At 40.2% G+C, this 43,239-nt stretch carries 36 protein-coding genes, 1 tRNA gene and 1 pseudogene; 15 read left to right on the top strand and 23 right to left on the bottom strand.

Annotated features, from left to right (window positions below; genetic code table 11):
* Nucleotides 1–107: 107 nt before the first annotated feature.
* Nucleotides 108–180 (bottom strand) — tRNA-Phe (locus Q0037_RS03870).
* Between the two features lie 99 nt (nt 181–279).
* On the opposite strand from Q0037_RS03870, the gene Q0037_RS03865 reads away from it, so the two are divergent.
* The 6 genes from Q0037_RS03865 to Q0037_RS03840 all read left to right on the top strand — a co-directional run bounded on the left by Q0037_RS03865 (nt 280) and on the right by Q0037_RS03840 (nt 6,579).
* Entirely contained in the window at nt 280–1,011 is a 732-nt protein-coding gene (locus tag Q0037_RS03865; RefSeq protein WP_297515717.1) for a type III pantothenate kinase, read from the top strand.
* The gene (locus Q0037_RS03860) at nt 1,004–2,254 is read left to right on the top strand and encodes a hypothetical protein (RefSeq protein ID WP_297515714.1); all 1,251 of its coding nucleotides are present in this window, start codon (nt 1,004–1,006) and stop codon (nt 2,252–2,254) included. Before Q0037_RS03865 ends, Q0037_RS03860 begins: the two co-directional genes overlap by 8 nt.
* 15 nt (nt 2,255–2,269) lie before the next feature.
* Nucleotides 2,270–3,508, top strand: coding sequence for a hypothetical protein (locus Q0037_RS03855; protein WP_297515711.1), 1,239 nt, complete (start codon nt 2,270–2,272; stop codon nt 3,506–3,508).
* A complete protein-coding gene (lptC, locus tag Q0037_RS03850; RefSeq protein WP_297515709.1) occupies nt 3,508–4,050 on the top strand; it encodes an LPS export ABC transporter periplasmic protein LptC in 543 nt (180 codons plus the stop codon). The genes Q0037_RS03855 and lptC overlap by 1 nt, the downstream gene beginning before the upstream one ends.
* A gap of 4 nt (nt 4,051–4,054) precedes the next feature.
* Nucleotides 4,055–4,255 (top strand): hypothetical protein, encoded by a 201-nt coding sequence (locus Q0037_RS03845; RefSeq protein WP_073361595.1) that lies wholly within the window; start codon nt 4,055–4,057, stop codon nt 4,253–4,255.
* Nucleotides 4,256–4,488: 233 nt separating this feature from the next.
* Complete coding sequence (locus Q0037_RS03840; protein WP_297515705.1) at nt 4,489–6,579, top strand: peptidylprolyl isomerase; 2,091 nt, start codon at nt 4,489–4,491, stop codon at nt 6,577–6,579.
* 53 nt (nt 6,580–6,632) lie between these two features.
* On the opposite strand, the gene Q0037_RS03835 is transcribed toward Q0037_RS03840, so the two are convergent.
* Nucleotides 6,633–7,550: a GYDIA family GHMP kinase gene (locus tag Q0037_RS03835; RefSeq protein ID WP_297515702.1), complete on the bottom strand. Its 918-nt coding sequence runs from the start codon at nt 7,548–7,550 to the stop codon at nt 6,633–6,635.
* Nucleotides 7,551–7,684: 134 nt separating this feature from the next.
* Nucleotides 7,685–9,022, bottom strand: coding sequence for a hydroxymethylglutaryl-CoA reductase, degradative (locus Q0037_RS03830; RefSeq protein ID WP_297515700.1), 1,338 nt, complete (start codon nt 9,020–9,022; stop codon nt 7,685–7,687).
* Nucleotides 9,023–9,189: 167 nt separating this feature from the next.
* On the opposite strand from Q0037_RS03830, the gene Q0037_RS03825 reads away from it, so the two are divergent.
* The 5 genes from Q0037_RS03825 (at nt 9,190) to Q0037_RS03805 (ending at nt 17,056) form a co-directional block, all read left to right on the top strand.
* Nucleotides 9,190–11,358, top strand: a complete 2,169-nt coding sequence (locus Q0037_RS03825) for a S9 family peptidase (RefSeq protein WP_297515696.1) — start codon at nt 9,190–9,192, stop codon at nt 11,356–11,358.
* Between the two features lie 23 nt (nt 11,359–11,381).
* A complete protein-coding gene (locus Q0037_RS03820; RefSeq protein WP_297515695.1) occupies nt 11,382–13,280 on the top strand; it encodes a peptide MFS transporter in 1,899 nt (632 codons plus the stop codon).
* 76 nt (nt 13,281–13,356) lie between these two features.
* Nucleotides 13,357–15,015, top strand: coding sequence for a peptide MFS transporter (locus Q0037_RS03815; RefSeq protein WP_297515692.1), 1,659 nt, complete (start codon nt 13,357–13,359; stop codon nt 15,013–15,015).
* Entirely contained in the window at nt 15,015–16,520 is a 1,506-nt protein-coding gene (locus tag Q0037_RS03810) for a peptide MFS transporter (protein ID WP_297515690.1), read from the top strand. The genes Q0037_RS03815 and Q0037_RS03810 overlap by 1 nt, the downstream gene beginning before the upstream one ends.
* A 32-nt stretch (nt 16,521–16,552) precedes the next feature.
* On the top strand, nt 16,553–17,056 hold the full coding sequence (locus tag Q0037_RS03805; protein ID WP_297515687.1) for a thioredoxin family protein: 504 nt from the start codon (nt 16,553–16,555) through the stop codon (nt 17,054–17,056).
* Here the strand turns inward: Q0037_RS03805 and Q0037_RS03800 are convergent.
* Genes Q0037_RS03800 through surE form a run of 5 tightly spaced genes read right to left on the bottom strand, consistent with a single transcriptional unit; the run spans nt 17,053 to nt 21,977 of the window.
* The gene (locus Q0037_RS03800; RefSeq protein WP_297515684.1) at nt 17,053–19,056 is read right to left on the bottom strand and encodes a ComEC/Rec2 family competence protein; all 2,004 of its coding nucleotides are present in this window, start codon (nt 19,054–19,056) and stop codon (nt 17,053–17,055) included. The two genes, Q0037_RS03805 and Q0037_RS03800, sit on opposite strands and share 4 nt — an antisense overlap.
* A 24-nt stretch (nt 19,057–19,080) precedes the next feature.
* Entirely contained in the window at nt 19,081–19,773 is a 693-nt protein-coding gene (locus tag Q0037_RS03795) for a C40 family peptidase (RefSeq protein ID WP_297515681.1), read from the bottom strand.
* A 40-nt stretch (nt 19,774–19,813) separates the two neighbouring features.
* Nucleotides 19,814–20,929 carry a lipid-A-disaccharide synthase gene (gene lpxB, locus Q0037_RS03790; protein WP_297515679.1) on the bottom strand — a complete coding sequence of 372 codons (1,116 nt, stop codon included), beginning with the start codon at nt 20,927–20,929 and terminating at the stop codon, nt 19,814–19,816.
* A 3-nt stretch (nt 20,930–20,932) separates the two neighbouring features.
* Nucleotides 20,933–21,205 (bottom strand): hypothetical protein, encoded by a 273-nt coding sequence (locus tag Q0037_RS03785; protein ID WP_297515676.1) that lies wholly within the window; start codon nt 21,203–21,205, stop codon nt 20,933–20,935.
* A gap of 1 nt (nt 21,206) precedes the next feature.
* Entirely contained in the window at nt 21,207–21,977 is a 771-nt protein-coding gene (gene surE, locus Q0037_RS03780) for a 5'/3'-nucleotidase SurE (RefSeq protein ID WP_297515673.1), read from the bottom strand.
* Between the two features lie 149 nt (nt 21,978–22,126).
* Here surE and Q0037_RS03775 point away from each other — a divergent pair, with 149 nt between their 5' ends.
* A complete protein-coding gene (locus Q0037_RS03775; RefSeq protein ID WP_297515670.1) occupies nt 22,127–24,298 on the top strand; it encodes a carboxy terminal-processing peptidase in 2,172 nt (723 codons plus the stop codon).
* Nucleotides 24,299–24,605: 307 nt separating this feature from the next.
* Here the strand turns inward: Q0037_RS03775 and rodA are convergent, their stop codons facing one another.
* The 6 genes from rodA to purH all read right to left on the bottom strand — a co-directional run bounded on the left by rodA (nt 24,606) and on the right by purH (nt 31,849).
* Complete coding sequence (rodA, locus tag Q0037_RS03770; protein WP_297515667.1) at nt 24,606–25,871, bottom strand: rod shape-determining protein RodA; 1,266 nt, start codon at nt 25,869–25,871, stop codon at nt 24,606–24,608.
* Nucleotides 25,868–27,841, bottom strand: coding sequence for a penicillin-binding protein 2 (mrdA, locus tag Q0037_RS03765; protein WP_297515664.1), 1,974 nt, complete (start codon nt 27,839–27,841; stop codon nt 25,868–25,870). Before mrdA ends, rodA begins: the two co-directional genes overlap by 4 nt.
* Complete coding sequence (gene mreD / locus Q0037_RS03760) at nt 27,838–28,347, bottom strand: rod shape-determining protein MreD (protein ID WP_297515661.1); 510 nt, start codon at nt 28,345–28,347, stop codon at nt 27,838–27,840. The genes mrdA and mreD overlap by 4 nt, the downstream gene beginning before the upstream one ends.
* A complete protein-coding gene (gene mreC / locus Q0037_RS03755; RefSeq protein ID WP_297515658.1) occupies nt 28,337–29,170 on the bottom strand; it encodes a rod shape-determining protein MreC in 834 nt (277 codons plus the stop codon). The genes mreD and mreC overlap by 11 nt, the downstream gene beginning before the upstream one ends.
* Before the next feature lie 66 nt (nt 29,171–29,236).
* Nucleotides 29,237–30,265 carry a rod shape-determining protein gene (locus tag Q0037_RS03750; RefSeq protein WP_297515655.1) on the bottom strand — a complete coding sequence of 343 codons (1,029 nt, stop codon included), beginning with the start codon at nt 30,263–30,265 and terminating at the stop codon, nt 29,237–29,239.
* A 57-nt stretch (nt 30,266–30,322) separates the two neighbouring features.
* A complete protein-coding gene (gene purH / locus Q0037_RS03745; RefSeq protein ID WP_297515652.1) occupies nt 30,323–31,849 on the bottom strand; it encodes a bifunctional phosphoribosylaminoimidazolecarboxamide formyltransferase/IMP cyclohydrolase in 1,527 nt (508 codons plus the stop codon).
* A 143-nt stretch (nt 31,850–31,992) separates the two neighbouring features.
* Here purH and Q0037_RS03740 point away from each other — a divergent pair, with 143 nt between their 5' ends.
* Complete coding sequence (locus Q0037_RS03740; protein WP_297515723.1) at nt 31,993–33,237, top strand: ABC transporter permease; 1,245 nt, start codon at nt 31,993–31,995, stop codon at nt 33,235–33,237.
* A gap of 79 nt (nt 33,238–33,316) precedes the next feature.
* Here the strand turns inward: Q0037_RS03740 and accD are convergent, their stop codons facing one another.
* The 3 genes from accD to Q0037_RS03725 form a co-directional block, all read right to left on the bottom strand.
* Entirely contained in the window at nt 33,317–34,171 is an 855-nt protein-coding gene (accD, locus tag Q0037_RS03735) for an acetyl-CoA carboxylase, carboxyltransferase subunit beta (RefSeq protein WP_297515649.1), read from the bottom strand.
* A 70-nt stretch (nt 34,172–34,241) separates the two neighbouring features.
* Nucleotides 34,242–35,315, bottom strand: a complete 1,074-nt coding sequence (fbaA, locus tag Q0037_RS03730; RefSeq protein ID WP_297515646.1) for a class II fructose-bisphosphate aldolase — start codon at nt 35,313–35,315, stop codon at nt 34,242–34,244.
* A gap of 48 nt (nt 35,316–35,363) precedes the next feature.
* Nucleotides 35,364–37,934 carry a BamA/TamA family outer membrane protein gene (locus Q0037_RS03725; protein WP_297515644.1) on the bottom strand — a complete coding sequence of 857 codons (2,571 nt, stop codon included), beginning with the start codon at nt 37,932–37,934 and terminating at the stop codon, nt 35,364–35,366.
* 15 nt (nt 37,935–37,949) lie between these two features.
* On the opposite strand from Q0037_RS03725, the gene Q0037_RS03720 reads away from it, so the two are divergent.
* On the top strand, nt 37,950–38,675 hold the full coding sequence (locus tag Q0037_RS03720; RefSeq protein ID WP_297515641.1) for an RNA methyltransferase: 726 nt from the start codon (nt 37,950–37,952) through the stop codon (nt 38,673–38,675).
* Here Q0037_RS03720 and Q0037_RS03715 read toward each other — a convergent pair.
* From Q0037_RS03715 to Q0037_RS03705, 3 genes are all read right to left on the bottom strand, one after another.
* A complete protein-coding gene (locus Q0037_RS03715) occupies nt 38,672–39,310 on the bottom strand; it encodes a porin family protein (RefSeq protein WP_297515720.1) in 639 nt (212 codons plus the stop codon). The genes Q0037_RS03720 and Q0037_RS03715 overlap by 4 nt on opposite strands.
* Before the next feature lie 66 nt (nt 39,311–39,376).
* Nucleotides 39,377–40,105 carry a bifunctional demethylmenaquinone methyltransferase/2-methoxy-6-polyprenyl-1,4-benzoquinol methylase UbiE gene (ubiE, locus tag Q0037_RS03710; RefSeq protein WP_297515638.1) on the bottom strand — a complete coding sequence of 243 codons (729 nt, stop codon included), beginning with the start codon at nt 40,103–40,105 and terminating at the stop codon, nt 39,377–39,379.
* Between the two features lie 57 nt (nt 40,106–40,162).
* The gene (locus Q0037_RS03705; protein WP_297515635.1) at nt 40,163–40,645 is read right to left on the bottom strand and encodes a dihydrofolate reductase; all 483 of its coding nucleotides are present in this window, start codon (nt 40,643–40,645) and stop codon (nt 40,163–40,165) included.
* 341 nt (nt 40,646–40,986) lie between these two features.
* On the opposite strand from Q0037_RS03705, the pseudogene Q0037_RS03700 reads away from it, so the two are divergent.
* Nucleotides 40,987–41,243 (top strand): annotated as a pseudogene (locus tag Q0037_RS03700) (isoamylase early set domain-containing protein).
* Nucleotides 41,244–41,331: 88 nt separating this feature from the next.
* Here the strand turns inward: Q0037_RS03700 and Q0037_RS03695 are convergent.
* From Q0037_RS03695 to Q0037_RS03685, 3 genes are all read right to left on the bottom strand, one after another.
* Nucleotides 41,332–42,156: a thymidylate synthase gene (locus Q0037_RS03695; RefSeq protein ID WP_297515632.1), complete on the bottom strand. Its 825-nt coding sequence runs from the start codon at nt 42,154–42,156 to the stop codon at nt 41,332–41,334.
* Nucleotides 42,157–42,168: 12 nt separating this feature from the next.
* The gene (locus Q0037_RS03690; protein WP_297515629.1) at nt 42,169–42,777 is read right to left on the bottom strand and encodes a bifunctional nuclease family protein; all 609 of its coding nucleotides are present in this window, start codon (nt 42,775–42,777) and stop codon (nt 42,169–42,171) included.
* Nucleotides 42,778–42,997: 220 nt separating this feature from the next.
* The coding region (locus Q0037_RS03685) for an FAD-binding protein (RefSeq protein ID WP_297515626.1) at nt 42,998–43,239 on the bottom strand (242 nt) is incomplete at its 5' end.

Raw genomic sequence — 43,239 nt, 5'->3', positions numbered from 1 at the left:
ATTTTGAGTTTCCCCTACATAGTAAGTATCCTTTTTTTTGGAGTATAAAAAATATAACGTTGTCATGGCTAAAAAATAAAAAAGCCCAAATTTATATTTGGGCTTTGTGGTACCTCCAGGAATCGAACCAGGGACACACGGATTTTCAGTCCGTTGCTCTACCAACTGAGCTAAGGTACCGTTGCTAATGCGGGTGCAAATATAGAATCATTTTTAATTTATCCAAAAGAAAAATCAAAAAAAATCTATTCGTATTTTTGCCTCCTAAATAACCATTACATGCTTTTAGTCCTTGATTTTGGGAATACACAAATCAAAGCTGCTGTCTTTGAGAAGTATACCTTAGTAGAGATGCTTCGATTTGATGTAGCACAAGCGTCCCAAACCTTGGAGTCGCTTTTGCAACGATTTCCAAAAATAAATACAGTTTGCAGTTCATCGGTCACGTTACAACATGAAACTGTTTTAGAAGGGTTGCCACAATCTTTAAAAAAATGGACTATTCAAAGGCAGCATACGTTTCCATTTGTGAATGCTTACCGTACGCCTCAAACCTTGGGATTGGATCGTATGGTATTGGCGGCAGGGGCAGTATTAGCCTATCCCAACCAAAATCGTTTGGTTATTGATGCAGGAACCTGTATTACCTATGACTTTATTACGGATCAAGATGTCTACAAAGGAGGTGCAATTAGTCCAGGGATTCATATGCGCTACAAAGCCCTTCACGAGTATACTACTCAATTACCCTTGCTATCCCTAGTTGATGAATTTTCCCTAACGGGTGATTCGACTGAAAATTCGATACATTCAGGGGTACTCCAAGGCATTCTTTTCGAAATTGAGGGTGTAATTGCACAATATGCTCAAGAAAATCATAACTTTAGTATAATTTTAACCGGCGGAGATGCCAATTTTTTGGCTGCTCATTTAAAAAATAGCATATTTGCCAATCCAAATTTTCTGTTGGAGAGCCTAGTATATGTATACCAATATCAACATAATGATTAAAAATTTTTTATTCCTTTTCGCAACATTGTGCTCCGGGGTGGTTGAAGCACAGCAAGGAACTAGTTCACCCTATTCGTTTTACGGTATCGGCGATGTTCGATTCAAAGGAACCATTGAAAACCGTGCCATGGGAAGTATCACAGCACACGGGGATAGTATTCACGTTAATTTACAAAATCCAGCCTATCATTCGGCTATTCGATTGACCACTTTTGCCGTAGGGGCTACCTATGGAACCAACCAAATAGAATCCAATACACAAAGTGCCCAAACACGCACCACTGCTTTAGACTACATAGCCGTCGTGATTCCTACCAAAAAAGTTGCGTTTTCGTTGGGATTAATGCCTTTTTCTTCCGTAGGTTATAATGTATTAAACGATTTAAATTCATCGATTATTCGCCAGTATACGGGAACAGGTGGCATCAATAAAGTTTATTTTGCAACATCTTTTAGAGTGACCCCCAACTTTTCAATTGGAGCCGATCTTAATTATAATTTCGGAAATATTGAGACCAAATCCATCAGTGCTTTTCCTGGTGTAGAATTTGCCACCCGCGAAATTAATACCTCTAATGCCTCTGGGGTAAATTATAATATCGGTTTACGCTACCAAAAATTGTTTAAGAAGAAATATTTAGTCTACACAAGTGCTGTTTTCAGTCCCGAAGCCAATCTTACATTCAACAATACGCGCCAATTGTCTTTGATTAGCTGGATTATTGGAGGTTCTGAATCCGTGATACCAGGGCAAACTCAGGATTTACAGGTAGCAGATACCAAGGTCAAACTACCCTCTAAAATGGATTTTGGTTTTGGTTTTGGGCAAACCAACAAGTGGACGATTGGGGCCAATCTTCTTTTTCAAAATGCGAGTAATTTTGGAAATCGAAATAATGATATCACGAATGTTCGCTTTGAGAACGCGACGCGTTTTAGCCTTGGGGGTTATTATATCCCCAACTATAAATCGTTTTCAAGTTACTTTGACCGTGTAGTTTACCGTGCTGGACTTCGGTACGAGAATACAGGGTTGATTTTAAATGATAAGTCCATAACAGATACAGCGGCTACACTTGGACTTGGCTTGCCCGTACGTGGGACTTTTTCAAACGTAAATTTTGTATTTGAATATGGTTCTCGAGGTACACAAAGCAATAATTTGGTGAGAGAGCGTTATTTCAATGTAGGATTCTCATTTTCGTTCAACGATCAATGGTTCCAAAGAAGAAAGTATGATTAATTAAATGCATGAACTATGAGAGCAAATTGGACTTTATGGATATGTATTTTTTGTGCTACCGTTTTTGGTCAAAAAAATTGTACGCTAACAAAAGATTTTGATACAGCTATTAATGAAAAGAATTTTGAAGAGGCATCCATCTTGTGGAAAGATTATCTTGCTCAATGCGAAAGTAAGACAGAGTCTGAGTTCAAAAAAGGAGAGGTAATTTACACGGCTTCTATTGAGAATGCCAAAGATCCAAAATCAAAGAAAATAGAAGTTGATGCTCTCCTTGGATACTATAATCAGTACAATGCGTTGTTTCCTAACAATGGGATGGAAATGTTTTCCAAAGTTGCTTTTATAATGTATTCGTACAAAGACGATTTTAAAGCGGAACAAATAAAAAAAGCATTTGATCTTGCCTTCAAAGAAAAAAAAGAGTCTTTTCGCGATCCATCGTATTTATTGGCCTATTTTGAAGTGCAATATCAAAATTTTTATAAAGAGGAAAATGGTGAACAGAAATTGCTTACGCTCTTTTTCGATGTAGTAGCCAAATGCAATGTTAATCGTTTAAAGTTTTCTGAGTTTTCCTCAGAATATGATGCACTTCAACAAACGATGCAAGTGCGGTTGAAGGATCAATTGAATCGAATGAGTTTGGATGCCTTTGCACACAAAGCGGATGATAAAGATGTATCGAATCCATTTTGGATGCAAGGATTGGTAGAAGCTTTGGCTAAGTTTTGTGAAATGGACCCCATTTTTCTAACACGCGCTGAACAATCGCATCAATTGGAGCAAAATGCTACTACGGCTTATTATTATGCCGTTGCACTCAAAAATCAAGGAAGTTTAAATAAAGCTTTGACTTATTTTGATGAATCGCTAACCCTGGAAAAGCAAGGAAAGTTAAAGTCCGATCGCGCCTGTCAAGTTGCCATGTATCTCTTGGGGAGTGATAATAAAGCGGCAATGCACTATCTTGAAAAAGCCCAGATTGCTGATCCCAAAAACGCAAAAGTTAGCTTGTTAATGGGTGAGGTGTATGTAAATGCCATAAAAGAATGTGATTTGGAGGGTAAATCTGCCGAAGCTGTTTATGTACTGGCTGCCAAAACGGTCTTAAAAGCAGCAGCAGCAGATAAAAGATTTGCAGCCGCCGCTCAAAAGAAAGCCGATGAATATCGTAAAAATGTCACCACACCTAATGGTAAAAAGACAACTGTAGCCGTAGGATGTTGGATCAATCAAACTGTAAGCTGGTAATGAAAAAAGCGCTAGGGATACTCGGTGTTTTTATTGTTTTTTGGAGCACTTTGGCATGTGAAAGCAAGTTACGTGAAGTTCAAAAATCAGTGTATGCCGAATTTACGCCCAGCGGTGATGCCGATTCTATTCATGTCAAATACACCGATTCGGGTCGGATTAAATCGGTGTTGGAGAGTCCCAAAATGCTTGATTATGCCACCGTAAAGTATCCCTACACCGAATTTCCAAAAGGGGTTCGCGTTACTCTTTACGATAACAAAGGCTTACCCACATTTGTCACAGCCAAATATGCGGTGAGTTTTAAAGATACCGACTTATTTGATCTACAAGGGAACGTCAAAATCAGTAACACCGCGGGACAGGTATTTGAAACGGAGCAACTTTATTTTGATCAAAAAAACGAATGGTTTTTTACCGAAAGACGCTATAAATTTACCGATCCCAAAGGGGTTTCCTATGGCGAAGGTGTTGATTTTAGTAAAGATTTGAAAATTATAAACTCGCAACGAGTCTCAGGGGCTTTAGATAAAACAGAGTAACATTATGGGCTATTTGAAAATTACACAGTACTTGTATTTAGTGGCAGCGGGAATTTTTGCTTTTGATGCGATTACGCATTGGAACGACGAACCCAAACCTTGGATTAGTGTAGGGATTGCGCTGGTTTCCCTTTTTTTATTTTTCTTTCGACGCCATTTTGCCAAAAAATTCCAAGACCGTCAAAACGCCCAAGGCAGAAAATAAAAATCACCCAATTTTCAGTCAGTTGAAGCCCTTATTCTTTTTAAAATAGGATAAATTAAGGCTAAAAACTTTCCTTATTTACTATCAAAATTTGAAAAATTGGTAGCGTAATCGTGCGATTTGAAATCATTCAAAAAAAAATCGCTTTCCAGCGTAAATTATCCAACTACGATTGTAATTATTTCATAGATAATTGTATTTTCGCAGACTGAAATAAAAATATAGTAGATACAATGGCAGTTTTACAGAAAATTAGAAATCGTTCCGGATTGCTTTTACTGATTATTGGTTTTGCCTTATTGGCTTTTGTGGTGCAAGATTTGTTTACCAATGGATTGAGCCAACAATCGCATGATGTAGGAAGCGTCAATGGGAAAGACATCGCCTTCGAAGATTTTAGAGTGAAAGTAGCGAATCTTGAAAAAAGTGGGCAAGGGGGGCAAATGACTCAGACGCAAGCTGCTAACCAAACTTGGGATATTGAAGTGAATAAAACACTTTTGGTAGATCAGTTTGAAAAAGCGGGAATTCGTGTGGGCGAAACCTTCAAATTGGAAACCTTCAAAAAAGATCCCAATATCGGTGCTAACCCAATGTTCCAAAACAAAGGAAAATTTGATTTGAATAAATTCAAAGAGTTTTTCAAAAACAATCCAGAGCAAGCCAAAATGTTCGAGCAACAAGAAAAGGACATGGAGCTTAATGGAAAATTCCAAATCTACAACACCCTAGTGAAAGCTGGGATGTATGTGACTCAAGTGGAAGGAAAATTCAAATATGCTTTAGAACAAGATAAAGTGGACTTTGACTACGTTGGCGTAATGTACTCTTCGATCAAAGATAGTGAAGTAAAAGTAACCGATGAAGAGATCACAGCCTACATGCAAAAACACGAACAACGTTTTAAAGCGGAAGAAAGTCGTGAAATCGAGTATGTATTGGTAGAAGATAAACCCTCTAATAAAGATCAAGAGGAAGCTAAAGCGAAGTTAATGGCTTTGTTGAATTCAACTGTGGAGTACAACAAAGAAACAGGTAAAAATGATACGTTACCCGGTTTTAACACTGCGACAAATGTGGCTGAATTTGTGGCCAACAATTCCGATCGTTCTTACGATTCTACTTACGTGACCAAACAACAATTGCCTGCGGCCGTAGCCGATGCATTGGTGAACTTGCCAAACGGTGAAATTTATGGTCCTTATGTAGATGGTGATTACTATTGTTTGAGTAAAATGATGGGTCGTAAAGCCAATGAAAAAGCCAAAGCAAGTCATATCTTGATTAGCTGGGAAGGGATTGATCGCGTTCAGAAAAAAGAAAAAAGAACCAAAGAAGAAGCGAAAGTTAAAGCCGAAAGTTTATTGGCACAAGCGAAAGCAAATCCAGGTTCCTTTATGATGTTAGCATTAACCAATTCGGATGACTCATCGGCGCAACAGGGCGGTGACTTAGGGTATTTCGGTCCCAACCAAATGGTGAAACCTTTCAACGATTTTGTATTCAATAATCCTGTGGGAACCATCGGTTTAGTGGAATCTGAATTTGGATACCACATCATTAATGTTACGGATAAGCAAGATGGTATTCGTTTGGCTACTATTGCCCAAAAAATTCAACCTTCTGAAGCCACTACCAATGAAGCGTATACCAAAGCGACTCAGTTTGAAATGGATGCAGCGAAGGGTGACTTTGCCAAACTTGCCAAAAAATCAGGGTTAAAAGTGGAGTCTATCAAAGCTAAGGCGATGGATGAAGCTTTAGGTGCTGCAGGCAATCAACGTCAAGTGGTGAAATGGGCCTACAGTGAAGATACAGCTATTGGCGATGTGAAACGTTTTGAAGTGACCAACGTAGGGCACGTTATTGCGCGTTTGAAAAAAATTAATCCCAAAGGGTTGACGCCAATTGAAGATGCTCGTCCTTCTGTTGAGGGCATTCTTAAAAATGAAAAGAAAGCGCAATTGATTATGGCTAAAATGAAAGGAAGTTCCTTGGAAGCTATTGCCAAAGCCAATAAAACTTCGGTGATGAACATTCCTGCGGTTTCTATTGAGAGTCCTATGCTCCCAAGCGTAGGTATGGAAGCGAAGGTAGTTGGTACTGCTTTTGGAACGCCAAAGAATAAAATTTCTGAGCCTATCGAAGGTGTATCTGGGGTGTATGTGGTCAAAACCAAAGCAGTGACCAAAGCACCAAAAATCGCGAAATATGATGAGAATGTAATGCGTTTAAAGCAACAAGCTGCTCAAAATGCAAATCGTGTGATTCCATCGTTACGCAACGCAGCCGATATTCAAGACAATCGTTTAGAATTCTATTAATCGATACTGAATTACATAAAAAATCCCGAAGAAGCACTTCGGGATTTTTTTATTTAGGAAAGAATCATTTTTGCATAAGGAACCACCACAGGGTATCCTTTTTCGGTGAAGTAATCGGTTGGGTTTTCTTGAGAAACGACCAAAACAAAATCACCGCCCCAAGCCCCCAAACTTTTAATCACCCCATCAAAGTCGGGAAAGAGGGCTTCTTGGATCGTCATTTCTTCGAGAACATCACTTAAAACAATTTCATGTTCCCGCAACGCTTTCGCAAATTCTTTGGAATGTTGTGCCGCGATTACCCGTTGTGTAATAGCATTGATCTGTAGAATTGTTTTTTCAATATTACCTTGTTTATCCAAATAGGCCGCAATGGCTGCTTTGGAACTTCTTTTTTGGTTGAGGTACACAAAAAAGAGATGTTCCGTAAAGGCTGGTGCAAAAGACACCGTTTGAATAACAGGTTGTTCGTTTTGCAATTGATAGCGTATTGGGGCGTTGTTTTGCGCACAAGCCACATCGTAACCACTCCCCCCGAAACTTCGTTTTAACAGCGTAAAGGCGTCCACTTTTGCCCATTGTGCGATATTATTTATCAAGGTAGAGGAGGTGCCCAATCCCCAATTTTTGGGAAAACTTAATTCGGTTTCGATATGGAATCCCGCGGCTTGATGCAAAAGCTCAGAATTCATTAAGTAGGCTTCATGCAGTATTTCAATTAGCGTATTTTTAATGTTTGCTGCGGCATCTACTTTTGTTTTTCGGATGATGGATTCAAATGGAATGGTGGCTTCAAACCAGCAGCTTTTGTCGTGGTCAAAACTGGTCCATTGAATGCATTGGTTTTCTCCCGAACTTATGTGTAGGGTTTGTCCAAAGCGCGTAGGGAGGGCTAGCGCTTGTGCCCCGTCCAAAACGACATATTCGCCAGTGATGAGCAGTTTTCCGTTGCTATAAAACGTTTGTTTCATAAAAAGTGTTTTGGAATACAGTTTTTTTAATTAGCCCGGATAGAGCCGATATCCTTCCCCGACAAGAGGAGGGGGAGATACAGGCGAAAGCCGGAGGGGTGTGGTGCAAGAATACAATGTTCTTGCTCCTTATTTTACTTCCGAAGATTTTCAATTAACTCTACCACCGAAGCATGCGTAACCGTTTGCTCGGTAAAGTGTGCGTGAATGGCTTTTCGTTCGTCGGCTGTGGCATGATATTGATTAAGAATATTATTTAAGTGCATCTTCATGTGTCCTTCTTGGATCCCGGTTGTTGTTAACGAACGCAAGGCGGCAAAGTTTTGTGCTAAGCCGGTGGCTGCAACGATTTGCATCAGCTCTTGAGCTGTGGGTTTTCCCAGAATCTCTAAGGCCAATTTCACCAGTGGATGCAACGAGGTGAGTCCACCCACCGTTCCTAGGGCTAGGGGGACGTCCATCCAAAAGGTAAAGCGATCATTTTCGATCTTGGCATGCGATAAGCTGCTGTATTTCCCATTTCGAGCAGCGTAGGCATGAATGCCCGCTTCAACGGCTCTAAAGTCATTACCGGTTGCTAAAACCACGGCGTCGATTCCATTCATAATTCCTTTGTTGTGGGTAACGGCACGGTAGGGTTCGATTTCGGCAATGGTTACTGCTTGCACAAATTTTTCAGCAAAGGCATGTCCGTTTACAATAGCGCCGGGTCTGCCTGGCGGAAGATTTTCGGCCAAATCAGTCACGGGGCATGATACTTCGGCACGAACCACGCAGTTGGGAACATAATTTGATAAAATGCTCATCACGATGGTAATGGCTTTTTCTGAATCGGAAAAAGTTGGTTCTTCAGCCGCCAAACGACACAAGGTTTTGGCCATTTGTTCCAAACAAGAGTTGATGAAATTGGCCCCCATACTATCTTTGGTGTTGAAGGTAACATGCAACTGAAAATAGTGTGCCAATTCGCTACTTATATCGCGGAGTTCAATGTTCAATATACCACCACCTCGTTTGTTCATGTTACGCGTAATGGGTTCGGTTTCGGTTAAGAAAACGGTTTTGTTTTTTTCAAAAAAGGCTTGGAGTTTTTGCGCCTCGCCCTGAAACAAAAAGTGTACCTGCCCAATTTTTTCAGTAGCAATTACCTGTGTTTTGAATCCGCCACGGGTGCTCCAAAATTTGGCTGCTTTGGCCGCAGCCGCTACGACCGAACTTTCTTCGATAACCATGGGCACAGAGTAGTAGGTGCCGTTGATATTGAAGTTGGGCGCGATACCCATCGGGAGGTAGAAATTGGAGATGGTATTTTCGATAAATTCATCGTGCAATTGTTGCAGTTTGGCATCCTGATTCCAATATTGTTTGAAGATTTTTTCAGCCTCTTCGGGGGTATGGAAATAGGTTTGTGCGATCCATTGGATTTTTTCCTCTTTGGATAATTTTGAAAAACCAGAAACGGCTTGATTCATTTTCAGTCGATTATCGTTTAGTATGACAAAGATACATCTTCAACCCTTTGAATGAAGTAAATTTAAGGAAATAAAATGCCTTGTTTAGTTGTATTTTGGCTAAAAAAATAAGGTAGTTTGCTTTTTTTTCATTAAAATTGAACTCGATAATTTTCATTTTTTGAATTATGCTAATGAAAAGGCTTACAGCTTTATTTTTATTCGTTGGGTTAGTGACTTCTGCCCAACAAAAATTAACAATTGAGGAGATTTATACAGGTGCTTTTCGCGCCAAAGGGATGGATGAGTTGCAGGCCATGAAGTTGTCCAATCAATACACGGTGTTGAACACCGATCGCAGTTCCCGAAGTCAGCAAATAGACTTGTATGATTATGCCACTTTAAAAAAGATTAGTACCCTTTTGGATACTAAAAATCATAAAGAATTATCGGATGGTATCGATAGTTATACCTTTAGTTCGGATGAAAAACAAATCTTGATTGCCAACAATTCCAATCCCATTTATCGCCATTCCTTTACGGCCGATTATTATGTTTATGAGGTTACGACCAAGTCCCTTCGCAAAGTTTTGGAACAAGTGCAAGAACCTATCTTTTCCCCTGATGGTACAAAAATTGCGTATGCCAAAGCCAATAATTTGTTTGTATACGACCTCGCTTCCGGACAATCTACAGCGTTAACCACCGATGGGGAGAAGAATGCGATTATCAATGGGATTACCGATTGGGTGTATGAGGAAGAGTTTGCTTTTGTACGTGCTTTTGATTGGAGTATCGATAGTCAGAAAATTGCCTTTATCCGATTTGACGAACGGGAAGTGCCCGAATTTTCAATGGATGTATACGGCAAAAATTTGTATCCCAACCAAGAGCGTTTTAAATACCCCAAAGCGGGAGAGAAAAATGCATTGGTTTCTTTGCATATTTACGATTTAAAAACAGCTGCAAAGAAAGAAGTGAATTTGTCCCAATACAACGATTTTTATATTGCCCGCATGCGTTGGACTAATGATGCCAATGTGTTGTGTGCACAAGTCTTGAATCGCCACCAAAACAATTTGGATTTGTTGTTTATTGACGGAACCACAGCGGATGCTAAAGTGGTTTTGAATGAAAAGGACAATGCGTATGTGGATGTTACTGATAACCTAACGTTTTTGAAAGACAATAGTTTTATTTGGACCTCCGAAAAAGACGGGTGGAACCACATTTATCTTTATGATAAAACAGGAAAATTGAAAAACCAAGTCACCAAAGGCAATTGGGAAGTCACCGCTTATTATGGTTTTGATGAAAAAACGAAAACCGTTTTCTATCAATCCACCGAGAATGGTTCCACACTACGCGATGTTTACCGCATTGGCTTAGACGGCAAAAAGAAAGTGAAGTTGAGTAATCAAGCGGGAACCAGTGCAGCGACTTTTAGTCCCAATTTTGAATTTTTTATCCATTCGTATTCTTCTGCCACGGTACCCCCTACCTATACCTTGAATCAAGCCAAGGATGGAGCGCAAGTACAAATGATCGTCGAAAATTCGGCTTTGATTGAAAAACTCAAAAAATACGATTTACCCACCAAAGAGTTTTTGGTGTTGACTACCGAAAAAGGGCACCAACTCAATGCTTGGATGATCAAGCCTAAGAATTTTGATGCCACCAAGAAATACCCCGTATTTATGTATCAATATTCGGGTCCGGGTTCGCAACAAGTGGCCAACGACTGGTTGGATACCAACGATTATTGGTTTATGATGTTGGCACAACAAGGCTATATTACGGTTTGTGTTGACGGTCGAGGCACCGGATTCAAAGGAGCGGCTTTCAAAAAATGTACGCAAAAGGAATTGGGGAAATACGAAGTAGAAGATCAAATTGATGCCGCTAAAGTAATGGGTAACTATGCCTATGTTGATAAAAACCGTATCGGTATTTTCGGTTGGTCGTATGGCGGATTTATGGCAAGCAACTGTTTGTTTAAAGGGGCAGACGTTTTCAAAATGGCCATTGCGGTGGCTCCCGTGACCAACTGGCGTTTTTACGATTCGATTTACACCGAGCGCTATTTACAAACACCTCAAGAAAACCCATCGGGATACGATGAGAATTCACCCATCAACCACGTCAGTAAGTTGAAAGGAAGTTTCTTGTTGATCCATGGAACCGCCGATGACAATGTACATGTACAGAATTCAATGCAAATGATTGAGGCCTTAGTGCAAGCCAACAAACAATTTGATTGGGCCATTTATCCCGACAAAAACCATGGTATCTATGGTGGGAAAACGCGGTTACAACTCTACACCAAAATGACCAATTTTATTAAAGAGAAACTATAACTAACTAAAACCAATAATCGATTATGAGTGAAGTAGCAACAAAAGGAAGCCATCCAAAAGGCCTTTGGGTATTGTTTGGAACCGAAATGTGGGAGCGATTCAATTTTTATGGAATGCGTGCCATATTAACCTTGTTTATGGTAAATTCCTTATTAATCAAAGAAGCAGATGCCGCCATTATTTATGGAGGATTTTTAGCCCTTTGTTATTTAACCCCACTTTTAGGTGGATTTATTTCCGATAAATATATCGGTAACCGATACAGTATTATGCTGGGGGGAACCCTAATGGCCATTGGACAGTTTTTGTTGTTTATCAGTGCCTCAACGTTTGATAGTAGTTTAGGCGGTGCCAAGTTATTCATGTGGATCGCCTTGTTTATTATCATCTTTGGAAATGGTTTCTTCAAGCCAAATATTTCTTCCATGGTGGGAAGTTTGTATCCCAAGCAAGAAAAAAACAAGTTAGATTCGGCCTTTACCATTTTCTATATGGGAATCAATATCGGTGCTTTTTTGGGTCAATTCATTTGTCCATGGGTAGGCGATGTGAAAGATGCTGAAACGGGAGTTCGTGATATTTTTGCTTTCAAATGGGGCTTTTTAGCTGCTTCAATTGCAATGATCATTGGAACTATCACGTTCTTTTTATTAAAAAATAAATATGTGGTCACCCCTGAAGGGCGTCCAATTGGCGGCTTGCCAAAAAACAATGATGCCAATGATTTTGAAGAAGGAGAAACACAAACGGCGCAATTTAAAGGGTCTTCCATTGGGATTGCTTTTGTTGTTTTTGGGGTTTTATTCTTTGTTTTCCGCTATATATTGGTTGGCGAATTCGGGTTCTCATCAGTCGAAATGGGGCAATTGATCAAAGGAATTATCTATCCTTTCATCTATTCTGCTGGGATTTCTTTAGCGTATTTAATTATGAGTTCAGCCGAAACGAAAATTGAGCGCCAACGTATTTGGGTGATTTACATCGTTTCTTTCTTTATTATTTTCTTCTGGGCTGCTTTTGAACAGGCGGGCTCCTCTTTAACATTCATTGCAGACAATCAAACGGATCGTAACATTTTCGGTTGGAATATGCCTCCTTCTATGGTGCAAATTTTCAATGGCGTGTTTGTAGTAATGATGGCTTTGCCCTTTAGTTTGTTGTGGGATAAATTGCGTGCTGCAGGAAAAGAACCAGTATCTCCTATGAAACAAGCTTTTGGATTGGCCTTTATCGCATTGAGTTATTTTATCATCGCTCACAATGTAAAGGATTTAGGAAATTCAGGCTTGTTGGCCATTAAATGGTTGATGTTATTGTATTTCATTCAAACGCTTGGCGAATTGTGTTTGTCTCCCATCGGATTGTCGTTGGTGGGGAAATTAGCGCCAAAACGTTTTGCTTCATTATTGTATGGGGTGTTCTTTATTTCGAATGCTGCGGGCTATGCCTTGGCAGGGTCGTTGGGGGCTATTCTTCCAGCTACTGGGGATAAATATTTAGCCGCTCAAGAACAAGGAATTAGTTTACAAGAGGTTTTAGATAAAAAACATGATCCTTCAGCTAAAGAGTTATTTGTACTTGCACAATATAATTTAGCAGATATTGACAAGGAAAAACTTGATGCAAATAAAGTCGATTTAAAGAAAGTTATTGATCAAAATAACAAAATGATAAGTGAAATAAAAAAGAAAGATAAAAATGCTAAAATTAAACCTGAGCAGTTGGTTTATCCTAGTGATTCTGACTTAGAAAAGATAAAAAGTGAGAAGATAATTAGTGTTGAACATAAAAAGTTTGCTGGCTTCGAAATCCACAACTTATATGAGTTTTTTATGGTGTTTGTCATTTTATGTGGTATTGCAGCATTGATTTTAGCCTTATTATCGCCTCGTTTGAAAAAAATGATGCACGGAATCCAATAATTAGATTAGAAAATATTTTTATATCTTTCAAACCTACAAGTGCTGCTTGTAGGTTTTGTTTTTTAACTCAATAATTATGTGGAAAAGTCATCCTAAGGCCTTGCCTTACTTGTTTTTATCGGAAATGTGGGAGCGTTTCGGGTATTATTTAATGATCGGTATTTTTACCTTGTATCTCAAAGATGTAGAAGCAGGATTTGCCATGACCGAGAAAGAGTCATCCGATTTGTACGGAACCTTTATTGCCTTGGTTTTTTTAACGCCTTTCATCGGTGGATTAATCGCCGACCGTTATTGGGGATATAAAAAATCGATTGTTATTGGCGGACTCATGATGGGGGCGGGATACATGATGATGGGCATTCACAGTTTACCCATGCTATATGTGGCAATGACCCTCGTTATTCTTGGAAACGGATTTTTCAAACCCAATATTTCCACGCTTTTAGGGAACTTTTACAACGATGATCAATACAAAGAAAAGAAAGACGAAGGGTACAATATTTTCTATATGGGCATCAATATTGGAGCGTTTATTTGCAACTTTTTTGGCGCCGCTTTTAAAATTCTTTTCGGATGGCAATATGCCTTTATGGCTGCAGGTGTGGGGATGTTTATTGGGGTTCTGGTTTTCATCTTAGGATCCAAACATTACGGTGATAAAACCGATAAAAAAGGAGAACAACCTGGCGATATGCCGTTTAGTAAAATTGTGCTGTACATTCTTTTGCCTTCCGTTATTTTTGGAGTCATTGGTTGGATGTTGAAGGGCACTTTTTCTGAAACCAATACCGATAGTTACATCTTCGGATCCGATAGTACCGATGCCTTCATTTTTGCGTGTATTCCTGTGATTTTTTTCTATGGAAGTTTATACTTTAAAGCCAAAGCTGAAGAAAAACGACCCATTGGAGCTTTGTTATCCATTTTTGCGGTAGTTATTTTATTTTGGGCTGTATTCAAACTGAATGGATCGGCCTTAAATAATTGGGGTGATAAATACACCGACCGCGAGTTAACAGGCACTGCACAACAAATTGGGTCAAAACTTGTTTTGGTAGATACACTCCATTATAAAAAAGATAGCGTTGCCCTTTACGATGAATATTTCCGTATTCAAAAGAAAGATGGCGAAGTTGTAAAAACGGTCGATTATCCTTTGTACTTCCGTAATGTAGCTCCAGAAAAGAAACCACAAGAAGAAGCATCTGTGTACACCTGGTCCTCCAATTTAAGTCAGTCGATTAATCCAGGTTGGGTGATTCTATTAACGCCTTTGGTGGTCGCTTTCTTTACTTTTTTACGTCACCGACAAAAAGAACCGACGACGCCCACCAAAATTGCTTTTGGTTTGTTGATTTCGGCCTTGTCCGTTTTAGTTATGGTCGCCGCTGTAAAAGCAGGACAAAATGGCGCTGAAAAAGTATCCGTTTGGTGGTTGGTAGCCAACTATGGTGTGATCACGATTGGGGAGTTGTTTTTGAGTCCGATGGGGTTGTCGGTGGTATCCAAATTGAGTCCCCGTAACATCACTTCCTTAATGATGGGCGGTTGGTTTTTGGCAACTTCTATCGGAAATAAATTATCTGGGGTATTAGCGAGCATGTGGGACAGTTACGAAGACAAATCCAATTTCTTCTGGCTAAACTTTGCCTTGCTTTTATTTGCCGCCTCACTCATGTTTATTCTTTTAAAACGATTGAACGCGGTGATGCGTGAAAATGGAATTCGCTAATGGAGACAATGATCGAACAAATTCAAAATTTTAAAGGAAAATACCCAAAGCAACTGTGGTATTTATTCTTTAGTGAAATGTGGGAACGCTTCAGTTTCTATGGCATGCGCGGAATGCTGGCCGTATTTATGGTGAGTCAACTGAAGATGAGTGAAACAACCGCCAATTTACAATATGGAGCTACCCAAGCTTGGGTGTATGCCTTTACATTTATTGGGGGCTTGTTAGCCGATAAAATATTAGGTTTACGCAGGTCCTTGTTTTGGGGAGGAATTCTAATGATTATCGGTAGTGTAATTCTCGCCATTAGTCCCAAAGAGTTATTTTTCACAGGAATTGGCTTTACCATTGTAGGGACAGGATTTTTCAAACCCAATATTTCCTCAATGGTTGGGCAACTGTATAGAGACAATGATCCTCGACGTGATGCGGGATTTTCATTGTTTTATGCTGGGGTAAATTTAGGAGCATTAATCGGTGGTTACATCTGTATTGCTGTGGCCAACGGAACCCTATGGAGTTCCTTTGTCGCTGAAAACTTGCGTTGGAATTATGCGTTTGGTTTTGCCTCTATCGTCATGATTATTAGTTTACTGACCTTTACGCAAACCCAAAAAAGCTTGGGCGAAATTGGATTGTCACCGCTGACCCATATGGAGGTCTCAAAACGTAAAGGCTTAGAGATTGGAACCTATATTGCTTCTTTGATTTTTATTCCGATTATCATAAAAATGGTAGCCAATACAACCTATACCGATTATTTTATGAAGGTTATTGGCCCCTTAGCGGTGGTTTATCTTTTTTATGAAATGAAGAACTTTTCCAAAGCAGAAAATTTAAAGTTATTAGCGGCGCTTATTTTTATTGTTTTCTCAATTTTCTTTTGGGCATTCTTTGAACAAAGTGGAGGTTCTTTAAGTTTATTTGCCGCCAATAATTTACAAAATACAGTGCTTGGAGTTGAATTAGACCCCAATGGAGTCAACAATTCTGCCAATTCACTTTTTGTAATTGTTTTCGCTGCTTTGGTAGGAATGGTTTGGGTTTGGATGGCTAAAAAGAAAATTGAGCCTAATACGGTCGTCAAATTTGGATTGGGATTCTTGTTCTTGGCAGGTGGTTTTTGGGTATTTTATTATACCAAATTCTTCGCAGGTCCCGATGGAAAAACCTCGTTGGATTTGTTTACATTGGGATGGTTTGTTATCACCTTTGGCGAGTTGTGTTTATCGCCAATAGGCATGAGTGCGATGACCAAATTATCACCCCAAAAAACCCAAGCCGTGATCATGGGAATGTGGTTTTTGGCCAGTGCTTACGGACAGTATTTTGCAGGACTACTCGGAGCAGGAATTGCCGAAGCCTCTAAAAATGCCACCAATCTTCAGAAACTCAACACGTATGCGGATGGCTACCAACAATTGGCACTCTATGCATTGATTGCTGGTGTCGTGCTCATCGTCATTTCGCCTTTGGTCCGAAAATTGATGCAGGATGTGAAATAATTTGTAACTTTCGAACGTAATTTACTTTTGTTATGAAAAAAATTGTACTTGCTTTTTTGTTGCTCACAGGATTACAATCCCTACAAGCTCAAGAAGGATTAACATGGCACACCGATATCAACAAGGCTATCGAACTTTCCCGCAGTGAACAAAAACCCTTGTTCTTATTTTTCACCGGAAGCGATTGGTGCGGTTGGTGTATCCGTTTGCAAACGGAAGTTTTTAAAAAACCAGAATTTATCCAATGGGCCAAGGAAAAAGTAATCTTGGTTGAACTCGATTTCCCACGACGTACTCCTCAAACGGATGCATTGCGTCAACAAAATATGCAATTGCAACAAGTCTTTCAAGTGCGAGGGTATCCCTCAGTGTATTTGGTAAAACCCACAGAGGTCAATGGCAAAACTAATTTTGAGCAATTAGGACAAACGGGTTACGTGGCAGGTGGCCCCGAAAAATGGCTAGCGGGTGCCAACGAAATGCTGACGCGCTATGTGCCCGACCCGAAGCCAAAAAAAGATAAAAAGAAAGCTTAATACACGCTAAACGATCCCTTTTCTGAAGTATCATGAAAAGGGATTTTTAGTTTAAAACAGAGTTCTCTCCACGATTTTCGCAAATGATATGAATTGCTTCCGTCAAGCACAACCCAATCCGGGCGATTGCGTCGTAACCACGATTCAGGGCTACACCGCGGATTATTGGTCACAATCAAAATATGGGGACGATCTTTAGGGAAACGCCCTTCTTCATCGACCAATGCTATTTTTTTTCCGTTCAGCCAAAATCGATTTTGTCGCAAGTCTTGCTTTGCAGCAGGAGCAATCCATCGGGATAAAGCAAACGCTTCGAGGGTAGGGAAGTCGGTATTAGTGTTTGCTAAATATTGATATTGATGGTGCTGCTGCTGCGCAATTATAGTAGCTTTTCGTTGATGGAAAAGAATCCATGCCTCTTCTTGCCAATGGTAATGCCGAATTCCGAAAATCGCCAATTGAAAAACCAGTATACTCCCTAAGAAATTCCTGCAACTATAGAAGTTCCGTCTTTCCACCGCAAAAACGCCCATCACGATGATACCATACAAAAGGAGCATAGCCGTCAGATTCATCGGAATGCCACTCCATACCATTTCTTCTTGTTCGGAAATGATGCGAATGATTCCATTCATAAGATCCAATGCCCACTGTACTAATTTTAATAAGGGCGTCCAAATCCAATTTAAATACGCCATCACCACGCATAGTAGTCCCAAACCCATCAAAACGCCCATCCCCGGTAATAAAAGTAAATTAGTAACGAAGAATAGCCCAGGAAATTGATGAAAATAATACAACGATAGGGGCAATGTACCCAATTGTGCCGCTAAGGAAACGGAAAGTAAGTCGCGTACATACCGCCCCATTTTGGACTGCGGTGACCAAAGATTTTGCAAAATAGGATGCAACCAAAGAATGAAAAAAACAGCAGTATAACTCAGTTGTAGTCCCACGTCCCAAAGCGCATGGGGTTGCCAAAGTAAAATGAGAAATAAAGAAGTAAATAAGGTGTTGTAACTATTACTGCTCCGTCGCAGGTACTCTCCCACAGCAAGTCCCGAAAACATGATCACCGAGCGTAATACGGAGGGGGCTAACCCAGCTAAAAATCCAAACGTCCAAAGACCAAAGATGACAATCACAATTTTTAAATGTCGAAACCGTCGGGTATTGGGAAAGGGTTTGAGAAGCGTTTGTATAAAAATCAGCACAAAACCTACATGAAGTCCAGAAACCGATAAAATATGTACTGCCCCCGCTTTTTGATAGGCTTGAATTAGATCGGTATTCATATCTTGCTGTTGCCCCAAAATTAGCGCCATAATGAGCGCCAAATCCGATTCATTCAAGTGCTTTTTTAAACGTTGGTAAACCGTTTGCCGAATGCCATCAGCTATAGAGGGGATACTTTTTTGGGGAGGACTAAGCAATTTTGCATTAGTGATCAAAAGTTGTCCATACCAATGCTTGTTTTTTAGATAAGTGCTGTAATCAAACTGCCCCGGATTTGCAGTTGGTTCCAAAGGAAGGAAATGTCCCGATACGCCGTACAATTCCCCAATTTTATAGATTTGCTCATTTTTAGGGAACCCCACAACAATTTTTCCCACCGTTTTTTGGCCGTTCCCCTCGTGCACCTCTGCCACATAACGGGTTCGTGTTTTTGACGTGCGTAACTGTGATTCTAACGTAACAACAAGGGTACAGGCTTGCGATTTTTTGAGGAAATGTGTAAAATGGTACGGATTTCGCTCCGGAATATCCATAGCAACTCGCAACCCACCGATACCCACAAATACTAGTAATAGTAGGCCCCCAAGCGCGTAAGGTGGTGTTATAAATTTTCGCGTATAATAATGGATGACTCCTACGGTTAGCGCTGAAAAAAGGATACCGGATGCCCATAAGACGGGTGGAACAACAAAAAGTTTTCCGAGAAAAAGTCCAATAATAAAGGCGAGGGTAACTCGAATCAGCGGAAATTGAATGGCTTTCATATTCCGGCGTTTAGATGTTACGATTTACTCGATAACCCTATTCACCTGTGCAAAAGTTCGTTGATAGTAAGGCTCTTTGGTGGAGGAGACAACAACGCCTAACTGTGTTGACGAATGTACAAATTTTATTTCATCGGCCAATATTTCCGTAATCATTCCCACATGATTTATAGTACGGCGTCCATTCGTTCGGAAAAAAATCAAATCCCCACGGCGGTATTCATTTCGATCCAACACCCGACCGATACGGGCCATCTCGTGTGAACTGCGCGGGAGAATAATATCAAATGTTTTAAAGGTAGTAAACATTAAACCACTGCAATCAAATCCGTTGCGACTTGTTCCACCACCGCGGTAAGGCGTCCCCAGAAAGTCCATTGCATTATTGATTAATTGTTCTGTGAGGTAAGGTGTATCATCACTGGTAACTACAATATCCTCGTCGTTTTGATCCAAGATCAAGGGCGTTTTCTTGGGTTTTGTTTCCGAAAAACCTTCAGGTTCTCGAATAACGGCAATTGTTTTTATTTTTTTGGGTGTTGTTGCGGGAGTTGGATTGGCCGTTGTTGAGGCTACTCCTGTATTGTTTTTGGGTGTGTAGGGCGTGTAAATTTTCTTTTTTTGCGCTTCTTTTTTGGAGGTTACAATAACCGTTTGGTTGGGTTTACAGGAAACCAAAAGCAGTGCGACGATGATATAATTCCAAACTTTATGCAAACTCAAAAATTTTGGCAAAGATAAAACAAAGCCAGCTAAATTAGGCTGTTAAAATGTTCCTAATATGCTGGGCCGTTCTTTGGCTAGCGCCTCCACCGCCTAATTTTTGTTCCAATTCGATATACTCTTTAACCATTTTTTCGCGTTCCGGTCCCGAAAGAATTCGCACAAGTTCAGTATGTAAACGCTCCCGATTGAGATCGTTTTGAATTAATTCACTGACGACGGGTTGATCCATAATTAGATTAACCAACGAAATGTATTTTAAAGTAATGATTCTTTTGGCAATCTGATAGGATAAAGGATTGGCTTTATAACATACGATTTCGGGAACTTTAAAAAGGGCAGTTTCCAGCGTAGCAGTACCCGAAGTGACCAAGGCTGCATGAGCACACGATAGTAAGTCATAGGTTTTATTAGCCACAAATCGTACCCGCTCTGATTCCAAGAAAGGGGCGTAAAAAGCATAGTCCAAACTCGGCGCTCCTGCTATGACAAATTGGTATTCGGGAAAGTCGGGAACCACCGACAGCATGATTTCGAGCATTTTGGAAACTTCTTGCTTACGACTTCCTGGCAATAAGGCGATGATCGGTCGATCGTCTAGTTGTGCTTGGGTTCTAAATATTTTTTCGTCGGTGGGTGTACGTTGTTGAATGGCGTCCAATAGCGGATGCCCTACAAAATGCACCGGATAGTGGTGTTTTTGCTCAAAATAGTCTTTTTCAAAAGGTAAAATAACATACAAAACATCTACATCGCGCTTGATGGCTTTGATTCGGTTTTCTTTCCACGCCCAAATTTGAGGCGCAATGTAATAATGGGTTCGAAATCCTCGTTGTTTGGCCCATTTGGCAATGCGCATATTAAATCCGGGATAGTCTATAAACAAAATGACATCAGGTTGAAAAGCCTGAATATCTTTTTTGCAAAAACGAATATTTTTTAAAATCGTCCCCAAATTCATCACCACTTCGGCAAATCCCATAAAAGCCAAATCGCGGTAGTGTTTGACCAAAGTGCCTCCTACTGCCTGCATCAAGTCACCACCCCAAAAACGAATTTCGGCCTGTGGGTCCTCGCTCAAAAGGGCTTTCATTACATTCGAACCGTGTAAATCTCCCGAAGCTTCGCCTGCTATGATATAGTATTTCATGGGTTAAAAAAATAAGGTGGAAAGGGTAAGTACAGCTACGGCAATAATGATTCCGTACCCCATCGCTTCTTTTTTTCGCGACAGCAAAATAAAAAAGGGGAGCAGATTCAATAACGAACCCAAAGCGATGTATTTTCCCAATAAATCTCTATTCCAAAGGGATTGCCAATGAAAATTGGGACTTAAAAAGGAAAAAAGTAGCGCGACCAAAAGCAAGCCTGCGCCGGTGGTAAGGAGGCCTAGTGCGAAGCCTAGTATTAGTTCTTTCTTATTCATTTTAGAAATTCCAACGGTTTAATATAGGAATGGCATGATGTGCCGTGAGGTCAAATTGAACAGGAACGATAGAAACATATCCTTGCGTAAGCGCCCATTCATCGGTATCTTCCCCTTTGTCTAAATTAATAAATTCACCTGTCAACCAATAATATTCTTTTCCAAAGGGTGACATGCGTTTATCAAATTTTTCTTGCCAATACGCATGCGCCTGACGGCAAATACGAATGCCTTTGATAGCCTCGGCAGGTAGTTTCGGAAAGTTAACATTCAACACCGTACCAGCGGGTAATCCCTCTTCAAGCACGCGTTGCACGATGCTTCGAATGTAGGTTTTTGCGGGCTCAAAATTGGCTTCCCAACTGAAATCTTGCAACGAAAAACCAATAGCTGGAATCCCTTCGATGCCGGCTTCAACTGCAGCACTCATGGTGCCCGAATAAATTACATTTATGGATGAATTGGATCCGTGATTGATGCCCGATACACAAAGGTCAGGCTTCCGTTTGATTAATTCATGTACGCCCATTTTCACACAATCCACGGGTGTTCCAGAGCAACTATAGGCCGTAATGCTTGGGCCAAACGGACTTACTTTTTTTACATGTAGCATGTCATTGACCGTAATCGCATGACCCATGCCACTTTGGGGACTGTCGGGTGCAACAACTACCACTTCGCCCAAGGTTTGCACTACCTCGATTAAGACTCGAATTCCAGGAGCTGTAATACCGTCGTCGTTGGTGACTAAAATCAAAGGTTTGGATTCCATAATTCAATTTGAAGTTGTAACAAAAGTACATATTTTGGGACTCATTGGGGACATTTTTCCTAACTTTGGGTCGTAGTCTGAGTTTAACAAAAATTTAGACGGTATTCCATCGGGATGGCATGATTTTTTATATAATTTAGGAACACTTAATGAATGCAATTGTGAGTTTTATGAAAAGACATTATAAAAAAATCCTTATTGTGCTGATAGCAGCCGTGGGGTTATGGAGCTTTATGCCCAAATCTAAAGACGGTGATCCTGAAAAAGATAAATTGCTCCTTGAATTATTAACCTACGTCATTGAAAAAGGGCATTACAGTCCTTCAGAAATTAATGATACCTTTTCAAAAGGAGTGTACAAAGAATATATTGAAGCTTTGGATCCTTCAAAACGTTTCTTTTTGCAATCGGATATCGATGAATTTGCTCAGTATGAAACCAAAATTGACGATCAAATTGTAAATCGTGACCTTACGTTTTTTAACTTGACTTACGAGCGGTTGATTCAGCGAATGGAAGAGAGTCGGGCGTATTACAAAGAAATCTTAGACAAACCCATTGATTATAAAGTGGATGAGTCCATCAATACGGATTATGAAAACGCGCCCTATTGCAAAAATGTTGCCGAATTGAAAGAACGTTGGCGTAAACAAATCAAACTCTCTACCTTGGCCTCATTGGTTGAAAAGCAAAAACTTCAAGAAAAAGGTACGGATAAAAAGGAGGTTAAGGTTGAAGTAAAAACCTACGAACAACTTGAGAAAGAAACCCGTGAGAATGCCTTAAAGTCTTTAAACGAGAATTTTGATTTCATCAAAGATTTGACCCGTGCCGATTGGTTTTCGGTATACATTAATGCCATTACAACACGCTTTGATCCGCATACTTCTTATTTTGCGCCCGAAGACAAGGAACGCTTTGATGTGAGTATGAGTGGAAAATTAGAGGGTATTGGAGCGCGATTGCAAAAGAAAAACGATTACACTGAAATTACAGAGTTGATTTCTGGGGGTCCGGCATGGCGCGGTAAAGAATTGGAAGCTGGCGACGTGGTTTTGAAAGTGGCTCAAGGTAACGGCGAGCCCGTGGATGTTGTCGGGATGCGTTTGGACGATGTGGTGAAAAAAATCAAAGGCCCTAAAGGAACCGAAGTTCGACTAACCGTAAAAAAACAAGACGGTTCTTTGAAAGTAATTTCTATTATTCGCGATGAGGTTGAAATCGAGGAAACCTATGCGCGTTCCAGTATCGTTGAAAAAAATGGTGTAAAATATGGTATTATTTATTTGCCTAAATTTTATATTGATTTTGAAAATAAAGACAGTCGTGATGCTGCCAAAGATGTAGCCATTGAAGTCGAGCGTTTAAAAAATGCAGGTGTAGAAGGATTGATTGTAGATGTGCGAGACAATGGAGGAGGTTCCCTCAAAACGGTAGTCGACATCAGTGGTCTTTTTATTGACCAAGGTCCTATTGTACAAGTTCGTTCTGCGGCTGGCCGAAAAGAAGTGTTGTACGATCGTGATCCTAAAGTCGCTTGGGATGGTCCGCTTGTGATTATGACCAATGAGTTTTCTGCGTCAGCTTCCGAAATTTTGGCTGCGGCTATGCAAGACTATAAGCGGGCTGTGATTGTGGGAAGTAAGCAAACTTATGGTAAAGGTACTGTTCAAAATGTCATCGATTTGAATCAGTTTGTGCGCGGAAGTACCGTGGGCGATTTGGGTGCTTTAAAAACGACCACCCAAAAATTCTATCGAATTAATGGCGGTTCGACCCAATTGGATGGGGTGAAAAGTGATGTGGTTATGCCCGATAAATACGCGTATTTGGAAATGGGCGAACGCGACATCGATAATGCCATGCCTTGGGATAAAATCGATCCGGCGCCTTATAATACATGGTCTAACCAACCGAACTATGATTTTGCTTTGGCCAATAGTATAAAACGGATCAGTGCTAGTCCGCAATTGAAATTAATTGATGAAAATGCAAAATGGTTGGATAATCGAAACGACATTACCACCTATAGTTTGCAAATCGACAAATACAAGCAGGAGCAAAAGCAGTTGGATGAAATGAATAAAAAGTTCAAAGCGATTTCCGAATACAAAAACAATTTCGAGTTTAAATCCTTGCCCAATGAAGAGGAGCAAATGAAAACCGATGTTACGCTAAAGGAAAAACGCGAACGTTGGCATGAAAATCTCTCCAAGGATATTTACATTGAGGAAGCCATTCATGTCTTAGATGACTTGCAAAATGGAGCCAATAAAGGCGTTTCCAATAAAGTGAAAAAAGAGAAATTATTAAAGTCATAAAAAAAGTCCCGAGTTGATCGGGACTTTTTTTAATCTCCGTTTACGCAACTTGTCTTGTCCTTTTCTTTTTCCATTTTGGCAATAGCTTATTCAATAGCGCGTTCTTGTTTTAAGCGTGCTTTTCAAGCCCTTCTTGTTGCTTGCGTATCGCTAATGAATCGATGAAGGGCTTTTGTGCATGAACGGCAGTAAGCCCCATGGCAAGCAGTCCCCAAAGGATTACGAGTTTTTCATAGTCTTATTAATTAGTATTCCTGAAGTACCGATATTTTTGCTGGAACACTTAAAAAAGACATTTTAAATATACCTACCATTCATTGACCTTATTCGCATCCATTTTCAGGAATATGAAAAGCAAAATGGTAAAGCCCCAGAGTCCGGATCCTCCATACGAAAAGAAGGGCAATGGCACTCCAATTGTTGGAAATACGCCGATTACCATGGCTATGTTTACGAAAAAGTGGATGAATAAAATACCTGCTACACAATACCCATATACCCTACTGAACTTTGTTTTTTGCCGTTCCGCCAAGTAAATGATGCGTAAAATTAATCCCGCAAAAAGTCCGATGACCATCAAGCTTCCCAAAAATCCCCATTCTTCGCCTACCGTAGTGAAAATATAGTCGGTGTGTTGCTCGGGGACAAATCCACCTTTGGTTTGCGTGCCTTCCAAATATCCTTTTCCAAACCATCCTCCCGAACCAATAGCAATTTCAGACTGGTTGGTATTATATCCTACTCCTTTTAAGTCGACCTCTTTCCCTAGTAAAATATTAAAACGATCACGGTGGTGTTGTTTAAATACATTGTTAAACACAAAGTTCACCGAAAATGTAAAGGCCGTAACCATAAAAAACATGAGAATACTGGCAAAAATATTACGGTCTACTAATCGACTGCGGTAATAATTGACAACCAAAGCCAACGCAGTAAGTCCAATTACGATATAGGGATTATTTGTCGCTAAAGTTAGGATAAACAAGAGAATAGCGATAAACCCTGTAACCAAATACCAACCCGGTAACCCTTCGCGATACAAGACAAAAAAGAAGACAAAATAAATCAGTGCACTTCCTGGGTCGGGTTGGGGAAGAATCAACATTACCGGAAGAAAAACGATAAATAAGGCTTGTAATTGCCGTTGCATTTCCCGTAAGTTGACTTGTACATCGCTCAAATACTTCGCCAATGCCAAGGAGGTAGCTGCTTTGGCAAATTCCGACGGTTGCAAGGTAAAACTACCGATACCATACCAACACCGTTGTCCGGCGATTACTTTTCCAAACGCAAATAATCCAAGTAAGGATAGCAGCGAAACGGCAAAAATAATGATCGAATACTTCTCATAGAATTTAGCTTCTACTGCCAAAATCGTAAATATGATGGGGATAGAAAATAAGATAAATAAAAACTGTTTCCCATAAATTTGGCTTATATCAAAAATAGACGCATCTTCAGGAGCTCCCGACAATGATGACGAATAGATGTTCAACCACCCTAAGATGACCAAAACAAAATAGAAAACGATACTGATCCAATCGATATTGCTGGTGACGCTTTGGTTTCTCATGGGACTGTTTTACGTAGCGTATCGGGTTTGACTTCTGGTTTTTTGCCGGCAATCGAATCTTGTCGCTTTTTCATTTTAAAGAGACTGTCTTTTACCCTTGCATTTAAAATACCAATACTATCTTGGTGCTTTTGAGGATATAATTTTTCGTATTGATCTTGTAAACTTCCTTGGAGCATGCGCTTTTCAAAGTCAGCTCGGGTAATTTTTCCTTTAAGGTATTTTTCAATCATTAAGGTGGCAATCGGACCTGCCCATCGTTTTCCCCAATATCCGTTTTCTACAAACACAGCGATAGCGATCTTGGGGTTGTCTTTGGGCGCAAAAGCCACAAAAATAGAGTGGTCTTGTAATTTGGTTCGCTTGCCGTTTATCACCATAAAGTTTTCGGCAGTTCCCGTTTTACCACAAATTTCAATCCCTTCCACTCCTAATCCTGATGCGGTACCTCCCGGACCATATACCGCGTGCATCCCTTCAATAATAGGGTCAAAATACTTGCGATCAATCGTGGTTTGATGTTTTTCTCGGAATTTCGGGTCAATGGATCCTCCCTTTATTTTTTTGATGATATGAGGCGTGTAATAATAGCCGCGATTGGCAATGGTGGCCATAAAATTGGCCAATTGTAACGGACTCATCAAGACTTCACCCTGTCCAATGGCGTTGGAGACAATAGTTTTTCCATCCCATTTCCATCCGGCGTAGGTGCGATTATATATTTTGGAGGTAGGAATATTACCGCGAACTCCAATGGGTAAGTCATAGCCCATAAAATCGCCCAAACCAAAACTGCGAAGATGTTTTGCCCAAAGGTCAACCCCATACCCGTGATCATTATATTTATTGATCAAACGGATGTAGGAACTGGAAAAAAAAGTGTTGCACGATTCATAGATAGCACGATGAAGTTGTACAGGACCACCCGAACAATGGCAGCGCATAAAACGACCGCGGGCATAACTAAATCCGTGGTTACATACAAAACGAGTGCTGTCGCTAATCACACCTTCTTGTAGAGCGACTAATCCAGTTAAGATTTTAAACGGAGAGCCCGGGGTGTATTGTGCTAGTAAACCTCTATCATACAAGGGTTTGGCTATAGAGTCGCGGTAGAGTGTATTGTAGTTTTTCGAACGTTGGCGCCCTACCAAAAGCGCAGGGTCGTAATTGGGTGAAGTGACTAAGGCCAAAATTTCACCCGTCTTAGGTTCAATGGCCACGATACCGCCCCATTTATTGGTCATTAATAACTCACCGTATTCTTGCAAATCGCCATCAATAGTGAGTGTAATGTCATTTCCTTGTTTGGCAATCGTATCGTATTTTCCCTCTTTATACGATCCGATTTCGCGATTGAACTTGTCGCGTAAAATGTGTTTCACCCCTTTTTGTCCCCGAAGAACTTCCTCATAACTTTGTTCAATCCCTTGTTTTCCAATCAAATCACCAGGTTTATAATACGGATTGCTATTGATGATGGCTTCGTTTACTTGGGTTATAAAACCAAAAACATTGGCTCCAAAACTCACTTGGTAATCGCGAATCGAGCGTTTTTGAATATAAAAACCATTGAACTTGCGTATTTTTTCTTGAAATGCTGCGTATTCCAACTTGTTCAATTGTGGTAAAAAAACGGAGGGAAGCATCGGACTGTAAACGCGTGCTTTTTCTAAACGTTTGATGAAAAAGGCTTTGTCAATATCCAACAGTCGACAAAATTCGAGAGTGTCAATATTTTTAACTTCACGAGGGACGACCATAATGTCATACGAGGGTTGATTGGCAATCAAAAGTTTTCCATTACGATCGTAGACATAACCACGTTCGGGATAGTCGTATTTGATTTTAATCGCATTATTTTCTGATTTTAGTTTAAACGAATCGTCAATAATTTGCAAATAGAAAATACGAATCAATAACAACGCAGCCGTTATGATTACCAAAGAGGGAAGCAATACCTTTCTCATCGTTTACTAGGCTTGATTAAGTAAATGATCAAAATGCACAAAATCACGGTAAACAAAGTACTTACAAGGGTGCGTACCAAAATACTCCAAAAGAATTCCAAAGTAAACACTTCAATAAGGAACAAGGTCAGATGATGAACCGCCACAGCAATCAATAAAAACGAAAAACGTTCGGGCGTGAGCACATCGTTGAGTTTTACCGTTTGGTATTCGTAACTTAAACCAAAGGAAAACTTAAATATAGAAGGTCGAATATACGCCAATATTAAGCAGGCAGCCGTGTGAACGCCTCCCGAATTACAAAACAAATCCATGAGAAAGCCCAAGAGGAAGCTGGCTCCCAGCAATCCGTATTTGTTTCCATTTACCGGGAAAAGAATGATAAATAAAATGTAAGGATAGGGGTTGATAAAACCGAGGAAGTTAATGTTGTTAAACACCACTACCTGCGCCAAAAGGAGCAACACAAAACGAGCTAAATTGAAAAGTAAGGTGTTACTGTTCATTGTTCTTTTGTGTTTTCTTTTCTAAGGTTAATATTTCCTGACGATCCCGATTTCGAATGATGTACACATGACCTAAACTCGTCATGTCATTAAACAAACGAACATCAAGGGTATAATAATTGGTTTGATCATCGGTGTAAATTTTTTCAATGGTACCGATATTTATATTTTCTGGGAAAATGGTGGATTGTCCGCCTGTGACAATGGTGTCGCCTTTGCGAACTGAGGCCAATCGAGGCACATCAATCAATTGAACAAATCCCGTATTTTTTCCATTCCAAATCAAAGAACCGATATGATTGGATTTCTTGATTTTGGCATTGATAGGGGATTCTGTATTTAAAATACTCAAAACGGTTGCGTAGTTAGGCGATACATTTTCAACAATACCCACGATTCCCAAACTATTGATAACCCCCATTTCGGGACGAATTCCATTTTTGGCTCCCGAGTCTAGCGTAAGAAAGTTGACTTGAGCGCTGTAGGAATTGTGAATGACTTTGGCGACAATTAAATCTGTTTTTTTAACGCCTTTAATAGTGTCCAATAATGGAACTTTTAACGTGTCTTTTCGATTGAATAAAATACTTTTCAATCGAGCATTTTCAAGCGCTAGTTCTTCGTTTTTCGTACGAAGATTGAAGTATTCGTTAACGTTGTTGATTTGTTTGTAAACACCTCCCGTCAAAAAATTAGCTGAACTGATGACTTTACTTTTGTGGTAGGAGTGGGATTGAATAGTCAACGAAACGGCTGTCGCCATAAGCAGCAAAAACAGCATACGATACCTGTTTTTAAATATAAAATTGAAGATTTGCTGCATGAGTTACGCTAAAAATTCCTGTTGCTGTTCCGTATTAAAGTGTTCTAAAATTAGTAAAAAATCAAATTACTTGATAAGAATACTTCTGAATTTCGGTATGTTTTTTAAAGCCATTCCAGTTCCACGAACTACTGCTTTTAGCGGATCTTCGGCAATATAAACCGGGAGGTCAGTTTTTAAAGAAATTCGCTTGTCCAAACCGCGTAGCATCGATCCACCACCGGCTAAGTATATCCCAGTATTGTAAATATCTGCGGCTAGTTCGGGGGGGGTTTGTGAAAGCGTCTCCATAATCGCATCCTCAATCCGTTGAATGGATTTGTCTAAAGCCTTGGCAATTTCTCGGAAAGAAACTTCAACCTGTTTTGGTTTTCCCGTCAATAAGTCACGTCCTTGTACCGACATATCCTCTGGAGGCGATTCCAACGAATCTGTGGCTGCACCAATAGTGATTTTTATTTTTTCAGCGGTAGTTTCCCCAACAAACAAATTGTGTTGGGTACGCATGTAATAGATAATATCGTTTGTGAAAACGTCTCCCGCAATCTTCACCGATTTGTCGCAAACGATTCCCCCCAAAGCAATCACCGCAATTTCAGTAGTTCCCCCACCGATATCAACAATCATATTTCCTTTGGGCTGCATAATATCAATTCCAATCCCGATAGCTGCGGCCATAGGTTCGTGAATCAAGTACACTTCTTTCCCGTTTACGCGCTCACAGGATTCTTTTACCGCACGCATTTCCACTTCGGTAATACCAGAGGGAATGCATACCACCATACGAAGGGCAGGCGTAAACATTTTTTTCTTTAAAGCTGGAATACTTTTGATAAAGGCTTTAATCATTTCCTCTGATGCCGCGAAATCTGCAATAACACCGTCCTTTAAGGGTCGAATGGTTTTGATGTTTTCATGCGTCTTCCCCTGCATCATATTAGCTTCTTTACCAACCGCAGTAATTTTTCCCGTGATACGATCGCGCGCAACGATAGACGGACTGTCGATGACAACTTTGTCATTATGAATAATCAGGGTATTAGCGGTACCAAGGTCGATTGCGATATCCTCGGTCATGAAATCGAAAAATCCCATACGATGTTACAGAGTGTTAGTTTGTTATTTATGAATCAGCCTACAAAAATAATAAAATTAATGTTTGAAATGACGTGTTCCAGTAAATACCATAGCAACATTATTTTCGTTGCAATAGGCAATACTCAATTCATCTTTTATGGAACCTCCAGGTTGAATAACGGCCTTAATTCCAGCATGATGAGCAATTTCTACACAATCTGGAAACGGAAAGAACGCATCACTGGCCATGACCGCCCCATTAAGATCAAATCCAAACGAACGCGCTTTATCAATGGCTTGGCGAAGGGCATCCACACGAGAGGTTTGTCCCGTACCCGAAGCAATCAATTGTCCGTTTTTGGCCAATACAATGGTGTTGGATTTGGTGTTTTTACAAATTTTAGAAGCAAATAATAAGTCCTCAACTTCTTGCTCTGTGGGCCTGGTATTGGTCACGTATGAAAGTCCATTTTTGGTGTCGGTGACCGCATTTCGATCTTGAACCAACAGGCCATTTAAACAGGTTCTAACTTGTTGTTGGGGTAATGCTGTTGGATGTTGAATTAATAGAATACGGTTTTTCTTTTCTTGTAAAATGATAAGGGCTTCAGGTTCAAATGAAGGCGCAATAACGACCTCACAAAAAAGTTGGTTAATTTCATCCGCCGTCGCTTTATCTATGGTATTGTTGGCAATTAATACACCGCCAAAAGCGGAAGTAGGATCGCCTGCCAAAGCCTGTAAATACGCTTCTTTCATAGTATCGCGTGTGGCCAAACCACAAGCGTTATTGTGTTTGAGGATTGCAAAAGTAGGGTCAGAATCCTTAAATTCTAAAATCAAATTGACCGCAGCATCTACGTCCAAAAGGTTATTGTAGGACAATTCTTTGCCGTGAACCTTCGTGAATAAAGCGTCAAAATCCCCAAAGAAAAACCCTTTTTGATGCGGATTTTCGCCGTAACGTAGCGTTTGCCCTTGATCGGAACTCATTTTATAAATAGTATCTTCTTGGTTGAAATAATTAAAAATAGCCGTGTCGTAATGCGAAGAAGTATGAAAAGCTCTTGCTGCCAAAAATTGACGCTGCTCCAAAGTTGTACTTCCATTACCCGATTCAAGAAGGTCTAAAAACAAGCGATACTCATTTACCGAAGGAACAATGACTGTATCTTTAAAATTTTTGGCGGCTGCCCGAATGAGCGAAATCCCCCCGATGTCAATTTTTTCAATAATATCCGCTGCAGAAGCTCCTGAAGCAACGGTTTTTTCAAAAGGATACAAATCCACAATGACCAAGTCCAATTGCGGGATGTTGTACGATTGCATTTCTTCCACATCCGACGCATGATCTTGACGGTTCAAAATGCCTCCAAAAATTTTAGGATGTAAGGTCTTTACACGGCCGCCTAAAATGGAAGGATAATCGGTCACTTCCTCTACGGGAATGACAGGTATTCCAAGGTTTTTAATAAATTCTTCGGTGCCTCCAGTAGAATATAAAGTTACTTTAAGCTCATGAAGTTTACGAACGATGGGCTCAAGTCCGTCTTTCGAAAATACCGAAATCAGGGCCGACTGAATAGGTTTTGTAGTCGTCATGTTGTTGTGGTTTAATAAGGCGCAAAAGTAGCGTTTTTTCACCCTATTTTTCAAGTGAATTTTAAAATAAAAAAGAAGATTTTGTCTCCTTTGTAACAATTGCCGCTAAACCGCTACTTATGGAGTGTAAAGACAAAAGTGATATGCTTTTATACCTTCGGTTACTCAACGAAAGTTTCGGATTTGCGATGAATGCGTTGCGCAATAATAAGTTGCGAACGTTTCTTTCGTTATTGGGGGTAACCATCGGTATTTTTTCCATCATCGCCGTATTGGCTGCTGTGGATTCTTTAGACCAAAAAATCAAAAAAGAGCTAAGCAGTTTAGATAAAAACACCATTTATTTATTCAACGACACCTTTGGCCCCTCGTCCGTACCTGCTTGGAAACGCGAGCAATATCCGAAAGTCAATTATGCCGAGTTTGAATACTTACAAGACAACTTACCCGATGCTGCTCAACTGTCGTATCAGATTTTTCTCAAATGGGAAAATGTGAAGTACGAGGACAAAACTATGTCCAATGTTAATGTTGTGCCTGTCACCCATACATTCATTGATATTCAGGGTTTTGAGTTTACTGAGGGTCGTTTTTTCAACGCCTCAGAGTCCAATTCAGGGGCTGCAGTGGCGGTTATAGGGGCCGAATTGGCCGAAGGACTCTTTGGCACTTTAAATCCTTTGGGTAAACAAGTGCGCATGTACGGACAACGGTTTACCATTGTCGGGGTTTTAGAGAAAAAAGGAGATGGGATGTTCGGAAATGACGATACCTCGATTATCATCCCCGTTAATTTTATTCGTCGGGCTTTGGGAGAAAATAAATCGATGACGCCCGTTATTGTGATTAAACCCGTGAAAGGAGTAGATATGGAAGCTTTCAAGGCCGAATTGACGCAGAAGTTGCGCAATTACCGCGGGATGAAAGTTGACGAAGACAATAATTTCTTTATCAATGTTTTTTCTGGATTTACCGATTTAATTGATGGAATTATCAGTTCGATGAACATCGGTGGGTGGATTATTGCGGCTTTCTCATTGTTGGTCGGCGGATTTGGAGTCGCCAACATCATGTTCGTTTCCGTAAAAGAACGTACCAACCTGATTGGGATTCAGAAATCATTGGGTGCCAAAAACCGATTTATCCTTTTTCAGTTTCTTTTTGAAGCAGTCATCCTTTGTCTTTTCGGCGGATTGATTGGAATCGGATTGGTTTGGATGCTCACGATTCTTCTGACTTCCGCCTTGGATTTTGAATTTATTCTAAGTCTTGGTAATGTTTTAAAAGGAACAGGTTTGGCCGTATTGATTGGTGTGATTTCGGGAATTTTACCCGCTATTTCCGCCGCCCGATTAGACCCTGTAGAAGCGATTCGCAGCGGGATGTAAATTGTATTTGTGTTAGTTTGTTATAAAAAGAAAAGCACGGTCATTAGAAACCGTGCTTTTTTATTTTTATCCCTAAAAATTAACGAATGGGTCGATTCAATATAAGATCCAAATAGAGATTTACTTTATTTTTCAATTCTTTACGGTGGGCAATAAAGTCCAAGAAACCGTGTTCCAAAACAAATTCAGCCGTTTGAAATCCTTCAGGTAAATCTTTTCCTGTGGTGTCACGAACAACGCGTGGTCCCGCAAAACCAATTAAAGCGCCAGGTTCAGAGATGTTGATGTCCCCTAACATCGCATACGATGCCGTAGTTCCACCTGTGGTAGGGTCAGTACACAAAGAAATGTAGGGAATTTTTTTATCGGCCAACTGCGCTAATTTAGCCGACGTTTTTGCCAATTGCATTAACGAGTAAGCCGCTTCCATCATTCGCGCCCCTCCCGACTTAGAAATCATCATAAACGGAATGTTGTGCTGCATGGCATAATCGATACCACGGGCAATTTTTTCCCCTACAACAGCACCCATCGAGCCGCCAATAAAAGCAAAGTCCATACAACAGACCACCAAATCTTCTCCTTTGGATTTCCCCACTGCGGTTCGAACCGCATCTTTCAATTTGGTTTTGTCCATGACTTCTTTCAATCGCTCAGAATATTTTTTGGTATCCACAAAACCCAACGGGTCTTTCGACGTCATTTTGGCATCCAATTCTTTGAATTCGTTATTGTCAAAAAGTATTTCAAAAAACTCTTTACTACCAATACGTACATGGAAATCATCTTCTGGACTTACCCATAAATTGCGTTCCAATTCATCGGCATCAACAATCTTACCCGTAGGCGATTTATACCAAAGTCCTTTGGGAACATCTTTCTTTTCTTCGGTAGCGGTTTTTATCCCTTTTTCTGTACGTTTAAACCAAGCCATAGTTTATTGTATTAGGTAATGAAAATCGTTGCTTACGTAACGGAAAGTGTTGTAAGCGCTATTTCAAAATTTAAATTGATAAGGTGTTTACGTTGTTCAAGTCGGCAAAAGCCTGTTCCAAACGGGCATTAAAAGTGACTTCACCTTCGCGAACCCATTTGCGTGGGTCATAGTGTTTTTTGTTGGGTGAATCAGCTCCTTCTGGGCTTCCGATTTGTGTTTTTAAATAATCGATTTTTCCCGTCATATAATCGCGAATCCCTTCGGTAAAGGCAAATTGAAGGTCGGTGTCTATATTCATTTTGATGACACCATACGAAATGGCCTCACGAATTTCTTCCAAGGTAGATCCTGATCCACCGTGGAACACAAAATCGATAGGGTTGGCCCCTGTATTGTATTTTTCTTGTACGTAGTCTTGCGAATTTTTCAAGATTTTAGGCGTAAGTTTTACATTCCCAGGCTTATACACTCCATGCACGTTTCCGAAAGCGGCAGCAATGGTGAATTTTGGGCTAATTTTCATTAATTCTTCGAAGGCATAGGCTACTTCTGAAGGTTGTGTATAAAGTTTAGAACTATCAACATCTGAATTGTCTACACCATCTTCTTCTCCACCCGTAATTCCTAGTTCGATTTCTAAGGTCATGCCCATTTTGCTCATTCGGGCTAAGTATTGTTGACAGATTTCAATATTTTCATGTAAAGGCTCTTCCGACAAATCAATCATGTGGGAAGAAAACAAAGGTTTCCCGGTTTCAGCAAAGTGTTTCTCGGATGCATCCAATAAGCCATCAATCCAAGGCAATAATTTTTTGGCACAATGATCGGTATGTAAAATCACCGTCGCACCATAAGCTTCGGCCAAAGTATGAATATGTTTTGCACCAGCTACAGCTCCTAAAATAGCCGCTTGTTCTCCTGCATTTGACAATCCTTTTCCGGCATTAAATTGCGCACCACCGTTGGAAAACTGAATGATTACTGGTGCTTTTAGTTTGGCCGCAGTTTCTAGGGTGCCGTTGATAGTACTGGATCCCACAACATTTACGGCAGGTAAAGCAAATCCTTTTTCTTTTGCGTAAGCAAATATCTTTTGAACTTCATCACCCGTAGCTACTCCGGGTTTAATGTGGTGTGACATGGTGTAGTTGTATTAATCGTTAAGCGACAAAAGTAAAAATAAAAAAAATTAGAACGGATAATTTATCCCGATATTTAGTACCGACTTCGATAAGGTTATCTCTCTCAGCCATTTGTTTTCAATCTGTTCCGAAGGATTGTAGGTTTTAAAACCAATGTCAAATCGCACGACAAACAAACCTTGGTCATAGCGCAACCCTAAACCACTCCCTAAAGCAATTTCATTCAATGACTCCCATCCTTTAAACTGAAACGAAGCTTGTTCAACGTTGTCAAACACATTCCAAATATTACCCGCATCTGCAAAGAGCGCTCCATTGAATTTTCCAAATAAATTAAATCGGTACTCTGCATTAAACGCCAGCTTCATGTTGGCCTCATTGAAATCGTTGATACCTCCGCTACTTCCGGGGCCTAGACTGTAGGGTTGCCAAGCACGATTATCATTGGATCCTCCCGAAAAATAACTTCGCGAAAACGGAATAGAGTTTGAATTTCCAAAAGGAACGGCCAAACCGGCAAAGGATCGAATAGCGATAACACTTTTTCCAGCTAATTTCCAGTGTTTGATGTATTCGATCTCACCTTTTAAATATTGTGAAAATTCTACATCAAAAAAGGTGTTCGCTCCTGTTTGGGTTTCCAACTGTTTTGATGCGCGCGCCAATAACGCTAAAATATTTCCCGCCGATTCAATTTTCGTTCGAATAGAGTAAAAATCATTATCGTTTACGCCACGATTAGTGGTTTTGTAAAATGAGATGTTGGTCGCAAAGATGAGGTTGTTTTCGGTTAAACGTTTGCGGCGTTCTACAATGCTGCGAATCGTACGTAAGTCTGTTGCTGATGGGGTAATCGTAGGATTTGAACCTAAAACTGCATTGATAAAACCGTTGGCGCCCGCATCAATAATCAAATTGTTGTTGGCATCAAAAAACGAGGGATCGGCATTGTAATTTAATGCGAGTACATTTAAAACATCGTAGGAAGAACGATAAATATTGAAATAGTTTCCAATATTCACATTTTTCACAAACTGAATATTTAAAAGGTCAAAACGAATGTTGGTGTTTTTTCGTGGCGTCCAATTGTACGTAAAGGTTCCCGTAAAGTTTTGTTTGTCCAAACCGATGTTGCGTTGTTTGGCGTAACCTATGGTCATCGACGTAGTAGGCAACATGGTTTTGGGTATGATTTTTTCGGTATTGAATGGGAAGAAGATGCGCGGAAAATTCAGCTTGGCATCCAAACCGATTTCAGAAATGTTAAAAAAGGTATTGTTCGGATTGGCTAAGTCTTGGGAGGAACCCACATTACCACGGAATCCAATTTCAAACGTTTCCGCGCCATTAAAAACATTGCGAATTCCCAAAGAAGTATTCCCAGAAATTCCAAAATCCTGAATATTCGAATGGGTGAAGTCTACTGAAGCTCCAAAGGTGTATTTTTTTCGGGGCGTCAAAAAAATGTTGGCAATCAATCCATTGGGGTCTTTCGGGTCTTGTTGGTATTGAATGGTAGGGTATTTGAAAACCCGTAAATTACTCAAATAGCGTGTGGTCAACGAGGTGTTGTTGTCTGAAAACATGCTTCCTTTGGTGATAAATACCGCATCGGTAATCGCTTTGGGACGGTATTTTAATTTTTTTTCACTGTATAAAACAAAATCTTTGTACGTTACGCTGTCTTTGCTTTTTATTTCGTTTTTATTGGTCGATTGATCGGTGAAAATGGCGACTTTATTGATGGTATAGAGTTGAAAAGGAGCCGTTTTGGCCGTGTCATTTTCGCGATAGCTGTAGTCTTTGATCAGTAAACGCACATTGACTTTGTTTTGCGTTCCCAACGTATCCAGCGAGTATCGAATGTAGTTTTGTTGAAAAAGATAGGCCCCGTTATTACGAAATTCTGAAGTAATTCGATCCCGTTCGGCGTTGAGGGTTTCGGTTTCATACGGTTTGCCCGATTTGATGAGGGAGCGACTCGCATTCAATCGAAATAATGAATCGAGCTTGGGACTCGAAATTTGAGGTTTCAAACTGTCAATAAGATATGGTTTCTTAAGGTCGACACGGTAGCGAATGCCAATTTTTTTTGCTTTAGAAGTGTCTTTTTCGATGGTGGTGGCTACGTCAAAATAGCCTTTATTGTAGTAAAATGAGTTGAGGCGTTTGATTGATTTTTGAGTGCTGACGGAATCATACAGGGCCGGCGGTTCTCCCGTTTTCATCAAAAAATTACTCAGCCCTGAAACAACAAATGATTTTCCTAATCGTTCCACTTGTTTGGCCGATAAAAAACGATTCAGCCGTTCTTGCCGTTTGGGTTTTCGTTGCAACCACTGTTTGTAGGCGGTGTCAGCGTTTTTTTTGGCTAAATTATACAATTGTAAACGCAGGCGATACCCTAGTATCGATGTGTTGGGTTTTTGGTATAATTGCACATATACAGCCTCATCACGCGTAGGTTTACCGTTGATGTCAATTTCATTTTTAACCAACAGCCGTTTATTGTTGGGAACCCGTTGGGTAACATTACAGGCCACAAGAAAAAGGACGATTCCGGTGAATAATGCTATTTTTGTAACGTGGACGCGCAAAGGTTCAAATTTTAAATCCAAAAGTAACGTTTTTTTATGGTGAGCAAAAACCAAATCAAGTTAATTGCATCCTTACAGCAAAAAAAGTACCGAACTGCCGAAGGCCTCTTCATCGCCGAAGGAGTGAAGGTCATTTCTGAACTCTTGTACTCCCATTTTCAGCCCGTATATCTTTTTCAAACGGAAAATGTTTTACCCCCAACAATCCTTGTTCCTGAACTCATTTCTCCTGAAGTGTTGAAAAAAATGTCAGCCTTACATGAACCCAACAATTGTCTTGGCGTTTTTAAAATGCGAGAACCGAAACCTATCGTTGAAGAGGGATTACTGTTGGTTTTGGATACTATTCGCGATCCGGGCAACCTTGGGACGATTATTCGGTTATGCGATTGGTTTGGGATAACACAAGTTATTTGTAGTGCCGCCACTGTCGATATGTATAATCCCAAAGTAGTGCAAGCCACCATGGGATCATTGAGTCGCGTTTCGGTGGTTTATACCGATATTGAACCTTTTTTAACCCAAACGAAGTTGCCTATTTATGGAACATTCATGGATGGCGTTTCGGTGTATAAACAAAAGTTACCGCAATCGGCAATAGTATTATTGGGAAATGAAGCCAATGGTATTTCTGATTCCGTCGCGCAGCGAGTTACGCATCGTTTGTCCATTCCAAGATTTGGTGATTTGCAACAGACAGAGAGTTTGAATGTGGCTACGGCTGCTGCCATTTTTATAAGTGAATTTAGACGAGCGACTTAGTGGAACGTAAAATTAACCACAAAACCACGCGTGCGGAAACCTGAAATATTGCCTGTCCATGGGCTGTCGGGATTGTTGTCGCGTATTAGTTCATCGCTCATACCAAAGATTCCACGTATAGACGGCGAAAATTTGAAATATTCTAGATAAAGGTCAATTCCAAATCCGATTTCATAATTATTGGTCCACTGTTTTACTCTAAATCGTTGTTGGTAATTATCATCCAACGACTTGGAATTACTTGATAAGTTAAGGGTTGTATTGACACCACCTACCAAATAAGGGCGAACATTTCCGACACGTTTGGATGAAAATTTCAGAAGTAACGGAAACGAGATGTAGGTAGAACGAACTTCTCGCAAAGCGTCAATAGTTCGCGTAAATCCGGAATACGTTAGATTGCGTTGGGTATAATACAATCCGGGTTCAAAGCGTAAATCGAAATATTCATGTATACGAAGATTTCCCACCAAACCTACATTAAATCCGGTCGTTCCATTGACCACAATATCGCGGGCGGGCGGGTTGATGTAATCAATTTTGAAGTCAAAACTGTTAAATCCCAAAAAATAACCCCAATGCACTCGTTGCTTGTCAAAGTTCTCCAAGTTAATGATAGGATCTCTCGAAAACATCCCTTTGGATTGAGCGGTCAATCCTAACGAACAAAAACAAAACACGAATAAAAAATACCTCATAACTTATTTTGATGCAGTGTATATCGTGGTTACGCCAAAAGTTTGGGGCAGCGCTTTCACGTTAGTAAACCCAATTTTACGCAAAATATTGTTTAGTTGTTTTCCATATGGAAATACGGCTGCTGATTCGGAGAGGTATCCATAGGCCACATTGTCTTTGGAAAAGAGTCTTCCGATAATGGGAAGAATATTTTTGGTGTATAGTCGGTATCCTTGTTTGAACGGTGTTTTTTCGGGAACAGAAGTTTCAAGGATGACAAAAATGCCGTTAGGTTTTAATACGCGTAAAATTTCGGCCAAACCCTTTTCTAAGGTTTCAAAATTCCGAATGCCAAACGAAACTGTGATCGCATCAAAATGGTTGTCGGGGAAAGGCATGTTTTCAGAATCGCCCAATACCATAGCGATACGGTTTTCTAGGGCACGGTCTTTTACTTTTTGTTTGCCTATTTCCAACATTCCCGAAGAAATGTCTAAGCCGGTGATTTTGGATGCGTTGGTTTTTGCCATCAGAATGGCTAAATCTCCCGTTCCTGTGGCGATGTCGAGAACGGTATCGGGATTTTGCTCTTGCACAAGACGCAATACTTTTTTACGCCATTTGACATCGATACCAAAGGAAATAACCCGGTTTAACCCATCGTAATTTCCTGAAATGGCGTCAAACATTTGTGTGACTTGTTCCTTTTTTCCTAAGGGGGAATCTTTGTAAGGCGTTACATTTTGTGCCATAAGAGTGTGCTGATTTGCGCGGCAAAGGTACATAACTTGCCGCATTTTTACATAGCTTTATTTCCGGTGATAGGTGCAATAAGTATACGAAACAGCATGCTTATCGTCGGCGGGATGCGATTCAGAAGCGATTAATTCCCACTCTTCCTCTAGAATTTCTGGAAAAAAAGCGTCTGCTTCAAACGAAGCATGGACTCGGGTTAATTCAATAGTGTCAGCCCAGCGCATGGCTTGATGGTATATCTCTGCGCCACCAATAACATAGGTTATTTGATCTTTAGGACAAACCGCTAATGCTTCTTCCAACGAGTGTACAACGATGCATCCTTCGAAGGTGTAATCGTGTTGACGGGTGATAATCACATGGGTGCGTTTTGGCAAGGGTTTGGGAAAACTTTCAAATGTTTTTCGTCCCATCACAATATAATGGCCTGTGGTTAATGCCTTAAACCGAATGAAATCGTTGGGCAAGTGCCAAACCAATTGGTTGTCTTTTCCTAATGCATTGTTCTCCGCAGCTGCGGCTATTAAGGTAATCATGGATTTGTTTTTGAAGATGTAAAAATACGTTCTTTCATTCAAATGTGGGGTTGGAATTCAGTTTCCTGACGTTTTTTAGTCAAAATTTGACGTTTGTTTAGCCAAAAATTGACGGAATCAATAAAACTAAAATTTAGAATCCGTGATTAAGAAAACGTTTTCCTAAATTTTTTTGATGAGAAAAAAAACTAAAAAACAGCAAAAGAACGATAATTTTCAATTGTTTTTGTGAATATCATAAATCGTATTTTGAGCGATACAATCACCGAAATATTTGCTTTACTTTGTTGCAGTAATCTATAAATGAAATAGTTAAGGCGGTCAAGAAGCGGTTTTTGAAGATGAAACCTGAATGTAAAGTGACGTTTACTGTAGAAGCCACAGCTGCGGTTGTGGGAGAATTCAAAGATTGAAATCTTGAGGCCGGTTTACTATCGAAGTTAAAGAACGGATCGTTTAAAGGTGCCTTTGATTTAACCAAAGACAACACCTTTGAATTTAGATATGTGGTGAATGGGAATACCTCAATGACCCAGAAGCTGACAGCTACCGTTGGAATGCTTATGCCAACGCTGAAAACAGCGTTTTAGAAGTATAAGTTTTAGTTGGTTTGTTTTAAAATCCGCCCTGCAAGGCGGATTTTTTATAATATTAAATCAGCATATTTGACGTCTTTTGGACTGTTTTTAAACAGCTACAGCCCCCTTGATATGCGGATGTGGGTCATATCCCTCTAAGGTAAAATCTTCGTATTCAAAGGCAAATATATCCTTAACATTTGGATTGATTTTCATCATGGGCAACGGACGAGGTTCGCGACTCAATTGTAATTCCAACTGCTCAAAGTGGTTGTTATAAATATGAGCATCGCCAAACGTATGAATAAAATCTCCGGGTTGTAAGTCGCAAACTTGCGCCATCATCATTGTCAAAAGAGCATAGGATGCAATGTTAAAGGGTACCCCTAAAAAGATATCGGCACTGCGTTGATAGAGTTGACATGACAATTTGCCTTCAGCCACATAAAATTGAAAAAAGGCATGACATGGAGGTAAAGCTGCTTTTCCATTAGCTACATTTTCAGCAAATGAAACTGATGTGTCGGGTAAAACCGAAGGATTCCATGCAGAAATCAGCATGCGACGGCTGTTGGGGTTGGTTTTTAAAGTAGTGATTAATTCGGTAATCTGGTCGATATTTTTATCATCCCAATTGCGCCATTGATGGCCGTATACCGGACCCAAATCTCCGTTTTCATCGGCCCATTCGTCCCAAATTTTAACGCCATTGTTTTGCAAATAGCCGATATTGGTTTCGCCTTTCAAAAACCACAACAATTCATAAATGATCGATTTTACATGGAGTTTTTTGGTAGTAACCAAAGGAAATCCTTCGCTGAGATCAAAACGCATTTGGTATCCAAAGATACTTTTCGTTCCGGTTCCCGTGCGGTCTCCTTTTTGGACACCCTGTTCCATTACATGTTTAACGAGGTCGTGGTATTGCTTCACTGCAGTTGTTTTTTAAGATTCACGTTTTGAAATTTCATCACGAATGCGTGCCGCTTTTTCGTAGTCTTCTTCTTGCACTGCATTTTCAAGTTGCTCGTGCAGTTCGGCTAGGCTAAATTTACGTAATCCCGAACCCGATGCTTCCTTAGTTTCGCCTAATGGTTCAGGTGACGATAGCACGTCCTCACTTTCAGATTCAGAACTGGTGGGGTTGAGGTAGATCCCCGCTTTGTCTAAAATATTTTTATAGGTAAAAATAGGCGCTTGAAAACGCAAGGCTAATGCAATGGCGTCTGAGGTTCGTGCATCGATGATTTCTTCGATTTTATCGCGTTCACAAATAATACTGGAGTAAAAAACGCCATCGACCAACTTGTGAATGATGACTTGCTTGACCAAAATATCAAAACGATCGGCAAAACTTTTAAACAAATCATGGGTCAAAGGGCGGGGCGGTTTGATTTCTTTTTCTAAGGCAATAGCAATGGATTGGGCTTCAAAAGCACCAATAACAATGGGCAATTTGCGCTCTCCGTCCACTTCATTTAATATTAATGCGTAGGCCCCGTTTTGGGTTTGACTATACGAAATTCCCTTTATAGTAAGTTTCACTAAACTCATGTTCCTTCCTCTATTTTCTGATTCTAAACCGCTTGACTATATGAGTTTTAAGGGCGGTTTGTACTTTTTGTCAAACACTTACCTTATATTATAAGGGTATTGGACAGTAAGGTTACCGCTTGCAAAATAACAAAAAGATTCGGTATTTTTTTTTAAAAAATAAAAAAAAAAAAAAAAAAACAAAAGGCGTTAGTATAGTGTGCACTATTGTAAGAAATACTTAGCTGTTTTGCGCTTTAAATTCCTTCAGTTTTTGGGTTAATCGCGGTACGATTTCAAGTGCATCGCCCACAATTCCATAGTCGGCTACCTTAAAAAAAGGTGCTTCGGGATCAGTATTGATGACCACTTTTACTTTAGATGCGTTGATTCCCGCAATATGTTGAATAGCTCCAGAAATTCCTAAAGCAATATACAAGTTAGACGCCACCGGTTTTCCCGTTTGCCCAACGTGTTCACTGT

Origin of the sequence: Flavobacterium sp. (assembly GCF_027482425.1) — a bacterium.
Taxonomy (GTDB): Bacteria; Bacteroidota; Bacteroidia; order Flavobacteriales; family Flavobacteriaceae; genus Flavobacterium.
Note: the sequence above shows the minus strand (reverse complement) of the source record. Positions and strands in the feature narration are given on the sequence as shown.

What these genes read in the sequence shown, in the direction of transcription:
- Q0037_RS03690 (WP_297515629.1), bottom strand. Translation starts at nt 42,777, where the DNA reads ATGAGTTTAGTGAAACTTACTATAAAGGGAATTTCGTATAGTCAAACC.
- rodA (WP_297515667.1), bottom strand. Translation starts at nt 25,871, where the DNA reads ATGAGAAACCAAAGCGTCACCAGCAATATCGATTGGATCAGTATCGTT.
- Q0037_RS03750 (WP_297515655.1), bottom strand. Translation starts at nt 30,265, where the DNA reads ATGGGATTTTTCGATTTCATGACCGAGGATATCGCAATCGACCTTGGT.
- Q0037_RS03705 (WP_297515635.1), bottom strand. Translation starts at nt 40,645, where the DNA reads ATGATTACCTTAATAGCCGCAGCTGCGGAGAACAATGCATTAGGAAAA.
- Q0037_RS03775 (WP_297515670.1), top strand. Translation starts at nt 22,127, where the DNA reads ATGAATGCAATTGTGAGTTTTATGAAAAGACATTATAAAAAAATCCTT.
- purH (WP_297515652.1), bottom strand. Translation starts at nt 31,849, where the DNA reads ATGACGACTACAAAACCTATTCAGTCGGCCCTGATTTCGGTATTTTCG.
- Q0037_RS03805 (WP_297515687.1), top strand. Translation starts at nt 16,553, where the DNA reads ATGAAAAAAATTGTACTTGCTTTTTTGTTGCTCACAGGATTACAATCC.
- Q0037_RS03835 (WP_297515702.1), bottom strand. Translation starts at nt 7,550, where the DNA reads ATGAAACAAACGTTTTATAGCAACGGAAAACTGCTCATCACTGGCGAA.
- Q0037_RS03855 (WP_297515711.1), top strand. Translation starts at nt 2,270, where the DNA reads ATGAGAGCAAATTGGACTTTATGGATATGTATTTTTTGTGCTACCGTT.
- mreD (WP_297515661.1), bottom strand. Translation starts at nt 28,347, where the DNA reads ATGAACAGTAACACCTTACTTTTCAATTTAGCTCGTTTTGTGTTGCTC.
- mreC (WP_297515658.1), bottom strand. Translation starts at nt 29,170, where the DNA reads ATGCAGCAAATCTTCAATTTTATATTTAAAAACAGGTATCGTATGCTG.
- surE (WP_297515673.1), bottom strand. Translation starts at nt 21,977, where the DNA reads ATGGAATCCAAACCTTTGATTTTAGTCACCAACGACGACGGTATTACA.
- Q0037_RS03825 (WP_297515696.1), top strand. Translation starts at nt 9,190, where the DNA reads ATGCTAATGAAAAGGCTTACAGCTTTATTTTTATTCGTTGGGTTAGTG.
- lpxB (WP_297515679.1), bottom strand. Translation starts at nt 20,929, where the DNA reads ATGAAATACTATATCATAGCAGGCGAAGCTTCGGGAGATTTACACGGT.
- Q0037_RS03820 (WP_297515695.1), top strand. Translation starts at nt 11,382, where the DNA reads ATGAGTGAAGTAGCAACAAAAGGAAGCCATCCAAAAGGCCTTTGGGTA.
- fbaA (WP_297515646.1), bottom strand. Translation starts at nt 35,315, where the DNA reads ATGTCACACCACATTAAACCCGGAGTAGCTACGGGTGATGAAGTTCAA.
- Q0037_RS03845 (WP_073361595.1), top strand. Translation starts at nt 4,055, where the DNA reads ATGGGCTATTTGAAAATTACACAGTACTTGTATTTAGTGGCAGCGGGA.
- Q0037_RS03720 (WP_297515641.1), top strand. Translation starts at nt 37,950, where the DNA reads ATGGTGAGCAAAAACCAAATCAAGTTAATTGCATCCTTACAGCAAAAA.
- ubiE (WP_297515638.1), bottom strand. Translation starts at nt 40,105, where the DNA reads ATGGCACAAAATGTAACGCCTTACAAAGATTCCCCCTTAGGAAAAAAG.
- Q0037_RS03860 (WP_297515714.1), top strand. Translation starts at nt 1,004, where the DNA reads ATGATTAAAAATTTTTTATTCCTTTTCGCAACATTGTGCTCCGGGGTG.
- mrdA (WP_297515664.1), bottom strand. Translation starts at nt 27,841, where the DNA reads ATGAGAAAGGTATTGCTTCCCTCTTTGGTAATCATAACGGCTGCGTTG.
- Q0037_RS03865 (WP_297515717.1), top strand. Translation starts at nt 280, where the DNA reads ATGCTTTTAGTCCTTGATTTTGGGAATACACAAATCAAAGCTGCTGTC.
- Q0037_RS03840 (WP_297515705.1), top strand. Translation starts at nt 4,489, where the DNA reads ATGGCAGTTTTACAGAAAATTAGAAATCGTTCCGGATTGCTTTTACTG.
- Q0037_RS03740 (WP_297515723.1), top strand. Translation starts at nt 31,993, where the DNA reads ATGCTTTTATACCTTCGGTTACTCAACGAAAGTTTCGGATTTGCGATG.
- Q0037_RS03810 (WP_297515690.1), top strand. Translation starts at nt 15,015, where the DNA reads ATGGAGACAATGATCGAACAAATTCAAAATTTTAAAGGAAAATACCCA.
- Q0037_RS03815 (WP_297515692.1), top strand. Translation starts at nt 13,357, where the DNA reads ATGTGGAAAAGTCATCCTAAGGCCTTGCCTTACTTGTTTTTATCGGAA.
- Q0037_RS03800 (WP_297515684.1), bottom strand. Translation starts at nt 19,056, where the DNA reads ATGAAAGCCATTCAATTTCCGCTGATTCGAGTTACCCTCGCCTTTATT.
- lptC (WP_297515709.1), top strand. Translation starts at nt 3,508, where the DNA reads ATGAAAAAAGCGCTAGGGATACTCGGTGTTTTTATTGTTTTTTGGAGC.
- Q0037_RS03715 (WP_297515720.1), bottom strand. Translation starts at nt 39,310, where the DNA reads ATGTTTTCGAGAGATCCTATCATTAACTTGGAGAACTTTGACAAGCAA.
- Q0037_RS03830 (WP_297515700.1), bottom strand. Translation starts at nt 9,022, where the DNA reads ATGAATCAAGCCGTTTCTGGTTTTTCAAAATTATCCAAAGAGGAAAAA.
- accD (WP_297515649.1), bottom strand. Translation starts at nt 34,171, where the DNA reads ATGGCTTGGTTTAAACGTACAGAAAAAGGGATAAAAACCGCTACCGAA.
- Q0037_RS03785 (WP_297515676.1), bottom strand. Translation starts at nt 21,205, where the DNA reads ATGAATAAGAAAGAACTAATACTAGGCTTCGCACTAGGCCTCCTTACC.